Raw genomic sequence first — 54,456 nt, forward strand, 5'->3', positions numbered from 1 at the left:
ACGACGACCGCCGCGACAGCTGGATGAACTGAGCCATGCCCTCTTGTGCATTGCACAGCCATTGTGTTCATCCCACCCGAAGCCGACGAAGAACCACCACCGTTCTAGGTGGAGGATTGCCCCTTGCCCGCGTCGCTGCCCCCGCTGGCCGGCGAGGACCATGTCTGCGCCGCCTGCGGGATGAGCTATTCGGAGACTCGGCTCGATGACGCCACCGGCGTGATCGCCGGCCTGCCGGACGCCGCCCGAAAGGCCGTGTCGGCGATCCCGCGCGAGAAGCGACGGGTCCGGCCCGGCCCCGACGTGTGGTCGGTCGCCGAATACCTCTGCCACCTGCGCGACGTCTACGTCAGCTTCACCATCCGGCTGCACCGCGTCCGCACCGAAGACCAGCCCGCCTGGGAGCCGATGCTCAACGACCTGCGGGCGCGCCGCTTCCACTACAACGACTGCGACATCGACGCCACGCTCGCCGAACTGGCCGCCGCGGTGGCGGGATTCCTGGACGAGGTGGCGCGGGCCAAGGGTCAGGACTGGGACCGCACCGGGACCCGGCTGCCGGGCGAACGGCGCACCGCCCGCTGGCTGGTGCGCCAGGCGATGCACGAGGGCGTGCACCACCTCGGCGATATCCGCAGAATCGGGGAAGGCGCTCCCTCGAACCGGCCCTGAGGCCGCCTTGGCCGCGAATTTGGCTCTGAGCTGGTCGTCCCCTAGACTCTAGGGGTTGCCTTGGGCAGACCTCGGCCGGTGCGAATCGGCCCCGCGTGCCCTTCGGTGACAAAGACCGCGCATGTCAGGTTTTTTGGTGGGCTTTGGCCTGCGTCCTGCCGTGCACACGAAACCAGGTCAGGAGATCGAGTGATTCAGCAGGAATCGCGGCTGAAGGTCGCCGACAACACCGGCGCCAAGGAGATCTTGTGCATCCGGGTGCTCGGTGGTTCGTCGCGACGCTACGCCGGCATCGGTGATGTCATCGTCGCCACCGTGAAGGACGCCATCCCCGGCGGCAACGTCAAGCGGGGGGACGTCGTCAAGGCCGTCGTGGTACGCACGGTCAAGGAGCGTCGCCGCCCGGACGGCAGCTACATCAAGTTCGACGAGAACGCCGCGGTGATCATCAAGCCGGACAACGACCCGCGCGGGACCCGCATCTTCGGGCCCGTCGGCCGCGAGCTGCGTGAGAAGCGGTTCATGAAGATCATCTCGCTCGCCCCGGAGGTGTTGTAAATGAAGGTCCGCAAAGGCGACACCGTCCTGGTCATCGCCGGCAAGGACAAGGGTGCCAAGGGCAAGGTGCTGCAGGCCTACCCGGAACGCAACCGGGTGCTGGTCGAGGGCGTCAACCGGATCAAGAAGCACACCGCGATCTCGAGCAACCAGCGCGGAGCTCAGTCGGGCGGAATCGTCACCCAGGAAGCCCCGATCCACGTCTCGAACGTGATGGTCGTCGACTCGGACGGCAAGCCCGCCCGCGTCGGCTACCGGGTCGACGAGGAGACCGGCAAGCGGGTCCGCATCTCCAAGCGCAACGGCAAGGACATCTAGCATGACGACAACTGAGAAGGTGCAGCCGCGCCTGAAAGAGCGCTACCGCAACGAGATTCGTGATTCGTTGCAGCAGCAGTTCGGCTACGGGAACGTCATGCAGATCCCGACCGTCACCAAGGTCGTCGTCAACATGGGGGTCGGCGACGCGGCACGGGACGCGAAGCTGATCAACGGCGCGGTCAACGACCTGGCGCTGATCACCGGGCAACGGCCCGAGATCCGCAGGGCGCGCAAGTCGATCGCGCAGTTCAAGTTGCGCGAGGGTATGCCGATCGGTGCCCGGGTCACGCTGCGCGGGGACCGGATGTGGGAGTTCCTCGACCGCCTCACCTCGATCGCGCTGCCGCGTATCCGCGACTTCCGCGGCCTGTCGCCCAAGCAGTTCGACGGGGTCGGCAACTACACGTTCGGCCTGGCCGAGCAGTCGGTGTTCCACGAGATCGACGTGGACAAGATCGACCGGGTCCGCGGCATGGACATCAACGTCGTCACCTCGGCGACGACCGACGACGAAGGACGAGCGCTGTTGCGGGCCCTCGGCTTTCCCTTCAAGGAGAACTGAGTAGATGGCGAAGAAGGCACTGGTCAACAAGGCCAACCGCAAGCCGAAGTTCGCGGTGCGCGGCTACACGCGCTGCAACAAGTGCGGCCGCCCACGCGCGGTGTTCCGCAAATTCGGCCTGTGCAGGATCTGCCTGCGCGAGATGGCGCACGCGGGCGAGCTGCCCGGCGTGCAGAAGAGCAGCTGGTAAGAGCCAGGACCCCAAGACCAACCCAGAACAGGTGCGCGACAGGCCCGAACCGGGAACCACCGCGAGGAAGGTACCAACGCTGTCATGACGATGACGGATCCGATCGCAGACTTCTTGACACGTCTGCGTAACGCCAATTCGGCGTATCACGACGAGGTGACGTTGCCGCACTCCAAGATCAAGGCCAACATCGCCCAGATCCTCAAGAGTGAGGGCTACATCAGCGATTACCGGACCGAAGACGCTCGGGTGGGCAAGTCGCTGATCGTCCAGCTCAAGTACGGACCGAGCCGGGAGCGGAGCATCGCCGGACTGCGGCGAGTGTCCAAGCCCGGTCTGCGGGTGTACGCGAAATCCACCAACCTGCCGCGCGTGCTCGGCGGCCTGGGCGTGGCGATCATCTCGACCTCCTCGGGCCTGCTGACGGATCGCCAGGCGGCCAGACAGGGCGTGGGCGGCGAAGTCCTCGCGTACGTGTGGTGAGGGAGTAGACATGTCGCGCATTGGTAAGCAGCCGGTTCCGGTTCCCGCCGGGGTCGACGTAACGATCGACGGTCAGCACGTCGAGGTGAAGGGGCCCAAGGGCAGCCTGAATCTGACGGTGGCCGAACCGATCACGGTGGAGCGCAACGAGGACGGCGCGATCGTGGTCGCCCGCCCCAACGACGAGCGGCGCAACCGCTCGCTGCACGGGCTGTCGCGCACGCTGGTGTCCAACCTGGTCACCGGCGTGACCGAGGGCTACACCACCAAGATGGAGATCTTCGGGGTCGGTTACCGCGTGCAGCTCAAGGGCGCCAACCTCGAGTTCGCGCTGGGCTACAGCCATCCCGTGGTGATCGAGGCGCCCGAGGGCATCACGTTCGCGGTCCAGTCACCGACGAAGTTCTCCATCTCCGGCATCGACAAGCAGAAGGTCGGCCAGATCTCGGCGAACATCCGCCGCCTGCGCCGTCCCGACCCGTACAAGGGCAAGGGCGTGCGCTACGAGGGTGAGCAGATCCGCCGCAAGGTCGGAAAGACAGGTAAGTAGTCATGGCGCAAAAACAAGCTGACACCGCCGCGCGAAAGCCGGTGGGGCAGAGCGTGTCCGCAACTCGTCGGGTCTCCCGGCTGCGCCGGCACGCCCGACTGCGCAAGAAGATCGCGGGCACCCCGGAGCGTCCGAGGCTCGTCATCAACCGCTCCGCGCGACACATTCACGTGCAACTGGTCAACGACGAGAACGGCACCACGGTGGCCGCCGCGTCGTCGATCGAGGACGACGTGCGCGGCCTGCAGGGCGACAAGAAGGCCCGCAGCGTGCGGGTGGGGCAATTGATCGCCGAGCGCGCCAAGGCCGCCGGCGTCGACTCCGTGGTCTTCGACCGCGGCGGGTACACCTACGGCGGACGGATCGCGGCGCTGGCCGATGCCGCGCGCGAGAACGGATTGAGTTTCTAGATGATCAAGAGCCTGAACAAGACCGGAAGGACCGCATAATGGCGGAACAGTCAGCCGGCGGCCCCGAGGCCCGCGGCGACAACCGCGACTCGCGCGGCGACAACCGCGACAGCCGCGGTCGGCGCGACGGCGGCGGCCGTGGTGGCCGCGACCGCGACGGCGACAAGAGCAACTACCTGGAGCGGGTCGTCGCCATCAACCGTGTCTCCAAGGTGGTCAAGGGTGGTAGGCGCTTCAGCTTCACTGCATTGGTCATCGTGGGCGACGGCAACGGCATGGTCGGCGTCGGCTATGGCAAGGCCAAGGAAGTTCCGGCCGCCATCGCCAAGGGCGTGGAAGAGGCGCGCAAGGGCTTCTTCCGGGTGCCGTTGATCGGCGGCACGATCACGCACCCGGTGCAGGGTGAGGCGGCCGCGGGTGTGGTGCTGCTGCGCCCGGCCAGCCCCGGTACCGGTGTGATCGCCGGTGGCGCGGCGCGTGCGGTGCTGGAATGCGCTGGGGTGCGCGACATCCTGGCCAAGTCATTGGGCAGCGACAACGCGATCAACGTGGTGCACGCCACCGTCACCGCGCTCAAGCTGCTGCAGCGTCCCGAGGAGGTGGCCGCCCGGCGCGGACTGCCCATCGAGGATGTCGCCCCGGCCGGAATGCTGAGGGCGCGACGTGAAAGTGAAGCGCTGGCCGCCAGTGCCGCGCGCGAGGGAACGGCACCGCAATGAGCCAGTTGAAGATCACCCAGGTGCGCAGCACCATCGGGGCCCGCTGGAAGCAGCGGGAGAGCCTGCGCACGCTGGGCCTGCGGCGGATCCGCCACTCGGTGATCCGTGAGGACAACCCACAGACCCGTGGCCTCATCGCGGTGGTCAATCACCTCGTTGAGGTGGAGGAGACACAGTGACCATCAAGCTGCACGACCTGAAGCCGGCGCCCGGGTCGAAGACGGCCCGCACCCGCGTCGGCCGCGGTGAGGGGTCCAAGGGCAAGACCGCCGGCCGCGGCACCAAGGGCACCAAGGCCCGCAAGAACGTGCCGGCCACCTTCGAGGGTGGGCAGATGCCGATTCACATGCGGCTGCCCAAGCTCAAGGGGTTCCGGAACCGGTTCCGCACCGAGTACGAGATCGTCAACGTCGCCGACATCAATCGGCTGTTCCCGAAGGGCGGCTCCGTCGGCGTGGACGACCTGGTGGCCAAGGGCGCGGTCCGCAAGAACGCGTTGGTCAAGGTCCTCGGCGACGGCAAGCTGACCGTCAAGGTCGACGTGACGGCGCACAAGTTCAGCGGCAGCGCCCGCGAGAAGATCACCGCCGCGGGCGGCTCGGTCACCGAGCTCTGATCAAGCCAGCCGCGGAATGACCTCCGCGGCAAGGCGTTCCATCTGTTCGCGGTTCTCGCCGACGTCGACGCCCACGGGATTGAGCAGCAGGTACTCGGCGCCCGCGTCGATCACCGCACGCAGCCCGCGCACCACGTCGTCGGGCGTGCCGGACACCGGCACGTCCTCGACGCCGGGCATCGTGCCGTAGATCCGCCGCAGCCCCGCGAGCACGCGGGTCCGGGCCCGCGCCGCGTCGTCGTCGACCATCAGGTAGACGCGTTTGCCGATGGTGAAATGCGCCGGATCCCTTTGCTGTTCGCCGAGTTCGCGGCGCACGACGCTGACGGCCCCGGCGAACGCCTCGGTGGTCGACGAACCCGCGCCCAGGAACGAGTCGCCGTGGCGCACCGCCCTCGCCAGGGCCTTGGGCGCCAGGCCGCCGAACCAGATGGGCGGGTGCGGCCGCTGCACCGGCTTGGGCTGGATCGGCACGTCGTCGACGTCGCGGAACCGGCCGTGGAACGTCACCCGGGGCTCGTCGGACCAGGCGGCCTTCATCAGCTTCAGGCCCTCGGTGAAATACGAGATGTACGTGTCCTTTTCGACGCCGAACGCGGCGAACCTGCGAAAGCCCCCGCCGGTCCCGACGCCGACGTCCAGCCGGCCGTGGCTGAGCCGGTCGACCGCCGTGACGGATGACGCCAGCTGCAGCGGATCGTGCAGCGACGTCACCAGGACGGCGACCCCCAGACGAAGGCGCTCGGTGCAGGCCGCGCAGTAGGCCAGCAGCTCGAGCGGCGCCAGCAGCGGTGCGTCGCCGATGATCTGCTCGAGGACCCAGCCGCCCTCGAACCCGAGTTCCTCGGCGCGGAGCAGGTAGGCGCGCAGCCCGTCGGCGTCGAACCGGTCGTAGTCGAGCTGGGGGATGGCGATGGCGAACCTCACCCCACCACCGTACGGGCGCGGTGTCGGTACGCTGCAGACATGTTCGCCTTCCTGCCCTCGCTTCCCGGGGTCGACGACGTCCGCGCGCTGGCCGGGCGCGTCGACACCGCCCGCCACCACGGCGTGCCCAACGGCTGCGTGCTCGAGCTCGACCTGCGCTCGGCCCCACCCGAGGCGACGGGGTTCGACCCGCTGGCGCTCTTCACCGGCGGCAGGCCGATGGCGCTGCGCGACGCGATCGCCGCCATCCATCGCGCGGCCGAGGACCCGCGGGTCGCCGGGCTGATCGCCCGCGTGCAACTGGCCGCGTCGCCGCCGGCGGCCGTGCAGGAGCTGCGCGAGGCCATCGCCGCCTTCACCGCCGCCAAGCCGTCACTGGCCTGGGCCGAGACCTATCCGGGCACGCTGTCCTACTACCTGGCCTCGGCGTTCGGCGAGGTGTGGATGCAGCCCTCGGGAAGCGTCGGGCTGATCGGCTTCGCCAGCAACGCCACCTTCCTGCGCGACGCGTTCGACAAGGCGGGCATCGAACCCCAATTCGTCGCGCGCGGCCAATACAAGTCGGCGGCAAACCGTTTCACCGAACACGGCTTCACGACGGCTCACCGCGAGGCCGTCACCCGGATGCTGGAAAGCCTGCAGGAGCAGGCGTGGCGGGCGATCGCCGAATCGCGCAAGCTCGACCCGGGCGCCCTCAACACGCTGGCCGACCGCGCCCCGCTGTTGCGGGACGACGCCGTCGCGGCCGGTTTGCTCGACCGGATCGGATTCCGCGACGAGGCCTACGCGCGCATCGCCGAACTGGTTGGGGTGAAGGACGTTTCGGACGAGACCGCCCCGCCGCGGCTGTTCCTGTCGCGCTACGCGGGCGCGGCCCGCCCCCGGCTGGCCGCACCCAAGCCGCCGGTGCCCGGTCGCCGGCCCAAGCCGACCCTGGCCGTCGTCACGCTCGACGGCATGATCGTCGACGGCCGCGGCGGGCCCCAGTTCCTGCCGCTGGGCACCGCGACCGCGGGCGGCGACACCATCGGAGCGGCGCTGCGGGAGGCCGGCGCCGACGACTCCGTGTCCGCGATCGTGCTGCGGGTGAACAGTCCCGGCGGCACGATCACCGCCTCGGAGAGCATCTGGCGCGAGGTGACCCAGGCCCGCAAGCGCGGCAAGCCGGTGGTGGCCTCGATGGGCGCGGTCGCCGCGTCCGGCGGCTATTACGTCTCGATGGGGGCCGACGCGATCGTCGCCAACCCCGCGACGGTCACCGGCTCGATCGGTGTCATCACCGGGAAGTTGGTGATCCGCGACCTGTTGGACCGGTTGGGCGTCGGGTCGGACACGGTGCGCACCAACGCCAATGCCGACGCGTGGTCGATCGACGCGCCGTTCACGCCCGAACAGCAGGCACACCGGGAGGCCGAGGCGGACCTGTTCTACGCGGACTTCGTGCAGCGGGTCGCCGAGGCGCGCAACCTGACCGCCGAAGCCGTCGATCGCGTTGCGCAGGGCCGCATCTGGACCGGCGCTGACGCCCTCGAGCGGGGCCTGGTCGACGAGCTCGGCGGTTTCCGCACCGCGGTGCGCCGGGCCAAGATCCTGGCCGGATTGGACGCGGACACCGATGTCCGCGTGGTGAGCTATCCGAGCTCGTCGCTGCTGGACATGGTGCGACCCCGGGCCTCGTCGCAACCGGCCGCCGCTTCGCTGCCGGCTGCGCTGGCCGCGCTGCTCGGCCGCACCGTCAGCGGCATCGTGGACAACGTCGAACAGGCGCTGAGCGGCGCCAGCGTGCTGTGGCCGGGGCCGTCGCGGTTCTAGCGGCTAGCCGGTGAGGCCGCCGCTGATGAAGATGATCTCGCCGAGCGGGTCGTCGTTTTGCGGTGGCGGCACCTCGATGCCCTGGCGGTGGAACAGTTCCGTCCGGGTGGTGCCCTCGACGTCCCACCGCTTGGACCGCAGGTAGTCCAGGACGTGGTTGCGTTCGCCGGCGTAGACCAGCGACGCCATGTCGATGTCCACGCCGTGGTCGCGGAAGGAACCGGACATCTCCCGCACCCTGTCGGCATCGAAATCGATGATTCCGGGCACGAATTCGGTGGCGATGGTGCTGCCGGGCACGCTGAGCGCCGTGATGTTGTCGAACAACCGGTCCTGGGCCTCGGGCGGCAGGTAGATCAGCAGACCCTCGGCCAGCCACGCCGTCGGCGCGGTCGGGTCGAATCCGGACGCCTTCAGCGCCGCCGGCCAGTCCGCGCGCAGGTCGATCGGCACGGTGCGCCGCGTCGCGGTCGGTTCGGCGCCGATGCCGGCCAATGTGCCCGTCTTGAATTCGATGACCCGGGGCTGGTCGATCTCGTAGACCACCGTGCCATCGGGCCACGGCAGCCGGTAGGCGCGCGCATCCAACCCCGATGCGAGGATGACCACCTGCCGGACCCCCGCGGCGGTGGCGTTCATGAAGTAGTCGTCGAAATACTTGGTGCGCACCGCCATTCCGTCGACCATCGCCTGCATGCGCACCTGCGAGGTGTTCTCGATCGCGTCGAGGTCGAGCTCGCCGTCCATCATCTTGGTGAAGAAGTCGACCCCCACCGCGCGCACCAGCGGTTCGGCGAACGGGTCGTGGATCAGGCCGCGGGGATCCTTGGTGGCCATGGCGCGCCCGGCGGCCACCATGGTCGCGGTCGCGCCCACACTGGACGCCAGATCCCACTCGTCGTCGTGAGCGCGTGACATAGGCGCAACCCTAGCCAATCCGCTACGCGAGCGTCGCGGCGACGTAGCTCAACTCGCCGAAGGTGGCCGCCATCTCGTCTGCGGGGAAGTCGAACCCGTTCTGGGCGTAGAGCTCTCGCGCCGGATGGGTCGTCACCCGCCAGCCGTGGGTGCTGAGGTAGTCGACGACTACGTTGCGCTCGCCGCGGTAGAACAGGTCGGCCGCGTTGAGGTTGAGACCGAGACGCTGCCACCGTTCGCTGATGCGCTGCAACCGCTCCTCGGAGAACACGTTCGGGTCCGGCACGTGTTCGGTCGCCAGCCGGCTGCCCGGCGCGCTGAGCGCGGTCACGTTGTCGAACAACCGGTCCTGGGCCTCGGGCGGCAGGTAGGGGAGCAGCCCCTCGGCACTCCACGCGGTCGGTTGCGCCACGTCGAAGCCGCCGTCGCGCAACGCGGCCGGCCAGTCGTCGCGCAGGTCGATGGCGATCGTGCGGCGCTCGGCGGTCGGGGCGGCGCCGAGGCCGGCCAGCGTGTCGGTCTTGAACGCGATGACCTGCGGCTGGTCGATCTCGTAGACGACGGTGCCCGCCGGCCACCGCAACCGGTAGGCGCGCGTGTCCAGGCCGGACGCCAGGATGACCGCTTGTCGCACACCGTCTTTGGTGGCGCCGGTGAAGAAGTCGTCGAAGAACCGGGTGCGAACCGTGATCTGCTCGGCCCGCGACTTGCGGTTGAACAGCGGGTCGTCCTCGAAGTCGACGTGCCCGTCGACGATGCGGATGAAGGGCTCCAGGCCGACGGCGCGGACCAGTGGCTCGGCCAGCGGATCGTCGAGCAGCGCGTTGGGTCCCTGCGAGGCCACCGCGCGCGATGCCGCCACCATGGTGGCCGTCGCGCCCACGCTGGACGCAGGTCCCCAGCTGTCGCCGTCGCTACGTCCCTGGCTCATCGCGTGCCGCTCACGTAGAGCATCTCGCCCATGCGCATGTCGTCGTCCTCGAGTGGCGGAAGGCCGTTGGCCGCGAACAACTCCCGGATGCTGACCTTGTGCAGCCGCCACCCGTGGTCGGCGAGGTAGGGCGCCGCTTCGTTGCGGTCCCCGAAGTAGACGAGCCCCGCCATGTCCAGGTCGAAACCGTGCGCGCGCCAGCGTTCCGAGATGTGCTGCATGCGTTCCTTCATCTTGTCCTCGTCCCCGGGCTCCCGGTTGGGCGCGCTTTCGACGGCCACGCGGCTGCCCGGCGCGCTGAGGTCGGTGATGGTGTCCAGCAGGCGATCCTGCGCCTCCGGCGGCAGGTAGCCGAGCAGGCCCTCGGCGCTCCACGCGGTCGGCTGGGCGGGGTCGAATCCGGCGGCCCGCAACGCGGCAGGCCAGTCGTCGCGCAGGTCGACGGCGACCACCCGGCGGTCGGCGGTGGGCGCGGCGCCCAGTTCGGCCAGGGTGCGCGACTTGAAGTCGATCACCTGCGGCTGGTCGACCTCGTAGACGACGGTCCCGGCCGGCCAGTCCAGCCGGTAGGCGCGGGCGTCCAGGCCGGAGGCCAGGATCACGGCCTGCTTGATGCCCGCCCGCGTCGCGTCGAGGAAGAACTCGTCGAAGAACCTGGTGCGCACCGCCATGTTGTCGGCCATGCGGGACATCGCGCCGGTGGACCCGGTCGCGCCGTCGTGCGCGTCGTTCAGCTCGTCCGGGTTCACCTCGCCGGTCGCCAGCCGGGTGAGCAGGTCCACGCCGACGGCCCGGACCAGCGGCTCGGCGAACTGGTCGTTGATCAGCGGACGGTCGGCGCGCGTCGCCACGGCGCGGGCGGCGGCGACCATCGTCGCGGTCACCCCGACGCTGGACGCCAGGTCCCAGGTGTCGCCCTCGTACCGGGTAGAAGTCATGTCTGCCCCAATTCAGAAGTAGTTAAGCTAATATTTAGCCAATATAACAAGCTTCTACCACTGTACGCTTCCCGCGATTCGCGGCAACCTTGACTGATGGCTGATCGGGTACTCATCACGGGTGCGTCGTCCGGGCTGGGCGCGGCCCTGGCCCGCCGGTTGGCGGCCGGGAGGGCGGTGGTGGGGCTGGTCGCGCGCCGCCGCGACCGGCTGGGCGAGGTGCTGGCCGACTGCCGGCGCACGTCGCCGGCGTCGGCGATGTGGGTGGCCGACCTGGCCGACACCGCCGCGCTGGATGGCCTGGCCGCACGTGCCTGGGACGAGCTCGGTGGCGTCGACGTGCTGATCAACAACGCCGCCGTCCCGAAGCGCCGCCCGGTCACCGCGCTGACCCCCGGCGAGGTGGAAGACGTGATGCGGGTCAACTTCTTCGCACCGATGCGGCTGACGCTGGCCCTGCTGCCGCGCATGGTGGCCCGTGGATCCGGCCTGATCGTCAATGTGTCGAGCGTCGGCGGCCGGCTCGGCATCATTCACGAGTCCGCCTATTGCGCAAGCAAATTCGCGCTCTGCGGCTGGAGCGAGGCGATGGCCGTGGACCTGTACGGCTCCGGCGTCTCGGTGAAGCTGATCGAGCCGGGTCCCGTCGACACCGAGATCTGGGACCACCCCGGCAGTGAGGAACCCCTGTACCAAGGGCCCAAGGTGCCCGCCGACGAGGTGGCCGACGGCATCATCGCGGCGCTGGACGGCGACGGCTTCGAACACTATGTGCCGGACATGAAGGCGGTCGTCGACGCCAAGAACGCCGACCTGGACGCGTTCATCGCGGGCGCGGCGGGGATGGCTCCCCGATGAGGGCGCTGGTGTATGGCGTGCCGCCGGAGCCGTTCGAGGTGCCCGACGGGGCCAACACGCTCACCGCAAATTTGGGCCGCACCCCGACCGCGCTGCGCGACGTGCCGGAACCGCAACTGCCGCATGATGATTGGGTGCTCACCCGGCCACGGCTGACCGGCATCTGCGGCTCGGACTCCAAACAGATCCTGATGGATTTCGGCGAGGGCGACGCCGACAACGCGATGTCGTCCTTCTGTTCCTTCCCACAGGTCATGGGCCACGAGGTGGTCGCCGACGTGGTGGCGCTGGGCCCGAACGCCCGTGGAGTGGAAGTGGGGCAGCGGGTGGTGCTCAACCCGTGGCTGTCCTGCGGGCCCCGCGGCATCTCCCCGCCCTGTCCGGCCTGCGAGGACGGCGACTACAGCCTGTGCTGGAGCTTCACCGACGGCGGCATCAAGCCCGGCATTCACACCGGGGTCTCGGCCGACGTGACCGGCGGCTACGCCGAGCTGATGCCGGCCCACGACAGCATGCTGTTCGGCGTGCCGGATTCCATCCCCGACGAGGCGGCCGTGTTCGCCGATCCGCTTTCGGTGTCCCTGCATGCGATCACCCGCCACCCGCCGCCGGGATCGGGCCGCGTCCTGGTGTACGGCGCCGGCTCGCTGGGGCTGTGCGCGGTAGCCATCCTGCGGGCGCTCTACCCGGGCGTGGCCGTCGCGGTGGTGGCGCGGTTCGAGGCCCAGAAGGAACTGGCCCGACGGTTCGGGGCCGCCCTGGTGCTGGATCACGAGCCGCGCCAGGCCGTCATCGAGGAGGTGGTCGCGTGGGGCGGTGGCCGTCTGCGGCGGCCGCTGCTGGGTCTGCCGATGGCGCATCCCGGGGCCGTGGACGTCGTCTACGACACCATCGGTAAGCCGGAGACCTTCGAGGTGGGCGTGCGGGTGCTCCGCTCCCGCGGGACGCTGGTGAAGTCCGGCGTGCACGCGCCGGGCCGCTGGGAGTGGAGTCCGTTGTATTTCAAGGAGATCGCCCTGGTGGGCTCCAACGCCTTCGGCGTCGAGGAGGTCGAGGGCCGGCGCAAGCACGCCATCGCGCACTACCTCGACCTGGCCGCCTGCGGCCGAATCGACCTGCGCCCCATGCTGACACACACCTTTCGGCTCGATCAATGGCGCGACGCGTTCCTGGCGATCGCCAACCAGGCCGACAGCGGCGCCGTCAAGGTCGCGTTCGACCTGCGCTAGGCCGGATGTCGCGCACCCCGTTGATCGCGATGTCGATGGCGCGTTCGACCGCGACGCGCAGCTGTTGGCCGTCGTCACCCCCCTGCAGGCACACCAGCGCAGCGGCGATCGCCGCCCCCATGACCGAGCCGATGACGGCCGCGGCGGCCGTCGGATCGAGCGTGTCGGGATAGGCGCTTTGCAGAGCCCGGGCGAGTTGGGTCTCGGCGAGGAAGTAGCGATGCAGCGTGGCCGCTTGGACGGCGGGCACCGACATGATCATCGGCAGCCGGACTCCGGCCAGGCCACCCTCGACCTCCTCGGTGAGGGCGTCGGCCAGCATGTGCTGCATTGCGGCCACGAGGACCTGGGCCATCGGGGCATCCGGTCCGCGCCGCTCGATCAGCGCAACCGCGGCGTCGATCCGCCGCGCCAGGTGCGGGAAAAGGACTTCGTCCTTGCTCGTGAAGTAGTTGAAGAAGGTCTTGGTGGAAACGCCTGCGGCCGCGGCGATCTCGGCCACCGTCGTCCGTTCGTAGCCCTTCGCCTCGAACAGGCGCATGGCCGCGATGATCAGTTCCCGCCTGGTCCGCTGCCGCTTGCGTTCCCGCAGGCTTGTCCCGTCGGCCGTGATCGATCCTTTCCAATTATTACATTAAATGTAAGCTTATACCAGATGTAATTTTTCTGGCGTGGGCGCACCGGAGAGGACTGGGTCATGCAGCGGTTCGAGGGCGCGGTGGCGATCGTCACCGGCGGCGGGATGGGTTTGGGCGAGGCGCTGAGTGAGGAGCTCGGGCGTCGCGGTGCCACGGTCGTGGTCGCCGATGTCGACGGCGACGCCGCCCGTCAGGTGGCGGGGCGCCTCGAGCAAAGCGGGGCGGACGCAGCCGCCGTGCGGGTGGACATGGCCGACGAAACCGAGGTGGCCAAGCTGGTCGACGGCGCAGTGGCCGAATACGGACGCGTCGACTACATGATCAACAACGCCGGCATCGCGATCGGCGGGGATTCGCGCGACCTCTCGATGCAGCAGTGGCGCCGCGTGCTCGACGTCGACTTGCTCGGCGTGGTCTACGGGACGATGCACGCGTATCAGGTCATGGCGCGCCAGGGCCACGGCCACATCGTGAACATTTCATCGCTCAGTGGGCTGGTTCCGCAGCCGGGCAACGTTCCCTACTGCACCAGCAAGCATGGGATCGTGGGACTTTCGCTTTCGCTGCGCGCCGAGGGAGCGGACCTCGGCGTGCGGGTCAGCGCGGCATGCCCGGGCGACATGAAGACGAAAATCTACGACAACATGGTCGTGGTCAACATGCCGCGCGAGCGGGTGGCGACGCTGAGCCGGCGCACTCATTACCTGATGCCCCAGATGAGCGCGCCGGCCGCGGCCCGCGCGATACTGCGTGGTGTGGACCGCAACCGGCCGCTGATCGTGTTTCCCGCTGCGGTTCAGGTCATTTGGCACTTGTACCGCCGGTTCCCGGGCCTGTTCTATCGAATCAATGTCCACCGCATGAGGGTGTTTCGCAGCCTCCGGATTGATCAGGGGCGCGTGGCGCGGTAGTAGTTCAATTGCCCCAGGACGCGGTGGGGCGTCGACGCGACCTCGGCGCACTCGAACCCCGCGGCGCTCAGGAGTCGGGGGATCGCGTCGCCGAGGTTGCCGGCCGCGTGCGGGTTGCGCCTGATGAGCCGCGCCAGCGGGCCGTGGTCGGCGGTCGCGCCGCCGCCGATGTCGACCAGGTGCAGCCGGCCGCCCGGGCGCAGCACCCGGAAGATCTCCTCCGCGGCAGTGGCTTTCGCGTCGGCGCTGACATGGTGCAGCATCATCGACGACAACACCCGGTCGAACTCGCCGTCGGTGTAGGGCAGCCGCTCGGCGTAGCCCTGTTCGAAGCGGATGTCGTTTGATTTGCGCCGCGCCCGGTCCAGTGCCCTCGGGTCCGGGTCACATCCCGTCACCTCGACGGCCGGGTGGGCGCGTTTGACGCGGGTGGTGAGATTACCGGTGCCGCAGCCGATTTCCAGTACGCGCTGGCCGTCGGCGAATTCGGCCTGCGCGATCAGGGTGTCGTAGACCTTCGGCATTCCCAGCAGGCGCGCGAACAGGTCGTAGCAGGGCAGCAGCGCGTCGTGCCCGGCGGCAGGCAGATAGTCATGTGGATGATGTTTTGTCATACACTTCATGATGAGACGCTGATTCACAGGCAAGGTGGCCGATCTTTGGCAAAACTAGGACGATATTTCGCACCATGACCCAACCCGCCCGGATGATTCGGCACCGCAGGGGCGTGCCGATCTACGAGTATCGGACCGGTCCGGACACGCCTCCGGTGTCGGTGCTACGGGCCGGGCGGGAAGACTTGCCCGAGCAACGCCGCCACATTCACGAATTCCCGGCGCTCTGGTACAGCCCCGGGCCGGGCTATGTATATGTACTGGCGGCGGGTGAGGTGATCGACCCCGCCCAGGTTGTGGGCCTTATCGATGTCGGGGTCGGGGTGTTCTTCGATCCCGCGGCGCTTGGCGAGGCCGGGCGATCGCCATGGCCGGCGTGGCGGGCGCATCCGCTGCTGTTCCCGTTCCTGCACGGCAGATCCGGAGGACTGCTGCGGCTGGAGGTCCCCGCCGACCGCCGGTCGGCGTGGGAGGGCGCCATCGCGTCGATCGAAACCGAATTGAATACGCGCCGAGAGGGTTACCAGCAGGCGTCGCTGGCGCATCTCACGCTGCTGCTGATCGACCTCTCCCGGTTGGCGGTCGACGTGGTCGGCGACCTGCGACGCAGCGGCGAGCCACTGCTGGCCGAGGTCTTCGAGGTGATCGACCGTCGCCTCGCCGAGCCGTTGTCGCTGCGCGACGTGGCGGGCGAACTCGGCATCACGGCGGGACACCTGACCACAGTGGTGCGTCGCCGCACAGGACGCACGGTGCAGGAGTGGATCATCGAGCGCCGGATGGCCGAGGCCCGGACGTTGCTGGCCGAAACGGACCTGCCGATCGCGGAGGTCGCGGGGCGGGTCGGGATCGGCGACCCCGGCTACTTCAGCCGGCTGTTCGGCCGTACGCATGGCGTCGCGCCGCGCGTGTGGCGCGGTTCAAACCGTTAGCGCCCCTTTAGATCCCGTGATCGGCAGGTCGGTCGGCGTGATGACGCCTGGCCCCGCGTCGCACAGGAACGGGATGGCGTTGACCGCGGCCACGGCGGTGCTGTCCATCAGCACCGTCATCGCGTCCTGCCCGGCCTCGCCGAACCGGATCGTCGCGTCGACGCGCGGTTTGCCCTCGATCACCACGCTGAACCCCTCGGGGTCGCTCCACTGCGGGTCGAGCGCGTCGTTGCTCATCGTCCAGCAGATGGCAAGCTCGACCACCGGCCGGCCCCCGAGCAGGCCGCGATAGGTGCGGCGCTGCCCCCCGATGGTGCCGGCGGCGAAGTCCACCCACCCCAGCTCCAGATCGCGGGTCAGCACCGCCGGTTCGACGAACGCCTCCTTGGCGTCGAGTTGCACACCGAGCATGGCGGCGATCATGTCCAGCGTCTCGAAGTAACCGAGGCCGTATCGCTGCGTCGCCGGGTCGATGTGCGTCACCGGCTCCCGCGGTGTCTTGCCGAATCCCAGCACTTTCCATACGTCCCACACGGGATACGTTGTGCAGTCCAGCGTTTCGACGAGCGTGACTTTGTCGACCCGCCGGCACGCGCCGGTGAGGAAGCCGGCGACGACGTTGATGAAGCCCGGCTCGAACCCGGTCCCGAGGAAGGTCGCACCGCCCCGCTGCGCCGCCTCTTCGAGCGCCGGGAGCTCCACCGGGTGATGGGTGCCGGTCAGGAAGTCGCCCGTGGTGACGACGTTGATGCCGGCGCGCAGCATCCTGAGCACCAGGTCGTAGTCGATGGCTCGCGGCATGTAGCACACGCAGTCGGGGCGAAGCTCGATCAGCGCGTCGGCGTCGTCGGTGGCGGCGACGCCGACCGTGGCCTGCCCGGCCAGCTCGCCCGCGTCGCGGCCCACCTTGTCCGGCCCGAAGGCGTGGACGCCGACCACGTCGAAGTCGTCGCGGTCCAGCAGGACGCCGAGCGCGCGCTTGCCGATGTTGCCGGTCGACCACTGGACCACTCGGTACGGCGCCATGCCTCACACCGTATCGATGTCGAGCCAGCGGTCGATGTCGAACTGATCGTCGACGGCGCGGATCGTGGCGCCGCCGTGGCCGGGGTAGTGCGCGGGGATCACGGCGGCATTCGCTCCGACCGCCTCGGTGAAGATCCGCCTGCGGGTCACCGCGGCGGCGGGCGCGTCGATGTCGAAGGCGCAGGCGTCGGCGGGCCGGCGGAGTTGCAGTGGGCTGTGGGTGAGGTCGCCGACGAACACGGCCGGCTGGCCGGCGTCCAGCCACAGCACCGAGGAGCCCGGCGTGTGTCCGGGGGCGGGCCGCAGCCGCAGCGACGGGCTGATCTCGTAGTCGTCGGACCATTGGACGAGCTGGCCTTCGATGGGTGCGACGCTGTCCGCGAACACGAGCTGGTCGCCGCGCTGCTGGGCCGCCTCCTCCTCGCTGCGCGGCGTGCGCGCTGCCGCGGGGCCGTCGGGTGCGAAGTGGCGGTAGTCGGCGGCCGGGACGACGTAGCGGGCGTTCGGGAAGGTCGGGACCCACGCGCCGTCCTCGAGCATCGTGTTCCACCCGACGTGGTCGGAGTGGATGTGGGTGTTGACCACCACGTCCACCGCGGCGCGGTCGACGCCCGCGGACCGCAGGGCGCCCAGGAATCCGGTGTTCAGGTGGTCCAGGGGCGGCATGTGCGGGCGCGAGCGGTCGTTGCCGACGCCGGTGTCCACCACGACGGTCAGCCCGTCGACCTCGATCACCCAACTCTGGATCGCGATGTGCCACTGGTCGGTCGACGGGTCGAAGAAGTCGGGCTCCAGCAGGTCGGCGTTGTCCCGCCAGCCCGACGGCGGCGTGTGCGGGAAAAACTGCGCCCCCAAGTCGAATCGGAGTTCGAGTACCCGCGCCACGCTCGCGCGGCCGAACCGGACCGGGCGCATCAGGCGTTCGCGCGCAGGTAGCCGTAGACGGCGGCGAAGTTGCGGTTGACGTCTTCGGGGATGGGCACCGGGCCACCGAGGGCCCTTGCGCCCCAAACGATTTGGGCGGTCCGCTCGACCAGGGCGGTGATGTGCAGCACCTTGTCCGGGCGCGGCCCCACCGCCACCAGGCCGTGGTTGGCGATCAATGCGGCGCCCCGGCCGTCGAGCGCCTTGACGGCGTTGGCGCCGACGTCCGGCGTGCCCGACGCGGCGTACTCGGCACAGCGGACGTCCCCGCCGCAGTACACCGCGAACTCGTCGATGCAGGCCGGAATCGCCTGGTGCGCAATGGCGAACATGGTCGCCCACACCGGGTGGCTGTGGATCACACTGCCGATGTCGTCGAACGCGTGGTAACAGGCCAGGTGCAGCTGCAGCTCCGAGGACGGCGACCGGCCCTCGGCCGCCTGCAGCACGGCGCCGTCCGGGTCTATCAGCACGAGGTCGTCGAGCTGCATGTCGCGGTAGTCGACCGACGACGGCGTGATGACGATGTTGCCGTCGGAGCGTCGCGCGGAGATGTTGCCCGCGGTTCCCTCGACCAGGCCCCTGCGCAGCATGTCCTTGGCCGCGTCCAGCACCGCCGTTTCGGGGTTGTCTACGGATTTCATGGGCCGAGCACCTCCGGGTTGACGACGTGGGCGGGCGTCATGCCGGCCAGCAGCGCCTCGAGGTCGTCGGCCACCATCTGCGCCTGCCGAGCCTCAGTGTTCCACGTGGCGCCGCCGATGTGGGGCGTCAGGACGACGTTGGGCATGCCGACCAGCGGGTGATCGGATGCCAGCCACTCGCCGACGAAGTGGTCCAGGCCGGCGGCGGACACCTTGCCGCCGCGCAGCGCGTCGACCAGTGCGTCGGTGTCGTGCAGCTGGGCGCGGGCGGTGTTGAGGAAGACCACGCCGTCGCGCATGGCGGCGAACTGCTCGGCGCCGATCATGCCGACGGTGTCGTCGGTGACGGGGGCGTGCATGGAGACGACGTCGGCCTCGGCGAGCAGTTCGTCCAGGCCGTGCCGGGCCTCGTCGTTGTACGGGTCGTGGGCGATGACCCGCAGGCCCAGGCCGGACAGCCGCCACGCGGTGGCGCGGCCGACGGCGCCGAGGCCCACCAGCCCGGCGGTGCGCCCGGCGACCTCCCAGCCGCGGAACCGCTGATAGGGGATGGTTCCGTCGCGAAAGATGTTGCCGCTGCGGACATCCGAGTCTGCGGGCAGCAGCCCGCGGGTGACGGCCAGCAGCAGCGCCACTGTCATCTCGGCGACCGCGTCGGCGTTGCGGCCCGGGGTGTTCAGCACCGGGATCCCGGCCGCGGTGGCGCCGGCGATGTCGACGTTGTTGGGGTCGCCGCGGGTGGAGGCGATCGCCCGCAGGCCCAGGCCGAAGACCGGGCCGGCCACCGAGTCGCTTTCCACCACAACGACATCGGCGGCCTCGGCGGTGATGCGCTCGGCGAGTTGTTCGGCGCTGTAGATCCGCAGCGGTGTCTGCTCGATCCAGGGGTCGTAGACGACGTCGGCGAGTTCGCGGAGCTTGGCGAAACCCGGCCCGCGCAGCGGGGCGGTCACCAGGGCGCGCGGTCTTGACGTCACGAACCCCAATGCTGGCGTACGGTGACGCCCGTGTCACGTGAAGGCGTCACAATCGGCATCGACGTCGGCAGCACCGCGGTCAAGGCGGTCGCCGCGGACGCCGACGGCCGGGTGACGGCGCGGGCGCGGATCCCGCACCAATTGCGGGTGCCGACGCCCGGCCGGCTGGAGCACGACGCGGGCGAGGCGTGGCGGCGGGGACCGGTGGTGGCGCTCGACCAGCTGGACCGTCCGGACGCGAGGGCGGTCGCCGTGTCGGCGATGGTGCCGTCACTGACGGCCGTCGACGCCGAGGGTGCGCCGATGACGCCCGGGCTGCTCTACGGCGACGAACGCGGCCGGGTTCCGGAACAGGACCCGCAGCCGCTGCCCGCGCTGGGCGAGGCCGCCGAGTTCCTGCGCTGGACCGCCGGCGAGGCGCCCGGCGCGGCCGGGTACTGGCCGGCGCCCGCGGTGGCCAATTACGCGCTGGCGGGCGAGGCGGTGATCGACTTCGCCACCGCCGCCACCGCTTACCCGCTGTTCGACGGGACCGGCTGGAATCCCGAGGCGTGCGCCGAACGGGGCGCCCGGCCCGACCAGATGCCCCGGGTGGAGAGCATGGGCGCCGCCGTCGGGCGGGTGCGGGGCGGCGGCGCCGCGCTGGGGATCGGCGCGATCGACGCGTTGTGCGAACAGATCGTGGCGGGCGCCGACCGCGACGGCGACGTGCTGGTGCTGTGCGGCACCACGTTGATCGTGTGGACCACCATCGCAGAGCCCCGGCAGGTGCCCGGACTGTGGACCATTCCCCACACGGCCGCGGGCAAGAACCAGATCGGCGGGGCCAGCAATGCCGGCGGGCTGTTCCTCGGTTGGGTGGACCGCGTCGTCGCACCCGCCGACCCGGCCGCGGCGCTGCCCGGGCGGGTGCCGGTGTGGTCGCCCTACATCCGCGGGGAGCGCACCCCGTTCCACGACCCGGATCGCCGGGCCGTGCTCGAAGCCCTCGACCTCACCCACGACGCCGCCGCGCTGCGCCGGGCCGCCTACGAGGCGTCCGGCTTCGTGGTCCGCCAGCTCATCGAGCTCGGCGGGGCGCCGGCGGCGCGGATCGTCGCCACGGGCGGCGGCACCCGGGTCGGGCCGTGGATGCAGGCCATCGCCGACGCCACCGGGCGGCCGGTCGAGGTGTCCGCGGTTCCCGAGGGGGCGGCGCTGGGCGCGGCCTTCCTCGCGCGGATCGCGGCGGGCCTGGAAACCTCGATCGCCGACGCCGCGCGCTGGGCCCGCACCGAGCGCGTCGTCGAACCCGACCCCGCCTGGGCGGCCTCGGTCGAGGACCGCTACCGACGGTTCCTGGAGCTGGGAAACCGGCGATGTAGCGCGCTTCCCCCACCGGCGTTCTAGGCTGGTGCAATGACCGACCACGACCGCAAAGCCGCCCGTCGCGAGATCGCCGATGCTCTGCTGAAAGCCCTTGAACGGCGGCACGAGATCGCCGATGTCGTCGTGGAGTCCGAGAACAAGGCGGCCGCGGTCGAGGCGATCGTCCGGCTACTCGACACCTCCCACGTGGCCGCCGAAGCGGTGATGGGAATGTCGTTCGACCAGCTCACCATCGACTCGCGCCGCAAGATCCTGACCGAACTCGAGGACCTGAACAAGCAGCTGAGCTTCACCCTCGGCGAGCGGCCGGCCAGCTCCGGGGAGACCCTGGAACTGCGGCCCTTTTCCGCCGATAAGGACCGCGACATCTTCGCCGCCCGCACCGAGGACATGGGCGCGGCGGGCGACGGTTCCGGTGGGCCGGCCGGCAACCTCGACGACGAGATCAGCGCGGCGCTCGGACGGCTCGACGACGAGGAGGCCGCCTGGTTCGTGGCCGTCGACTCCGGCGAGAAGGTCGGAATGGTGTTCGGCGAGTTGCTTGGCGGCGAGGTGAACGTGCGGATCTGGATTCACCCCGAACACCGCAAGAAGGGCTACGGCACCGCCGCGCTGCGCAAGTCGCGCACCGAGATGGCGTGGTGCTTCCCCGCCGTGCCGATGGTGGTGCGTGCCCCGGCCGCCAGGCCCAGCTAGCGGGTCGCCGCCATCGGGTTAACTCAGCGTCGCGGAGACGGTGACGATGTTGCGCAGCTGCGACGTGTCGTCCTCGGGGAAGACCAGACCGTAGTCGGCGAAATACTCGCGGCGCTCGCGTGTGCTGACCTGCCAGCCGTGGCCTGACAAGTACTCGACGACGTTGCTGCGCTCGCCCTCGAAGAACAGCCCGGACAGGTCGATGTCGCAGCCCAGGTTCGCCCACCGCTCGTTGAACTGATTGGCGCGTTCGGTCATCGTCCGGCCCGAATCGCCGTGGAATTCGGTCGCCAGCTTGCTGCCGGGGGCGCTGAGCTCGGTGATGTTGTCGAAGAGCCGGTCCTGGGCCTCGGGCGGCAGGTACATCAGCAGCCCCTCGGCGCTCCACGACGTGGGCTGTGCCGGGTCGAAACCGCTGCGCCGCAACGCTTCCGGCCAGTCGTCGCGCAGGTCGACGCTGACGGTCCGGCGTTCCGCGGTGGGAGTGGCGCCCAGCTCGGCCATAGTGGCGGTCTTGAATTCGACCACCTTGGGCTGGTCCACCTCGTACACCACGCTGCCGGGCGGCCAGCTCAACCGGTACGCGCGCGCGTCGAGGCCGGCCGCGAGGATCACCGACTGGCGGATGCCGTCGCGGGCGCCGTTGAGAAAGAAGTCGTCGAAGAAGCGAGTGCGCACGGCCATCGAATCGGTTTCCAGCTGCAAGTTTCGTTCGCCGTCTTGGACGTCCCCCGGGGCCAACTCACCGTCGACCAGGCGGCGAAAGAACTCCAGCCCGACGGCTCGCACCAGGGGCGCCGCGAACGGGTCGTCGATGATCGGGTCGGTGCCCTCGCTGGCCAGCGCGCGGGCCGCGGCGACCATGGTGGCCGTGGCACCGACGCTGGAGGCCAAGTCCCAGCTGTCTTGGTCAGTGCGTGTCATGGTGCTCCTATTTATTTAGCAAATGCAACGAGCCAACTGAACTCTACCTCCGGTGGCTTACGGCTTCCTGTGCATTTATGGGCGGTCGCCGACGGCCGTGGACGGCGTCACCCAATCCAGCTGTTAGTCTCGTACACGGTTTTACGCGCTTTAGATAAAGCGGCCGTACGTCCTGGCCTGCGGGTGTTGGGCGCGGAATGCAGGAGACCCCCCGGCTGCGCAGGAGGAAGAGTGCTTTCGGCTTTCATCTCATCGCTGCGGACAGTCGACCTGAGACGGAAGATCCTCTTCACGCTGGGCATCGTCGTTCTCTATCGGCTGGGCGCCGCTTTGCCGTCCCCGGGCGTCAATTTCCCGAACGTCCAGCAGTGCATCAAGGAGGCCAGCGGTGGCGCGGCCGGCCAGATCTATTCGCTGATCAACCTGTTCTCCGGCGGTGCGCTGCTGAAACTGACGGTGTTCGCGGTGGGGGTGATGCCCTACATCACCGCCAGCATCATCGTGCAGCTGCTCACGGTGGTCATCCCGCGGTTCGAGGAACTGCGCAAGGAGGGCCAGTCCGGCCAGGCCAAGATGACGCAGTACACCCGCTACCTGGCGATCGCGCTGGCCATCCTGCAGGCGACCAGCATCGTGGCGCTGGCGGCCAATGGCGGGCTGCTGCAGGGTTGCTCGCTGGACATCATCGCCGACCAGAGCATCTTCACGCTGGTCGTCATCGTGATGGTGATGACGGCCGGCGCGGCGCTGGTGATGTGGATGGGTGAGCTGATCACCGAGCGCGGCATCGGCAACGGCATGTCGCTGCTGATCTTCGTGGGCATCGCGGCGCGCATCCCGTCCGAGGGCAAGACCATCCTGGACAGCCGCGGCGGGGCGATCTTCGCCGCCGTCTGCGTCGCCGCCCTGGTCATCATCGTCGGCGTGGTGTTCGTCGAACAGGGCCAGCGCCGGATCCCCGTGCAATACGCCAAGCGCATGGTGGGCCGGCGCATGTACGGCGGAACGTCGACCTACCTGCCACTGAAGGTCAACCAGGCCGGCGTCATCCCGGTGATCTTCGCGTCGTCGCTCATCTACATCCCGCACCTGATCACGCAGTTGATCCGCAGCGGCAGCGGCGGCGTGGGCAACAGCTGGTGGGACAAGTTCGTCGGCAGTTACCTGTCCGATCCGAGCGACCCGATCTACATCAGCATCTACTTCGGGCTGATCATCTTCTTCACGTACTTCTACGTGTCGATCACGTTCAACCCCGACGAGCGCGCCGACGAGATGAAGAAGTTCGGCGGCTTCATTCCCGGCATTCGCCCGGGCAAGCCCACCGCCGATTACCTGCGCTATGTGCTGAGCCGGATCACCCTGCCGGGCTCGATCTACCTCGGCGCGATCTCGGTGCTGCCCAACTTGTTCCTGCAGATAGGCAATGGCGGAGCGGTCCAGAATTTGCCGTTCGGCGGTACCGCGGTTTTGATCATGATTGGTGTCGGTTTGGATACGGTCAAGCAGATCGAAAGCCAGCTGATGCAGCGCAACTATGAAGGGTTCCTGAAGTGAGAGTCGTTTTGCTCGGGCCGCCGGGGGCGGGCAAGGGAACGCAGGCCCAGAAGCTCTCCGAAAAGCTCGGGATCCCGCACATTTCCACCGGTGAGCTCTTCCGCAGCAACATCGAGAACGGCACCAAGCTCGGCCTGGAGGCCAAGCGCTACCTGGACGCCGGTGATCTGGTGCCCTCCGAGCTGACCAACCAGCTCGTTGACGACCGCCTCAGCGATTCCGACGCTGGCGGCGGCTTCGTCCTGGACGGGTATCCCCGGTCGACGGAGCAGGCCAAGGCGCTGCACCGGATGCTCGAACGCCGGGGCACTGACATCGACGCGGTGCTCGAGTTCCGCGTCTCGGAGGACGAGCTGCTGGAACGGCTCAAGGCCCGCGGCCGCGCGGACGACACCGACGACGTCATCCTGAACCGGATGAAGGTCTACCGCGACGAGACCGCGCCGCTGCTGGAGTACTACCGCGACGAACTCAAGACGGTCGACGCCGTCGGCACCATGGACGAGGTGTTCGCCCGCGCCCTGCAAGCGCTGGGCAAGTAATCGTGCGCCCGCTGGCCCGGCTGCGGAGTCGCAAGATCGTGCCGCAGCGCACCCCCGACGAACTCGACGCGATGGCGGCGGCGGGGGCGGTGGTCGCGGCGGCGCTGCAGGCGGTGCGGGGGGCCGCGGTTCCCGGCGTGTCGACCCTGGGCCTCGACCAGATCGCCGAGTCGGTGATCCGGGAGGCGGGCGCGATCCCCTCGTTCCTCGGCTATCACGGTTACCCCGCCTCGATCTGCGCCTCGGTGAACGAGCGGGTGGTGCACGGGATCCCGTCGGCCGGAGAGATTTTGGCGCCGGGTGACCTGGTGTCCATCGACTGCGGCGCGGTGCTGGACGGCTGGCACGGCGACGCCGCGATCACATTCGGCGTCGGGACCCTCGACGCGGCCGACCAGGCGCTCTGCGACGCGACCAGGGAATCGCTGGAGGCCGGGATCGCGGCGATGGTGCCCGGCAACCGGCTGACCGATGTCTCGCACGCCATCGAAACGGGCACGCGCGCGGCCGAGGGCCGGCACGGGCTCGCGTTCGGCATCGTGGAGGGCTACGGCGGCCACGGCATCGGCCGGCACATGCACATGGACCCGTTCCTGCCCAATGAGGGCTCGCCGGGGCGCGGCCCGCTGCTGGCGCCGGGGTCGGTGTTGGCGATCGAACCGATGCTGACGCTGGGGACGGGCAAGACCGTGGTGCTCGACGACGAGTGGACCGTCACCACCTCCGACGGCTCCCGTGCGGCACACTGGGAACACACCGTGGCCGTCACCGACGCCGGTCCGCGCATCCTGACGCTGGCCTAAACCGGCGACTGAACCGGGTCGCGATCGCAAGCGCGGCGGAGCCGGGCGCGGCGGGTCGCGCCGTTTGAACCGGGTCGCGATCGCAAGCGCGGCGGAGCCGGGCGCGGCGGGTCGCGGCGATTGAACCGAGCCGCCATTCGACTCGTTTCAGTAGTCGGAGGTGATGGAGTGGCTCGTGTGGCAGGCACTCGTGGGGCGTCGGAAGCTGCCGAAGCCGCCCTGATGAAGGCGCTCTACGACGAGCACGCAGCGGTTTTGTGGCGTTACGCGCTCCGGTTGACCGGCGACGCGAGCATGTCCGAGGACGTGGTCCAGGAGACGTTGTTGCGAGCCTGGCAGCACCCGGAGGTCGTCGGGGACACCGAGCGCTCGGCGCGGGCGTGGCTGTTCACGGTCGCGCGCAACATGATCATCGACGACCGGCGCAGCGCCCGTTTCCGCAACGTCGTCGCCTCGACCGACGAGGCCGGCGCACCCGAGCGGTCGACGCCCGACGAGGTGAACGCCGCGCTGGACAAGCTGCTGATCGCCGACGCGATGGCGCAGCTGTCCGTGGAGCACCGGGCCGTGATCGAGCGGTCCTACTACCGCGGATGGACGACCGCACAGATTGCTGCGGACCTCGGCATCGCCGAGGGGACGGTGAAGTCGCGATTACACTACGCCGTGCGGGCGTTGCGGCTCACTCTGCAGGAACTTGGAGTCACCCGCTGAGGGGCTCCGAAAGCTTGAAGGGTGAAGAGGAAATGGATGACATGAAGGCGCCGCTACGGGGGATCGGCCCGCCCGACGACCCTTACGTGATGTGGGACGCCGCATACGTGTTGGGCTCGTTGTCGGCCGCCGAGCGACGCGAATTCGAGGCGCACCTGGCGCACTGCCGGGCCTGCCGGGAGGCCGTCGCCGACCTGAGCGGTGTGCCGGCCCTGCTCTCGCAGCTGAGCCGCGAGGAAGTCGCCGCGATGAACGACCCGGCCGCGCAATCGTTGGCGGCGACACCGGAGATGTCGCCGGAGCTGTTGACGTCGTTGCTGGCCAAGGTGAGCTGGCGCCGGCGTCGCACGCGCATCGTGACGTGGGTTGCCTCGTCGGCCGCGGCCGTGGTGCTGGCGATCGGTGTGTTCGTCGGCGTGCAGGGCTATTCGTCGCCCTCGTCGCAGCAGGTGGCCGCCTCCGCGGAGCCGATGGCGCAGGTGGGCACGACGCTGCTGACCTCCTCGGTGGAGCTGTCCAGCCAGCACTGGGGCACAGCGATCAACCTGCGGTGTGTGTGCCTGGCGCCGTTGAACGCGCACCACGACACGCTGGCGATGGTCGTGGTGGGTCGCGACGGCAGCCAGACGCGGCTGGCGACCTGGGTGGCCGTGCCGGGGCACACCGCGACGCCCGCGGGCAGCATCTCGACGCCGGTCGACCAGATCGCCGCCGTGCAGGTGGTCGCCGCCGACAGCGGCCAAGTCCTGCTGCAGCGCTCGATGTAAGGCCCTGACGTGTCTGGCCACGGGCGCTCCCTTCGGGTGCTGGTGGTGGGCGCCGGTGTGGGCGGCATCTCGGTGGCCCGGGGATTGCTGCGGGACGGGCACGACGTCACGGTCTTCGAGCGGCGGCCCGAGCTCCGGGCGCCCGGCGGTGCGGTGACGATCTGGTCCAACGGCGATACGGTGCTCCGTCAGCTGGGCGTCGACATGGATGGGGCCGGTCAGCTGCTGTCCACCGTGCGGGCCGTGACGTCCACGGGCCGCCCGCTGGCCACGCTGGACGTGACCGCGTTGGCCGACCGGCTGGGCGGACCCGTCCGGATGGTTCCGCGCCGGGTGCTGCTGGAGCGGTTGCTGGACGGCTTTCCGACCGACCGCGTCCGCTGCGACTGCCGGGCGGTGGCGTTGGCCGGCACGCACGGCGGCGTCCGGGTCGAGCTCGGCGACGGCGGCTCGGTCGAGGGTGACGTGGTGATCGGCGCCGACGGCCTGCACTCGATGGTCCGCGACGCCGTCGGCGGCCGGGCGGCCAAGCCCACCGGCTGGTGCAGTTGGCAGGGGCTGATCAGCCTCGCGGAGATCCCGGACAGGGACACCGCGCTCATGGTCGTCGGCGAGCGGGGGAACCTGGGCCTGTGGCCGGCCGGGGGTTCCGACGTGCAGTGGTGGTTCGACCTGCCGTGGTCGCACGAGTTCGTGCGGCCGCACCGTCCGATCGAGACGATCCGTTCCCATTTCACCGGGTGGTCCGACGCCGTCGATCGGGTGTTGGCGGCGCTGACCGACGACGACCTTGCGCCCTCGCCGTACCCGCATTTCCGGCATCCGATGCCGCCCGCGGGGCGCGGCCCGATCACGTTGCTCGGCGACGCCGCGCACACGATGCCGCCGACCTTGGCGCAGGGGACCAACCAGGCCCTGCTCGACACCATGGTGCTGTGCAAGGCCCTCTCGGATCGGGCGACCGGCGCGGGCGTATCGAGTGCGCTGCGCAGGTATGAGAGGACCCGGCGGCGCAGGGTGATGGCCGTGTCGCGGGTCGCATCGCTGCCGGTATCGCACGGTGAGATCGTGTTGCGGCCGGCCGCGCTGATCCCGGACCGGCTGCAGGCCCGCGCGCTTACGATGTTTCTGTTGTGGACGAGCCACCGCCGGATGTCCGCGGAAATCGACCGGGAGATGGGGGCGGCGACGACCAGCCGATCCAGCTCATGAACGACGAATCCGTCAGGGTGCGAGGCGATTTCGACGCCCCGTCACGCTGGCTTTGGCTGGTGAAGTGGTGCGTGCTGGCGGTGCCGCACTACCCGATCCTGATCGGGCTGTACCTGATCTACCCGCTGTCGACAATCGTCGCGGGCGTCGCCATCCTGTTCACCGGGCGGTACCCGCGGCCGATCTTCGACTTCAACGTCGGCGTGCTGCGCTGGTCGTGGCGGGTGATGAATTTCCGGTTCCCGATGAACAGCACGGACAGGTACCCGCCGTTCACGCTCTCGTCGCGGCCGGACTATCCGGGCGATCTGCAGGTCGACTATCCGGAGCGGCTGAAGAACTGGGCCGTGCTGGTGAAATGGCTGCTGGCCATCCCGCAGGTCCTGCTCTGCTGGTCGATGGAGCCGCTGCTGCAGCTGCTGTGCGTGGTCACCGCGGTGACGCTGTTGTGCACCGGGACCATCCCGGAGGGCATGTCCGATCTCTTGCTGGGCATCGTCCGCTGGCGGTATCGGGTGGCCGTGTACGTTTCCCTGATGCGCGACGAATACCCGCCGTTCCGGATGGACCTGGGCGGCCGGTGACTCGTCGTAATCCGTTGTTCCCCTACGTATATCGGTTCGGCCAGCCGGTCTTCGACCGGTTGTTCTATCACCGGTACCGGCGCGCGGCGCTGAGCAACGCGACCGGCCGGCTGTTGATGCTCGGCCTCGGGCCGGGAACCGACCTGAGGTTCCTGCCCGCGGCGGTGACGTCGGTCGCCGCCGTGGAGCCGGAGGCGCCGTTCCGGCGGATGGCGTCCCGGCTCGCCGGTCGCCACGGCGTCGCCGTCGACATCGTGGAGGGGACCGGTGAGTCGATCCCCTTCCCGGACAACAGCTTCGACTCGGTGCACATCGGTCTGGTGTTGTGCTCGGTCGACGACGTGGCCGCCACGCTGGGTGAGATCCGCCGCGTGCTCACCCCCGGCGGAAGGCTCGTCGTCCTCGAGCATGTGCGGGGGGACGGCACGACCGGCCGCTTCCAGGACCTGGTCGCGAAGCCGTGGTCGTGGCTGGCCGCCGGATGCGAGCCGAACCGGCGGACCCTGGATTCCATCGCCGCGGCCGGGTTCGACACCACCGCGCTGCACACCATCCCGCGCACGCCGGTCCCCTTCCCCTGCAAGCCCCATCTGCAGGGGTTCGCCACGCTCAGTCCACGCTGACGGCCTCGATGATGTTGAGCCGGGCCGCCCGCCGCGCCGGTGGCAGCGAGCCGAGCAAGCAGATCGTCAGCGCACCCGCGGTGAAGGCCAGGGCCATCGGGCTCAGGCGGAAGCCGACCGGAAAATTCATGATGTCCCCGCTGATCAGGCTGAACAGCCACTGGTCGGTCAGGCCGAACAACAGCCCCAAAAGGCCGCCCACCAAACCGATTCCAGCCGCCTCGGCCAGGACGGTCCGCAGGGTGAACCGGCGGCTGGACCCCATGGCCCGAAGCACGCCGATCTCGCGGCGGCGTTCGGTCACCGAGAGGGTCAGCGTGTTGAGCAGCGCGACGGCGGCCACCGCGACGACGATGACCCACACGGCGTTGGCGATGAACATGCTCTGATGCAGCGGGGCCTCAAGCCCGGCCAGCGCCGCGCGGCCGTCGTACACCTGGTTCGGCGCCGGCACCACCCGGCGGACGTCCGACAGCAGCCGCTTCGGATCCGTCCCGGGTGCGGCGGTGATCTGCAACGTCGTCGCGGCCGGGCGGTCGAACCACGCCCGCAGGTGGTCGAGATCGATACCCACGGTGCCGATGACGGTCGAGAAGAACGGCACCAGGGCCAGCACGGCGGCCTCGCGCGGGCCGTGCGGTGTCTGCAACTGCAGCCGGTTGCCGGCGCGGACATGCAGCGTCGCACCGAGATTCTGGGTGAGCACCACGCCCCGGCCCGCGAGCACGTCGGCGCGCAGGCGTTCGTCGAGCGCGCGGAAGAGCGCATCATGGGTGCCACCGGAGAAGCCGTCGAGCAGGACGCGGGTGCCCCCGACGACGGCGAACCCGAATGCCCCCTCGGTCACCCGCGCGACCCCGGGGACTGCGGCGACCCGCTCCGAAAGGCCTTGCGGCAGAGGATCGGTGGGGTAGCTGTCGGGGGGATCCGCGCTCACCCACACGGCGGCGTCGGCGACGGGGGACAACATGCCGCGGGCCGAGCGGATCATGTCGGCGTTGGTGCCGGTGATCACCACGGTGGTGACCACACCGATGCACACGGTCATCACCGTCGCCCACACCCGCCGCGGTGCGCGCTCGACCGTGGCCGCCGCGAGCGCCCCGACCGATCCGAACGAGCGGGCCGTGGCGGCCGTTGCCTTGACGAGGGCGGCGCTGAGCGCGAAGCCGAGCGCGATCTCGGCGCTCAGCAGAGCGGCCATCGCGGCGAACGCGAGGGTGCCGCGCTGGCCGATGACGATCCAGATCGACGCGGCGAACACGGCGACGGCGCCGGCCCCGGCGACGCCACGCAGCCATCGCGGCACGACGTCCGCCGCCGACGCCCCGACGGGCGCCAGCGCCTCGATCGGCGCGACCTTGTACACCTGGCGCGCGGCCATCGCGGAAGCGACCACGCTGGTGAGCGCCGTGGCCGCGAGGGCCAGCGGAATGGCGTAGCCCGGCAGCCAATACTCGACCCTGGCCTCGAGCCCCTGGGTCATCGCCGGGGGCAATCGGCGAATCGCGATGTGCCCGGCCACGATTCCGAGCCCCGAACCGATGGCGCCGCCGATGAGGCCGAGGGTCGCCGCCTCCCCGATCATGTCGCCGACGATCGTCACGCGCCGGCCGCCGATCGCACGCAGCATGGAAATCACCGGCCGGCGCGCGGTGATCGCCATGGTCATCGTGGTGTAGATCAGGAACGCTCCGACCACCAACGCGACCGCCGCCCCCAGCAGGGCCATGTAGTTCATCAGCTTGACGCCGTCGCCGGCGCGGGCGGCCCGAACGCTCGGGGCGGCGACCAGGGCGCGACCGTTCACCGCCGCGGTGACCGCGGCGCGCACGGCGGCCACATCGGCGCCCGGCCTGGTGGCGATCAGTATCGAGTCGAGCTGACCGGGGCGGCCGCTGACGCTCTGCGCCAGGGCGAGCGGTGCGAGGACGTAATGCCCGCCGTTGAGATCGGCGAACTGCTTGCCCGCGAGCACCTCGCTGACCCTGACCGAGCCCGAACCCAGTTGCAGCGTCTGGCCTTTCGTGTAGCCGACCCGTGGCCCGACCTGGACCCCGTCGGGCGCCGAGGACAGCGCCTGCACCGGTCGTGCGACCGCGTCCTTCAGGGCACCGCCCAGCGCGGCGGTGCTCGCATCCGCGCCGAGCAGCAGCACCGGACCGGTCGGCGTGGTCGCGGAGGTCCGGATCATCGGCGCCGCCGTGGCGACTCCGGGCACCGCGGCCACGTCGGCCAGTATCGTGTCGGGAAACCCGGCGTCGGTGCTGCCCGAGACCTCGAGTGCGGCCACACCGGCGATCCCGTCGGCCAGCCGGTTGACCGATCCGGTGATCGATCCGAAGATGCCGAAGATCGCGACCAGATAGGTTGCGGACACGGCCATTACGGCGACCGACGCGAACGTGCGGCGGCGATGCACGGCGAGTTCACGCAGGCTGAATACCCGCAGTCGGCTCGCGACCGCCGTGATCATCACGCGGGGACCGCCGGCACGTCGGACCCGACCCGTCCGTCCTGCAGCGTGATCACCCGATCGGTCGCCGCCGCGGCGTCGGCGTTGTGGGTCACCATCACCACCAGCCGCCCTTGGCCGTCCTCGTGTGCCACCTCGGCGAGCAGCTCCAGGATTGCGGCGCCCGTCGTCGAGTCGAGGTTGCCGGTGGGCTCGTCGGCGAGGATCAGCGGCGGATCCATCATCAACGCCCGCGCCACCGCGACCCGCTGCATCTGGCCGCCGGACAGTTCCGCCGGCCGGTGCTCGATGCGGTTGCCCAACCCGACGCGGTCGAGCAACCGGATCGCCTGGGGCTTCGCCCTGCCCAGCCGGACACCGTCGAGCAGCTTGGGCACCGCGACGTTCTCCCAGGCCGACAGCGTCGGCAACAGGTTGAAGAACTGAAAGATGAAACCGACCCGGTGGTGGCGGAATCGCGACTGCTGTTCGTCGCCCAGGCGGCCGATCTCCTCGCCGTCGAACGTGATCGAGCCCGAATCCGGGGAGTCGAGCGCGCCGAGCAGATGCAACAAGGTGCTCTTACCGGCGCCGGAGGGCCCGACCACCGACACGAACTCGCCCCCCGCGAGGCGCAGGCTGATCCCGTCGATCGCCCGCACCGCTTGACCGCCGACCCGGTACTCGCGCACCACGTCACGCAGCTCGATGGTCATCTAGGCACCACGATCGCCGCCCGCAGACGGTTCACGCGCCGGGGTGAACCGATCAAGAACCCGGTTCGTGTCTGAAGACATGTTCGGCAACTACCGGGTGGTCGATCACGTCGTCGGCCAACTGGCGGCGCTCGGGGTGGACCACATCTTCGGTGTCGACGGCGCCAACATCGAGGACCTCTACGACGCCGCGCACTACCGGCCCGAGGTGACCGCGGTGCTGGCCAAGCACGAGTTCTCGGCGGCCACCATGGCCGACGGGTACAGCCGCAGCGGCGCCGGCCTCGGCGTGGTGGCGTCGACGTCCGGTGGGGGAGCGCTGAACCTCGTCGCCGGCCTGGGCGAGTCGTTCGCCAGCCGGGTTCCCGTGCTGGCCCTGGTCGGCCAGGCCCCCACCACGATGGACGGCCGGGGCAGCTTCCAGGACACCAGCGGGCGCAACGGCGCCCTGGATGCCCAGGCGCTGTTCTCGGCGGTGTCGGTGTCGTGCGAGCGGGTGCTCGCGCCGGCCGATATCGTGTCGGCGCTGCCCCGGGCGGTCTCCGCCGCGCGCACCGGCGGCCCCGCGGTGTTGTTGCTGCCCAAGGACATCCAGCAGGCCCACGTGTCCGTCGAGGATGGCGCCGAGCGTCCGGCCGACCTCGGCGCGCCGATCGGCAACCCGCAGGTCATCGCCGCGGAACTGCGCCGGGCCACCGGTCAGGTCACGATCATCGCCGGCGAGCAGGTGGCCCGCGACGACGCCCGGGCCGAGCTCGAGCACCTGCGCGCGCTGCTGCGCGCCCGGGTGGCCACCGTCCCCGACGCCAAGGACGTGGCCGGCACGCCGGGATTCGGGTCGTCGTCGGCGCTCGGGGTGACCGGCGTGATGGGCCACCCCAGCGTGGCCGATGCCGTGGCCGCCAGTTCCGTGTGCCTGATCGTCGGCACCCGGCTGACGGTCACCGCGCGCGGCGGCCTGGACGACGCCCTGGCCGGCGTGCGAACCCTGTCGATCGGGTCGGCGCGGCCCCATCCGCGCTGCACCCACGTGCACACCGACGACCTGCGCGGCTCGCTGCGCCTGCTGACCCAGGCGCTACGCGGTCACGGCCGCCCGAACGGCCTGCGCGTGCCGGACGTGGTGCGGCGCACCGAGCTGACGCCGCCGGCCTGCCCCGGCCCGGGCGTGCGTTACCGCGACGCCATGGCGGTGCTGGACCGGACCCTGCCCGACGCGGTCGACATCGTGGTCGACGCCGGCAACACCGGTGCCGCCGCCATCCACTACCTCCCGGCGCGGCGCGGCGGCAGGTTCGTGGCCGCGCTGGGCATGGGCGGCATGGGTTACAGCTTCGGGGCCGGGATCGGGATGGCGTTCGGCCGTGCGAACGGCGGTCGGGCCGGCGGACGCACCGTGGTGATCGCGGGCGACGGCGCGTTCTTCATGCACGGCCTGGAGGTGCACACGGCGGTGCAATACCAGCTTCCCGTGACGTTCGTCCTGTTCAACAACAACGCCCACGCCATGTGCGTGACCCGCGAGCAGCTGTTCTACGGCGACCGCTACAGCTACAACCGTTTCCGGCCGAGCGCGCTGGGAAGCGGCCTGGCGGCCATGTTTCCCGGGCTGACATCGGTAGATGTCAGCGAACCCGCACAATTCGCCGCGGCGATTCGGGTGGCGCTGGAAGTTGCGGGCCCGGCTGTGGTCAGCGTCGAGTGCACCGCCGACGAAATGCCGCCGTTCGCACCATTTCTCGCCGCGCTGCCCAGCAACGCGGTTGTTGCAGAACAGGTTTCGACCGTAAAGGAGAACCGGGCCGATGTCGCTGCCAGCGCTTGAGGATATTCCCACCCCCATCGACGGCGTGGTCCGCATCGAGACCAGCCCGCGGGAGCAGGCGACCCCGATCATCATGGAGATGATGCGGTCGGTGTACCCGCACGACCAGGTCTTCGGCCAGTACTGCACGGTCAACGATTACGTGGCGTGCCCGCCCGACGAGCTCTACGAGTACATGTCGGATACCCGCAGCCTCGAGGAGTGGACCTACAGCCTGCGCGGCTTCACGACCACCGACGAGCCCGGCCTGTGGCTGGCCTACGACCGGCTGGGTTCGGAGACCGAGATCTACACGCGCACCGTCGCCAACGCCCAGGCGCGGACCGTCGACTACCACTGCGCGTGGGATCAGGGCAAGCACCTGTGGATGGTGTACCTGATGCGCGTCATCGATGCGCAGGTCGTCCTGGACAAGCCGGGATCGGTTGTGCTGTGGACCAATTGCCACCACCCGTTCTACGACCGCAACCCCTACCCGGAGACCGCGCCGGCACAGCGCCCGGTGTGGGTGGGCGACTTCTGGGACATGTTCGGCGCCGGGCACGCGCTGGAGTTGCAGAATCTCAAGGCCATCGCCGAATACCGCCACCGCAACGGCCTGCCGGTGACGCCGAAATGGATGAGGTAACACCATGAGCGTCAGCCTGATCGACGTGTCCACCTATCTGCCCGGCGAGCCGATCGGCGCCGACTACTACGCACAATTCGCCGAATCCGACGCCCTTCGCGAGAACGTCATGTTCCGCGCCCCGAAGTTGCGGCATCACGTCGCGCCGGACGAGAGTTCGATCGACATGATCGAGCGCGCCGCGCAGGGCCTGATCGAGCGGCACGGCCACGACGTGGTCGAAGGCGCCGACGTGCTCATCACCCACACCCAGGTACCGGACATGGCCTTCTACGGCCAGGGCGGCGGCATCGCGCACCGGCTGGGCATGCGGCCGTCCTGGGTGCTGGACCTGAACAACGGCGGCTGTGCGGCGTTCGTGTTGGCGCTCAACGTGGCTCGCAAACTACTCGCCTCCGGCGCGGGGCACACCGCACTTATCGCCATCGCGCAGAACGCGGCGGGGCAGTTCTTCGATCAGCCGACCATTCGCCGCAAGGCACAGTCCGCGGTGCCCGGCGACGGGGCGGCCGTGGGCCTGGTCACGGTAAGCGATCGATCACCCATCCTCGACGTCGAGTGCCGAACCTACGGCGAGTACGCCGGTGAGATGACCCTGTCCTACGACCCGCCCCGCAAGTGGTGGCAGGCCGGCCCCGGCGAGGGCAGCATCGGCTTCACCGAGAGCAAGATCACCAAGGTACTGGCCCGCGGCAATCGCCAGGTTCCCGAGGTGGCGCTGGCTGTGTGCGACCGAATCGGGCTGCCCGCCAAGGAGATCGACCTGCTGGTCACCAACCAGCCGAACCGCGTGTTCCTGCGCAATTGGCGTGAGGCGCTCGAGTTGCCCCCCGAACGGCATCGAGACACCTTTGACGAGTGCGGCAACCTGTTCGGTGCCGGCATCCCGGTCAACCTGGACCGCGCGATCTCCGAGGGGCAGCTCGCGGCCGGGGACGTCGTCATGATGGCCGCCTTCGCGCACGCCGGCGACTTCGCCGGTGCGGCGGCCGTGCGCTGGGGAGGCCGGGGCTGATGCAGGCCGCCCCAAGCCCGGCCCCCGACGACAGCTGCGGTCCGTTACCGGCCGCGGTGGATCCGCTTGCGTTGTCGCTCAACGAGAATCCGTTCCCGCCGCTACCGGAGGTCCGATCGGCGCTGATGCGGTCGGTGCAGGCGGCGCACCGCTACCCGGAATTCCTGCCCGAGCGGCTGCGCGCCGTGATCGCCGACCACATCGGGGTGCCCGCCGAGCAGGTGGTGCCGGGCGCCGGCGCGACGGGCGTCGTGCAGCAGGCCCTGCACGCGCTGACCGCCCCGGGCGACACGATCGCGATGTCGGCACCCACCTTCGACGGTTACCCGATCCTGGCGCGGATGGCGCGGCTGCGGCCGCGGACGGTCCCCCTGGACGAGCACGGTCACAACGACCTCGATGGCCTGGCCCGCGCCGCCGCCGACGCCCGGGTGGTGGCGCTGTGCCGCCCGCACAACCCCACCGGAACGCTGGAGTCCGCGGCTGCCGTTTCGGCGTTCCTGCGGCGCGTGCCGCGCGACACCGCCGTCCTGCTCGACGAGGCGTACATCGAGTTCACCGCGCCCGAGCATCGCATCGCCGTGTCGGCGTTGCTCGCCCGCTTTCCCAATGTGGTGGTGGTGCGGACCTTCTCCAAGGCGTACGGCCTGGCGGGGCTGCGGGTCGGATATGCGGTGGCATCGCGGGAGCTGGCCGCCAGACTGTGGTCCCAGCAACCGCCGTTCGGCGCCCCGATCACCAGTCTGGTCGCGGTCGCCGCCTCGTACGGCGCGGAAGGCCAACTGCTGCAACGGGTCCGGATGATCAACTCCGAGCGCTGTTATCTCCGGATGCGGCTGAGCGCGCTGGGCGTCTACACCACCGACGCGCACGCGAACTTCATGTACCTGCCCCCGAGGGGTGGGCCGTGGCAGGAGGTCTTCGCCGGCGGCGGCCCGCGGGTGCGCTGCTACCCCGACGGCGGCGCGCGGATCACCGTGGGCAACCGCGCGTCGACGCTGGCGGTGCTGTCCGCGCTGGGGAAAGGCCGCGCTCGCGCGCCAAGTGCGGTATGAAGGGGCGTGGCTGCCTCACGACCGCCGAAGCGTGACCCGATCGCCGCGGCGCGCGACAACTGGGAGCGCTCCGGGTGGGCCGACGTCGCGCAGGGGATGGTGGCGGTGACGTCGGTGATGCGGGCGCACCAGATCCTGCTGGCCCGCGTCGAGACGGCGTTGCGTCCCTACGACCTGAGCTTCTCCCGCTATGAGTTGCTGCGGCTGTTGGCGTTCAGCCGCACCGGCGCGCTGCCGATCACCAAGGCATCCGACCGCCTGCAGGTCCACGTCACCAGCGTGACCCACGCGATCCGCCGGCTGGAGGCCGACGGGCTCGTGCAGCGGGTGCCGCATCCGACCGACGGGCGCACCACCCTGGTGCAAATCACAGAGCTGGGCCGCTCGACGGTCGAGGACGCCACCGTCACGCTCAACGAGCAGGTGTTCGCCGATATCGGGATGTCCGAAAGCGAAGCGCGGGCGCTGGTTTCGTCGATCGAGTCGCTGCGTCGCGACGCCGGCGATTTCTGAACACGTCGGGCGATCAGGCCGCCCGGATGGCCGTGGCGACGCGTTGTGCGGCTTCGGACTGCGGGTAGTGACCCACACCGGCAAGCTTGGTCACCCTGGCGCGGGGCAGTACTTTCGCCGCCGCGTCGAGGACATGTCGACCCGATACCGGATCCTCAAGCCCCCACACCAGATGCAGCGGACCCGGCCAATTCGCCAATGCGGCCTCCCACCGATCGTGATGGACCGCCCGTTCGGCGTTGTACTTGATCAGAAGGTGCGCGAGCTTGTGACCGCCTGCACGCGACATGCCCAGCCACAAGTCGTCGAATTCGGTGTCGGTGAGCCGTGATCCGCGCACGGCGTCGAGTCCGGACCGGACCCGCCCGGGGTCGACGCGGGCGGCCAGCACTCGGCCTACGACCGGCAGGATCAGCAGTCTTTGCAGCCGCGTCGGTCGATACGCGTTGTAGACGATCCCGGAGTTCAAGACGATGACACTGTCGATGGTGAAACCGAGCCGGCCCCGATTGGCGCGGTCGATGAGTTCCTGCCCCACGATTCCGCCGTAATCGTGAATCACCAACTTCACCGAAGCCACGCCGAGGTGGGCGGCGAGGTCCGCGACGATGTCAGCCGATTCCGCCACCGAATACTCGTAGGGGTTGGGCTTGTCCGAGGCACCGTAGCCGAGGAAGTCCAGTGTGATGACCTCGTGGTCCCGCGCGAGCTCGGTGGCCACGGCTGCGAAGTCGTAGGACCAGGTCGGAAAGCCGTGCAGCAGCAGGACGGTCGGACCCGCACCGCGGCGCCGGAAGGCGATGCGGTGACCCCGCCGGCTGGTCAGGGTCTCGTTTTGCTCGATCCACTCCGCGGCCCGGGGGACCTCATCCTGGTCGATCACGCGTGCACCCTCTCTGGTGGGCCCGAAAGCGCGAATACATCTGCAAATTAAGATACACTTGCGTATGAGAATGCATCTCTGTCACCTCGGTGTCAACTGCAGATGGTGCGCCTACACGCGATCAGGAGGTAGCGAGTGGCTCGCTTGACCCGGACCGAGCAACGCGAACAAACCAGGCAACGGCTCATCGAATCCGCCGGCCGGGTGTTCTGCCGCGTCGGTTTCGAAGCGGCGCCGATCGACGTCATCGCCGAAGAGGCCGGATTCTCGCGCGGCGCTTTCTATTCCAACTTCGAGTCCAAGGACCACCTGTTCCTCGAACTGATCCGCCGCCACCTCGACGCGGAGATCGACACTCTGGGGCGCGCCCTTGATCGCATCAAGTCCGCCTCCGACCTGGCGCCGGCGATCGAACGCCGCTACCGGGTTCTCGGCGAGGACAGCAGCTGGTGCCTACTCAGCACCGAATTCCAGCTCTATACGATGCGCGGTGGAGCCAAGGCCGACGAGTTCGGTGCCATATACGAGTCCTATCGGCGCCGGCTTGGAGAGCTCATCAGCCTCCACTTCGACCGCCTCGGCATCGAATCGACCCTCAGCCCGTATGAATTCGGTGTCGCCCAAATCGCGCTCTCGCACGGATTGGCACTGCAACGCGCGGCCAACGGGTCGCTGAAAGCCAACCTGACCGCGCGCGCCCTTGCCACCTTCGTCCGGGGCGCCCTGGCCGAGCACCGGTCAGACGACGGCTCTTAGCCGTCAGCGGAGCATCTCGATGACCGCGCTGAAGTCCTTGTCGGCGTGGTCGGCCGCGAATTTGGCGTAGATCTCGGCGGCGTGCCTGCCCAGCGGCGCCGCCGACCCGGTCGAGGCCACCGCGTCCATGGCCAGGCCCAGGTCCTTGTTCATCAGGGCGGTCGCGAACCCCGGCTTGAAGTCGTTGTTGGCCGGAGATGTGGGCACCGGGCCCGGCACCGGGCAATTGGTGTGCACGGCCCAGCAGTTGCCGGTCGCGCCGGTGATGACGTCGAAGAGGGACTGCGCCGACAGCCCGAGTTTCTCGGCCAGGACGAACGCCTCGCCGATGGCGATCTGCTGCACCGCCAGGACCATGTTGTTGCACACCTTGGCGGCCTGGCCGGCGCCCGCCGCGCCGCAGTGAATGACCTTGCCCGCCATGGGCTCCAGCACCGGCCGGGCCCGCTCCAGGGCGTCGTCGTCGCCCCCCACCATGAACGCCAGTGTCCCCGCGACGGCGCCCTTCACGCCCCCGGAGACCGGCGCGTCGAGCTGCGACACGCCATGCGACTCGGCGAGCGCATGTACCTCGCGGGCGTCGTTGACCGAAATGGTCGAGCTGTCGATGAACAACGCGCCCGGTTTGGCGGCCGGCAGGACATCGGTGTAGCAGCGCTTCACCAGGTCGCCGTTGGGCAGCATGGTGATCACCACGTCGGCCCCGGCCACGGCGTCGGCCGCGCTGTCGAACGTCGTGACACCGTTGCCGGCCGCGGCGGCGACGGCCGCGGGCACCGGATCGAAGCCGCGCACCGTGTGCCCCGACGCCACCAGGTTCGCCGACATCGGTCCGCCCATGTTGCCCAGGCCGAGGAAAGCGATGCTCGTCATGGTCGCCTTTCTACGCGCTCGCCCGCACTCGCGCCGCCTCGGCCCTCCCGACGACCACCCGCATGATCTCGTTGGTGCCCTCCAGGATGCGGTGCACGCGTAGGTCGCGGACGATCTTCTCCAGGCCGTACTCGCGCAGGTAGCCGTAGCCGCCGTGCAGCTGCAGGGCCTTGTCGGCGACCTCGAAGCAGGTGTCGGTGACGTAGCGCTTGGCCATCGCGCACAGCTCGACCTTGTCGGGGTCGTCGTTGTCCAACGCATCCGCGGCCCGCCACAACATCATTCGCGACGTTTCCAGCCCGGTGGCCATGTCGGCCAGGGTGAACCGGATCGTGGGCTCGTCGAGCAGGGCTTTGCCGAACGCCGCCCGTTCCCGGACATAGGCGCCCGTCTTGTCGAAGGCGGACTGGGCGCCGCCCAGCGAGCACGCCGCGATGTTGAGCCGGCCGCCGTTGAGGCCGTTCATCGCGATGCCGAAGCCGGCGCCCTCGCCGTCCGCGCCACCCAGCATGGCCTCGGCGGGCACTCGCACACCCTCCAGGATCACCTGCGCGGTGGGTTGCGCGTGCCAGCCCATCTTCTCTTCCAACGCACCGAAACTCAGCCCCCGCGCGCCCTTTTCGACGACGAAGGCCGAGATGCCGCGCGGACCCTCACCGCCGGTCCTGGCCATCACGACGTAGACGTCCGAGGCCCCCGCGCCGGAGATGAACTGCTTGACGCCGTCGAGCACGTAGTCGCCGCCCTCGCGGACGGCGCGCGTGCTCAACGCGCTGGCGTCCGAACCCGCGCCCGGCTCGGTGAGGCAGTAGCTGGCGATGACGTCCATCGCGGCCAGCCGCGGCACCCACGCCTTGCGCTGTTCGGCGGTGCCGAACTTGTCGATCATCCACGCGCACATGTTGTGAATCGACAGGAACGCCGCGATCGTCGGGCACGCGATGGCCAGCTGCTCGAAAATGCGGACCCCGTCTAGCCGGCGCAGCCCGCTGCCGCCGGCGTCTTCGCGGCAGTAGATCGCCGCCATGCCGAGCTCGGCGGACTCGCGCAGCACGTCGGTCGGAAAGTGCTTGGCCGCGTCCCATTCCAGCGTGTGCGGGGCGATTCGTTTGGCGGCGAACGCGGCCGCCGTTTCGGTGATGACCCGTTCGTCGTCGTTCAGGGTGAACATAGTGCCCTAATCCATCGTGGGAATCACGAATTCGGCGCCGTCCTTGATGCCGGACGGCCACCGCGACGTGACGGTCTTGACCTTGGTGTAGAACTGGATCGACGCCGGGCCGTGCTGGTTCAGGTCGCCGAAGCCGGAACGCTTCCAACCGCCAAACGTGTGGTAGGCCACCGGAACCGGGATCGGCACGTTGACACCGACCATGCCCACCTGGACCCGGGACACGAAGTCACGCGCGGCGTCGCCGTCGCGGGTGAAGACCGCGACGCCGTTGCCGTACTCGTGCTCCGACGGCAACCGCAGCGCCTCTTCGTAGTCGTGGGCGCGCACGATGCACAGCACCGGCCCGAAGATTTCGTCGGTGTAGATCGACATGTCGGGGGTGACGTGATCGAACAGCGTTGGGCCGATGAAGAATCCGCCCTCGAGGCTGGCGTCGTCGAAGGTCAGGTCGTCGCTGGCGCGTTCGCGCCCGTCGATCACTATCTCCGCTCCGGCGGCCACGCCCTGCTCGATGTAGTCGCGCACGCGCGCCAGCGCGGCCTCGGTGACCAGCGGACCGTAGTCGGCCTTGGGATCCAGGCTGTGGCCCACCCGCAGGTTGTTGATCCGGTCGATCAGCCTGGCGCGCAGGCGGTTCGCGGTCTGCTCGCCGACCGGCACCGCGACGCTGATCGCCATGCAGCGTTCGCCGGCGCTGCCGTAGCCGGCTCCGATCAGCGCGTCGACGGCCTGGTCGAGATCCGCGTCGGGCATCACGATCATGTGGTTCTTGGCGCCGCCGAAGCACTGCGAACGCTTGCCGGTGGCCGCGGCCGTCGCGTAGATGTACTGCGCGATGTCCGAGCTGCCGACGAAGCCCACGGCCTGGATGTCGGGGTGGTGCAGGATGGCGTCGACGGCCTCCTTGTCGCCGTGCACCACCTGGAAGACGCCGGGCGGCAGGCCCGCCTCTCCGAACAGCTCCGCCAACCGCACCGGGACCGAGGGGTCGCGCTCGCTGGGCTTGAGGACGAACGCGTTCCCGCACGCCAAAGCGGGTCCGGCCTTCCACAGCGGGATCATGGCCGGGAAGTTGAACGGGGTGATGCCCGCGACCACGCCCAGGGGCTGGCGCAGCGAGTAGACATCGATGCCGGGGCCGGCGCCCTCGCTGTACTCCCCCTTGAGCAAATGGGGGATGCCGACGGCGAACTCGATGACCTCGATGCCGCGCTGGATGTCACCGCGCGCGTCGGCCAGCGTCTTGCCGTGCTCGAGGGACAGCAGCTCGGCGAGCTCGTCCATGTGGTCGTTGACCAGGTCGATGAAACGCATCATCACCCGGGCACGACGCTGCGGATTCCATGCGGCCCAATCCTTTTGCGCTTCGACGGCCGAGGCCACCGCGGCGTCGACGTCGGCCTTGCCGGCCATCGCGACCTGCGCCTGCACCTCGCCGGTGCTGGGGTTGAAGACGTCGGCGGTGCGGCTGGACTGGCCGGCGGTGCGCTGCCCGTCGATGAAGTGGGGGATCTGTGTGCTCATGGTGTCCTCGGGTTCGTACGCGCGTGAGAGGCGGATACTTGGATATCCTAGTAACCGCCGCCGGGCGTCGCAAGGACGCGGTATTTCAGCTGGGGTAGTTTCCGGCCTCCAGGTCGGCCAGCAGGCTCGGATGGGTGGGCTGCCAGCCGAATCGCTCGCGGGTCAGCTCGCTCGAGGCCGGCTGGTCCAGGGCGTAGACGGCGCCCAGGGGTCCGAAATGCTCGGCGGGGACCGACGCCGCGGGGAGACCGAGCTGGCCGCCGATCGCCTCGGCGAGCGCGCGCATCGGGTCGCCCTCGTCGGCGACGGCGTGCGCCACCGTCCCCGGAGTGGCCTCCTCAAGGACCACGCGGAACAGGCGGGCGGCGTCGAGGACGTGCACGGCGGGCCAGCGCTGGGTGCCGTCGCCGACGTATCCGGACACCCCGGTTCGTCGGGCGGCCTCGACGAGCAGGGAGGCGAAACCGCAGGGGCCGCCGGCCCGATGGACGGAGCGGGGGAGGCGGACCACCGCCGAACGGACGCCTCGGGCGGCCAGTTCCAGGGCGGCGTGCGCGTTTTGGGCACGCCCGCCGATCGGGCCCTCCGTCGGTGGCGCATCCCGCTCGGTGGAGGCGCGACCCGGGACGGGGGGCGTGCCCGACGCCATCACGAACGGCTTGCCGGTCCCGTCGAGCGCGGCGCCGAACGCCTCGACCGCGCCGGCTTCCTGGGCGACCGCCTTCTCGAAATCGTCGAAGTGCAGGAAGGCGAGGTGAACGACCCCGTCGGACTCCTTGGCGCCCGTGCGCAGGCTGTCCGGGTCATCAAGATCGCCGGGCAGCACGTCGGCTCCCAGGGCTCGGGCGGCCCGGGCCGACGCGTCGGAGCGCGCCAACGCCAAGACCTGGTGGCCCGCGCCGATGAGCTCGGGCACGACTGCCGAACCGATCCCGCCGGTGGCGCCGGTGACGAACACGCGCATGAGCATCTCCTCGAGTGATGGGACTTATGTCTCATCACGCTAGCAGAGTGATGGGACAAATGTCGCATCGCTACGATGACCGGATGCCCCGTTGGGAACCGGATGCGCGCGCGCGGCTGGTCGCCGCCGCCCTGCAGCTGTTCTCCGATCAGGGTTACGACCGGACCACCGTCGCCGAGATCGCCGATCGGGCCGGCCTGACGAAAAGCACCTTCTTCCGGTACTTCCCCGACAAGCGCGAGGTGCTGGCGGCCGGCCAGGAGACCCTCGCGCGACTGCTGACCGAGGGCATCGCCTCGGCGCCCCCGAATGCAAGCCCGCTCGCCGCGGTCGCCGCCGGGCTACAGCGGGCGGCCGGGCCGTTGGCGCCGTTCAATCGCGAGCTGGGTCCCCGGCTGCAGGCCGTCATCGCCAGCAGCACCGAGCTGCAGGAGCGCGACGCGCTCAAACAGGTCGGCCTCGCCGCGGCCACGGCCGACGCGTTGCGCGCGCGGGGCGTGCCGAAGAGGGTCGCGGCCCTGGCCGCCGAGCTGGGCGTGCTCGCGTTCAAGGAGGCCTACGCCGAATGGCTTGCCGGGGACGACGACCAGGACCTCGCCGAATTGGCCCTCAAGGCCCTCGATGACCTCCGCGCCGCGGCGGCCGACATCGGCTGAGCGCGCTAGCCTTCAGGCGTATGCACACCATCGAGGCCGACTACCTGGTGGTCGGCGCGGGCGCCATGGGCATGGCGTTCGTCGACACGCTGGTATCCGAGACGGACGCCCGCGTGGTGCTGGTCGATCGCAACCACCAGCCGGGCGGGCACTGGACCATGGCCTACCCGTTCGTCCGCCTGCATCAGCCCTCGGCGTTCTACGGCGTCAACTCGCTGCCGCTGGGCAGCGACTCGATTGACCGAATCGGTTGGAATCAGGGGCTTTACGAGTTGGCCACCGCCGGGGAGGTGTGCGCCTACTACGACCACGTGATGCGCCGGCAGCTGTTGGCGACCGGGCGGGTCACCTACTTCCCGATGAGCGAGTACCGCGGCCAGGAAGGCGCAAAAGGCCGCTTCACCACGCTCGCGGGCGACGACTACACCGTCACCGTGGCGCGCCGCGTCGTCGACGCCACCTACATGCGCGTCACGGTGCCGGCCATGCGCCCGCCCCCCTACGCGGTCGCACCCGGCGTCGCCTGCGTGCCCCCCGGCGACCTGCCACGGCTCGGCGCGCACCAGCGGTACGTGATCGTCGGCGCCGGCAAGACCGGCATCGACACGTGCCTGTGGCTGCTCGGCCAGGGCATCGCGCCGGAGCGGCTGACCTGGATCGTGCCCCGCGACTCGTGGCTGCTGGATCGGGCGACGATGCAGCCCGGGTCGTTGTTCGCCGACGTCATCAAGAACAGCTTCACCGCGCAGCTGCGGGCCATCCGGGACGCCACGTCGGTCGAGGACCTGTTCGCGAGGCAGGAGGACGCCGGCCTGCTGCTGCGCGTCGACCCGGCGGTCCGGCCCACCATGTACCGCTGCGCGACCGTCACCCGGCTGGAACTCGATCAGCTCCGCCGCATCGGCGACGTGGTCCGAATGGGCCACGTGCGGCGCGTGGACGCGGACCGAATCGTCCTCGACGGCGGCACGGTGATGCGCGGCGGTGACGACCTGTACATCGACTGCACCGCCGACGGCGCCGAAAAGCGGCCGGCGACACCCATTTTCGGTGCCGGACACATCACGCTGCAAGCCGTTCGCGGCTGCCAGCAGATCTTCAGCGCCGCGCTGATCGCCCACGTCGAAGCCGCGTATCACGACGACCCGGTCAAGAACGAGCTGTGCGTGCCGTTGCCGCATCCCGACACCGACACGGACTGGCTGCGGCTGGCGCGGGCCGACTACGCCAATCAGTTGCGCTGGCTCGACGACCCGGACCTGACCGCCTGGATGTCCGCGGCGCGCCTGGACCTGTTCGGTCACCTGATCGGCCACCTGTTGCCGCCGGCGTCGGCGAAGCCCCGCGTCCGTGAACGCATACTCAGCATCGCCAAGTCGGTATTCTCGGCCACCGCCGCCAAACTCGACGAACTGCTCAGTGAACAAACCTCGCTCGCGGCACCGTGATACCCGGTGTAACCCGGCTCGATATTCATCGGGTGGAGGAGGCACGTGGCGGCAGGAAACGAACCCGTCAAACGGCCGCTGCGGGCGGTGCCCGACAGCGGCATTGACGATGGCTATCCCGATTGGGAAGCGGTGTACCAGGACAACGCGTCCTGGGTGTATCGCACGCTGTTCGCGCGTGTCGGCAACCGGGCCGACGCCGAGGACCTCACCGCCGAGGTCTTCCTGGCGGCGCTGCGGCCGCTCCGGCTGACCGCGAGCGTCGGCGAGGTGCGCGCGTACCTGCGGGTCACCGCGCGAACGGTGCTGGCCGCGCACTGGCGGGAGACGCTGGGCCGGGAGATAACCTCGATCGACGACATCGAACAGCCACCGGAAAGCGAGGAGGCGATCAGCACGGCGCCGCAGCGTGTCGCCCGGGTCCTGGACAACCTTCCGGACCGTTACCGGCACATCCTGGAACTGCGCTTCCTGCAGGGTCATTCGATCAAGGACTCCGCCGCGGAGCTGGGGGTCAGCGTCGCCAACGCCAAGGTGCTACAGCATCGCGCGCTGCGGCTGGCGGCACAGGTGAGCGAGGGGGGCGCACCATGAACGCCCGCGGGTTACGCCGATACGTCGACGACCTGTTGCGGGGCCGCCGGCCCAGGCCGTTCGCCCCCGACGACTTCGAGGCGGCGCAGCTGCGCACGGCGATCGAACTGCGCGCGGCCGGGCGCAGGGGCGACGCGCCGCGCCCGGAGTTCCTCGACGATCTGCATCGCCGCATCGCCGAACAGATGTCCGACGGCCGCGGAGAAGCGGCGCCCAAACACAGCAGCACCCGCCGCCAGGTCATCGTCGGGACGTCCGCCGCGGCGGCCGCCGCGGTCACCGCGGTGTCCATCGACCGCGCGCTGGTCACCGGTGAAACCGGTGGTGTCCCGGCCGCCGACAACGCGCCGCTCACGCCCAACGCCGGGACGTGGCAGCGCGTGGCGGCCAGCTCGCAGGTGACCGACGGGGTCATGCACCCGTTCGACCTGGGTTCGGTCAGCGGATTCGTGCGCCGTGTCGACGGCAAACCCCAGGCCGTCTCCGGCGTGTGCACCCATCAGGGGTGCCGGTTGTGGTTCGACGCCCCCGACGACACGCTGCGCTGCCCCTGTCACTCGACGTCCTTCTCGCCGACCGGGCAGGTGCTCACCCATCAGTTGCCGATCGCCCCGAAGCCGTTGCCGCCGTTGTTGGTTCGCGAGGCCGACGGCGTCATCGAGGTGTTCGCGCCCCCGCGTCCCGACCAGCCCGCCTGAGTGGTGTAACGCGTCGCCCTATCTATGGGCATGACGCTTACAAAACTTTCGGCGGCCGCGCTGGCCGTCGCCGCGGTGCTGGCGGGTTGCTCGGCTTCGCGGCCGGCCGCCGGCTCCAGTCCCGGCGTGTCCATGGGTTCCACGTCCGTCACCGCACCGGCGGCGCCGGCGACCGGCAACCAGGTCAACATCGACGGTTTCGCATTCGCGCCCGCGACGCTGACCGTCACCGCGGGCACCACGGTCACGTGGACCAACCGCGACGAAGAGCCCCACACCGTGGCCGCGAGCGACGGGTCGTTCCACTCGCCCGGGATGGGGACCGGTGCCACATTCACCCACACCTTCACCGACCCGGGCACTTTCGACTACGTGTGCTCGATCCACCCGATGATGCACGGGACCGTGGTGGTGACCCGGTGAACCCGAACATGAGTCGCCGCCAGCTGATGCGACACACGGCTTGGTTCGGCGCGGCGGTCGGGTTCTCCGTGGTTGGCGGCGAGGTCATTTCGCACGTCGCCGGCGCGGCCGCCACCGAGCACACCCACGCCCGGCCCGCCCTGCGGTTCGCGCAGATCAGCGACAGCCACATCGGCTTCACCGGGGCACCCAACCCGGACGTCGCCGGCACATTCGGCCACGCCATCGACCAGGTCAACAACCTCGGCTACACACCGGATTTCGTGGTGCATACCGGTGACCTCACGCACCTGTCCAGCCCCGAGCAGTTCGACCAGGTTAAGCAGATGATGACCGCCTTGAAGACGCCGCACGTGTTCACCGTTCCGGGGGAGCACGACTCCGTCGACGACGCGGGCCAGAAGTACCGCAGCGCCTTCGGCGCCGGATCCGCCGGTGACGGCTGGTACAGCTTCGACACCGCGGGCGTCCACGTGATCGCACTGGTCAACACGTTGAACCTGCACAAACTCGGGCACCTGGGGACCGACCAGCTGGAGTTCGTCGAGAAGGACGTCGCGCGGCTGTCGAGCGACACCCCCGTCATCGTGTTCAGCCACATCCCGTTGTTCGCGATGTACCCGAACTGGGGCTGGGGCACCGACGACGCGACCCAGGCGCTGTCCTACCTGCGCCGGTTCTCGTCGGTCACCTGCCTGAACGGGCATGTGCACCAACTCTTTTCCAAGACGGAGGGCAAGGTGACGTTCTACAGCGGGACCACGACCGCGTATCCGCTGCCGAAGCCCGGCGACGGGCCCGCGCCCAAGCCGGTCACCCTGCCCGCGGGCAAGCTCCGCGACGCGCTCGGCATCCGCGAGGTGAGCTACACCAAGGGTGAGACCGTCCTGGCGTTGAAAGAGCAGGCCCTGCAATGACTCTGCTGATTCGCCTCGGCCTGGCCGTGTCACTGGCCGTCAGCGCCGCCGGCCACGCCTACCTGTATGTCCATGGCTATCGCCACATCCCGGACATCGGCGCCGCGTTTCTGGTTCAGGCCAGCGCCTCGTTCGCCCTCGCCCTGCTGATCCTCCTTGGCGGTCCCGAATGGCTGCGGTGGGCCGCGGCCGCCGTGGCGGGCGGCTCGCTGGTCGCGTTCGCGCTGTCGAGGACCGTTGGGCTGCAGGGGTTTGTCGAGCGAGGTTGGGAACCCGCGCCGTATGCCGCGATTACGGTGACCGCGGAGGCGTTGACGGTGCTGCTGTGGGCGGGGGAACTGGCGACTAGGCGGGATCGGCAACCTCGTCAGTCGGTTCCTCAAGGATGAGATCCACCATGTCGGCGGCTTCCTCTTCCGCCTTCCACTTGGTCAACAGTTGGGCCTTCAGCGACATCGCGGGCTTCTCGACCAGAAACCAGCTCAGAGCGGCTAGCGGCAGTGTGGCTATCGTCGCGACGCCCGCGTGCACAATCGGAGTCGGGACGCCAACCCACGAGATCATCAGCAACTGCTGAACCGGGAAGCCGTAGATGTACACGCCGTAGGAGAGATCCGTACGGAGCCTCAGTCGTTTGCTCTGCAGTAGCGCGCCGGACGCGATGATCGCGTAGGCAAGGGGGATGCCACCAAGCAGCCGATGATGCGGAAGTAGCGTGCCGCCCAGGGCGACGACGACCACGCACACCCACACAAGCGACCACCGGGCGGGGATCTTGTCCCGCCATTGGTAGAGCAAGGCTCCGGCCGCGAACATGACGGCGAAGCGCGCGCTCGCGGCGGCGAACTGGGAAGCCATCGGCTGGCCGATTGCCATGGGCGGCGATAACACCTCGGCCGCCACCGCCACTACCAAGATCGCGGGGGAGACCCACCGGCGGCTGGCGAGGCCGGCGACGCCGATGGCCGCCACGGCCAGATAGCAGGCAAGCTCGAACATGAGTGTCCACAGCGAACTGTTCCACGTGCCCGGATACGGGATCCCGGTCGGCGTTCCGCCGACATCGACCTTGAGGGTGGCCACCGCGCTGTTCATCAGGACGTAGTCGAAGGGCGCCGAGGACAGTAGCAATTTCATCGCCGAGCCGCCCTGGATGTGAACGCCGATCGGGGCGACGACGAATGCGGTGACGACCAGGCAGACGTAGAACCCGGGGAGGATGCGCAGGGCGCGGGCCACGAGATAGTCCCGGATGTGGGGGTGCCGAAGCCAGCTCGCGGTGATCAGGAATCCCGAGACCGCGAAGAAGCCGTCGACCCCTCCGGCGCCCAAGAGATGTCCAACCATCCCGGCCGGCAGATGATGTCCGGTCAGGGTGAAGGAGTGGCCTAGTATCACCGAAATCGCCAGCACCAGCCGCCACGCGTTGAGTGCATTGTTGCGCGGATCGAATTGCTGCCCGAGTGTCACGCGTCTTCCTGTCGTAGCCCCCGAGCTGCCCGCGGAATCATAAGACACTCTATGAACTTCTGTGAAGCCCGTATCTCCCGGACTGCTCGCACCCACGGCTAGGCGGTATCCGGTGCCTCTCGGGTGCGCCGGTCGTCGCCCGCTCCGTCGGGGACCGGGGTCACCGACTTCCGCTTCAGACGGTATTTGAGAGACCTGGCGGGCCTTTCGATGAGAAACCAGCTCGCCACGGCCAGGGGCAACGTCGCCGCTGCCACGACGAGGGTGAAGAGGAGCGGGGCCAAACGGAGAAGTCCCATGACGGTGAGCAACTGCTGAACCGGGTAGGCGTAGATATAAGTCCCGTAAGACAGATCCGTACGCAGCCTCAAGCGCTCGTTGTGGATCAGGGAGCCGGAGACGATGACGGCATAGGCCAGCGGGACGGCGGCGACGACCCGGTAGTCGGGTAGCGAACCGGCCGCTATGACGATGGCGACGCTCACCCCGACGAGCCACCATCGCGCGGGAATCACGTCGCGCCACTGGTAAAGGAACGCCCCGGCCGCGAACATGATTGCGGACCGGCAAATCAAGAAGAGCAGGGCGGTGCGGACGTCGCCGCCGCCCTCATGTTGATGAAGTACGTCGGGAAATCTCAACGGCGGCAGCATTGCGGCCCCGACCGTCGCCGGCAAGAGGATTGCCAGGGATACCCACCGGTACTTCGCAAGGCCGACTACCCCGATACCCGCGACGACTAGGTAGCACATGATTTCCCAAATGAGGGACCACAGCGAACCGTTCCACATCCCCGCGTTGGGAATGTCGCGCGGTGTGCCACCGACATCGAATTTGACCAGCGCCACGGCGCTGTTCTTCAGAACGTATTCCAGCGGCGCGCCCGACGATATGAGTTTGGCGGGCGACCCGCCTTGAATCGCCACGCTGGTAGGAGCAATCACGAAGGCGGTCACCAGCAGGCAAACGTAAAAGCCGGGCAGGATGCGAAGAGCCCGAGCGGCGAGATATTCGCGTAGCTTCGGGTTGCTCAGCCAACTCGCGGTGATCAGGAATCCGGAAATGCCGAAGAACCCATCCACCCCTATGCAAAGGAGCAGTTGCAGCACCGCCCGGGACGACGGGAGGTGATTCCTTACGGACAACGTGTGCCAGAAGATCACTTCGGCGGCCAGCGCCAAGCGCCACGCATTGAGTGCGTTATTGCGCGGATCGAATACCTGCCCGAGTTTCATCCGCCTCCCCAGTCGTCCGCGTAGGGCGCTGCGGTGTCGTCATATCGTCACAGATCGCCAAAGCGGGCGAATTCACGCTACCTGAGGGATTTCTCGGTGGCAAAACCGCCACTGCCCCATATCCGGTGAGCCATAACGGCGCTCGGCGTCAGGTGTGCAAACGCGATCCGCACGCGCGCCACAAAATTCATCCCCGGTCTTGGTGGCCGGGTCGCCCGCGACCGCCCCCGTTACCCGTCGCGCTTGGCGTTGATGAACCGCTGCGTCTCCTCCCAGGAGGGCAGCAGGCCCGAGGCGCGGACCTCTTCGAAGCTCGGGGCAGCCGCGTCGCGGTCGGACAGGTTGGGGGCGGCGCCGTTGACCAGCGGCCAGTCGATCGCCAACGCCGGATCCGTGGGGCAGATGGTGTGTTCGCGCTGCGGGTTGTATTCGGCCGAGCACAGGTACATCACCGTCGAATTGTCTTGGAGCGCAAGGAAGCCGTGCGCCAAGCCCTCCGAAATGTAAATCGTCTTGTGATTCAGGTCGTCGAGCAGAACCGAATCCCACTGGCCGAATGTGGGTGAGCCCACCCGGATGTCGACCACCACATCGAACACCGAGCCGGACACGCAGGTCACGTATTTGGCCTGGCTCGGGGGAACCTGGGCGAAGTGCAGGCCACGTAGCACGCCGGCGGACGACACCGAACAGTTGGCCTGCCGGACGTCCAGGCGGTGACCGGCGAAGCCGGTGAAGTCGTGGTCGGTGAGCCACTCGAAGAGCAGGCCCCGGGAGTCGCCATGAAGGGCGGGGGTGATCTCCCAGGTGCCGGGGATGTCGAGTTCGCGAACCTTCATCTTATTGACCACGTCCTTCATAACGGGCTTCCGCGGCGTCCTTCAGAGGGCGCCACCACGATTCGTTCGCACGATACCAGTCGATGGTGGCGCTCAAGCCCTCCTCGAAGTCGGTATGCTTTGGCGCCCAGCACAATTCGTCGTAGAGCATCGACGGGTCGATGGCGTAGCGCAAGTCGTGGCCGACGCGGTCGGTCACGTGGTCGAAGTCGTCGGGTTCGCGGCCCATCATCTTCAGCAGCGTGCGCAGCACGCTGAGGTTGTCGCGTTCGCCCTCCGAGCTGATCAGGTAGGTGCGGCCGATTTCGCCCTTTTCCAGGATGCGCCGCACGGCGCTGTTGTGGTCGTCGACGTGGATCCAGTCGCGGACGTTGGCGCCGCTGCCGTACAGCTTGGGCCGCCGGCCGGTGAGCACGTTGGTGATCTGGCGCGGGATGAACTTCTCGACGTGCTGATACGGGCCGTAGTTGTTGGAGCAGTTCGAGATCGTCGCGCGCACGCCGTAGGAGCGAACCCACGCCCGGACCAGCATGTCGGCTCCGGCCTTGGTGGCCGAGTACGGGCTCGACGGGTTGTAGGGCGTCGATTCGGTGAACCGGTTGGGGTCGTCGAGCTCGAGGTCGCCGTAGACCTCGTCGGTCGAAATGTGGTGCAACCGCACGCCGTGGCGCCGGACGGCTTCCAGGATGGTGAACGTGCCGACCACGTTCGTGTGCAGGAACGGGCCCGGGTCGTCCAGCGCGTTGTCCACGTGGCTTTCCGCGGCGAAGTGCACGACCGCGTCGGACTCGGCGACCAGCCCGGAGACCAGCTCGGTGTCGCAGATGTCCCCGACGACCAGCCGAATGGCGTCCTCGACGTCGGCCAGCGACTCCCGCCGCCCGGCGTAGGTCAGGGCGTCGAGCACCGTCACCGAGTCCTCGGGGTGTTCGCGGACGGTGCTGTGCACGAAGTTCGCGCCGATGAACCCCGCGCCGCCGGTGACCAGTAACCGCATGGTCAAACCCTAACCGAGCGGACGGGTCAGCTTGCGGCAGTCAGCCCCAGCGGCCCGGCCAGTTCGCTCAGCGCCGAAACGAGCGCGTCGTCGTCCTGGCTGTCCAGCACCTGGATGGCCACGTGGTCGGCTCCGGCGTCGCAGTGTTCGCGGAGTCGCTGCGCGATGGCCTCCGGCGTGCCATACGCGACCACCGCGTCGATCAGCCGGTTGCTGCCCGGCTTGCGGACGTCGGCTTCGGTGAACCCGAGCCGCAGCCAGTTGTTCACGTAGTTACTCAGGTCCAGGTAGAAGTCGGCATACCTGCGCCCGATGGCGCGGGCTGCCTCCGCCCCTTCTTGGTCCGGGGTAGTCAGCACCACCTTGTGTTCGGGCGCGAGGAACACGGACTTGCCAACCAGTTCGCGGGCCTTGGCCGTGTGTTCCGGTGTGGTCAGATACGGGTGCGCGCCGGCGCTGCGCTGGGCCGCCAGCCGCAGCACGCGCGGCCCGAGCGCGGCGAGCACGCGGCGGCTGGTGGGCACCATCGCGGCGTCGAGCTCGTCGAGGTAGGAGGCCAGCGCGTCGTACGGCTTGACGTACTCCTGGGTGTGCTCGGGATGCCCGACGCCGACCCCGAGCAAAAACCTTCCGGGATAAGCCTTTTCGATGCGCTGGAAGGACCGGGCGACGGCCGCGGCCTGCGCCGTCCAGATGTTGATGATCCCGGTGGCCAGCTGCAGCGAGGAGGTCTGCGCCAGGGCCGGTTCCACCCACGACAGCTCGGCGTCCGGCGAACCACCGATCCAGGCGGCGCCGTAGCCGAGTGACTCGATCCGCGCCGCCAGTTCTGCGGTGATGGATCGGCTGGGCAGCCAGACGCCGAACCGGCCCAGGTCGGGTTTGAGTGCTACTGCCTCGGTCGTCTACGTCCCCTCCCGCGTCTGTCAGCTCAGTCCGAGCGGCCCCGCCAATTCGGCCAACGCCGGCACCAGGTTTTCATCCTTCGTCAGGACCTGCACCGGCACGTGGTCGGCCCCCGCGTCGAGGTGCTCTTTCAATCGGGCCGCGATCGCCTCCGGCGTGCCGTAGGCGACCAACGAGTCGATCAGGCGGTCGCTGCCCGGCTTGATGACTTCCTCGTCGGTGAAACCGAGCCGTTTCCAGTTGTTGCGGTAGTTGGCCAGTTGGAAATAGATGTCGAGCGCCCTGCGGCCCACCGTGCGGGCCTTCTCGACGTCGGTGGTCAGCACGGCTTTGTGTTCGGGCGCCAGGAACGCCGACGGGCCGATCAGCTCGCGCGCCTGCGCGGTGTGTTCGGGGGTGGTGAGGTACGGGTGCGCCCCGGCGGCGCGCTCCGCGGACAGCTTGAGTACCCGGGGTCCGAGCGCGGCCACCACGCGGCGGTGGGCGGGCACGCCGTAGTCGTCGAGTTGTTGCAGGTACTCGGCCAGCGCGTCGTAGGGCTTGCGGTACTCCGCGTGCGCCTCGGGATGGCCGACGCCGATGCCCAACAGGAAGCGGCCGGGGTAGGCCTTGTCGATGCGGTGGAATGACTCGGCCACCGGCTTGGCCGCGGCCGTCCAGATGTTGACGATGCCGGTGGCCACCTGCAGGGTGGTCGTCGCTTCGAGGATGGGCTCCACCCAGGCCAGCTCGGCGGGGGGAG

62 protein-coding genes and 1 pseudogene (1 of these 63 only partly in view) are annotated in these 54,456 nt (G+C 69.2%); 39 read left to right on the top strand and 24 right to left on the bottom strand.

Annotation, left to right across the window (positions count from 1 at the left end):
- Window positions 1-123: 123 nt before the first annotated feature.
- The 11 genes from A5701_RS13955 (at window position 124) to rplO (ending at window position 5,081) form a co-directional block, all read left to right on the top strand.
- Window positions 124-672, top strand: coding sequence for a DinB family protein (locus tag A5701_RS13955; RefSeq protein ID WP_067754262.1), 549 nt, complete (start codon window positions 124-126; stop codon window positions 670-672).
- A gap of 189 nt (window positions 673-861) precedes the next feature.
- On the top strand, window positions 862-1,230 hold the full coding sequence (gene rplN, locus A5701_RS13960; protein ID WP_003403649.1) for a 50S ribosomal protein L14: 369 nt from the start codon (window positions 862-864) through the stop codon (window positions 1,228-1,230).
- Entirely contained in the window at window positions 1,231-1,548 is a 318-nt protein-coding gene (gene rplX, locus A5701_RS13965) for a 50S ribosomal protein L24 (RefSeq protein WP_067273078.1), read from the top strand.
- A 1-nt stretch (window position 1,549) separates the two neighbouring features.
- Window positions 1,550-2,113, top strand: coding sequence for a 50S ribosomal protein L5 (gene rplE / locus A5701_RS13970; RefSeq protein WP_065441097.1), 564 nt, complete (start codon window positions 1,550-1,552; stop codon window positions 2,111-2,113).
- A 4-nt stretch (window positions 2,114-2,117) separates the two neighbouring features.
- Window positions 2,118-2,303, top strand: a complete 186-nt coding sequence (locus tag A5701_RS13975) for a type Z 30S ribosomal protein S14 (RefSeq protein ID WP_067273083.1) — start codon at window positions 2,118-2,120, stop codon at window positions 2,301-2,303.
- A gap of 84 nt (window positions 2,304-2,387) precedes the next feature.
- On the top strand, window positions 2,388-2,786 hold the full coding sequence (rpsH, locus tag A5701_RS13980; RefSeq protein WP_007167852.1) for a 30S ribosomal protein S8: 399 nt from the start codon (window positions 2,388-2,390) through the stop codon (window positions 2,784-2,786).
- 10 nt (window positions 2,787-2,796) lie between these two features.
- A complete protein-coding gene (rplF, locus tag A5701_RS13985; RefSeq protein WP_067754265.1) occupies window positions 2,797-3,336 on the top strand; it encodes a 50S ribosomal protein L6 in 540 nt (179 codons plus the stop codon).
- Window positions 3,337-3,377: 41 nt separating this feature from the next.
- Window positions 3,378-3,746 (top strand): 50S ribosomal protein L18, encoded by a 369-nt coding sequence (rplR, locus tag A5701_RS13990; RefSeq protein WP_073879405.1) that lies wholly within the window; start codon window positions 3,378-3,380, stop codon window positions 3,744-3,746.
- Window positions 3,747-3,784: 38 nt separating this feature from the next.
- Window positions 3,785-4,465, top strand: a complete 681-nt coding sequence (gene rpsE, locus A5701_RS13995) for a 30S ribosomal protein S5 (RefSeq protein WP_067273089.1) — start codon at window positions 3,785-3,787, stop codon at window positions 4,463-4,465.
- Window positions 4,462-4,644 (top strand): 50S ribosomal protein L30, encoded by a 183-nt coding sequence (gene rpmD / locus A5701_RS14000; protein ID WP_067754267.1) that lies wholly within the window; start codon window positions 4,462-4,464, stop codon window positions 4,642-4,644. The genes rpsE and rpmD overlap by 4 nt, the downstream gene beginning before the upstream one ends.
- Window positions 4,641-5,081, top strand: coding sequence for a 50S ribosomal protein L15 (rplO, locus tag A5701_RS14005; protein ID WP_067754270.1), 441 nt, complete (start codon window positions 4,641-4,643; stop codon window positions 5,079-5,081). Before rpmD ends, rplO begins: the two co-directional genes overlap by 4 nt.
- Here the strand turns inward: rplO and A5701_RS14010 are convergent, their stop codons facing one another.
- Window positions 5,082-6,008, bottom strand: a complete 927-nt coding sequence (locus tag A5701_RS14010; RefSeq protein ID WP_067754272.1) for an LLM class flavin-dependent oxidoreductase — start codon at window positions 6,006-6,008, stop codon at window positions 5,082-5,084.
- 39 nt (window positions 6,009-6,047) lie between these two features.
- On the opposite strand from A5701_RS14010, the gene sppA reads away from it, so the two are divergent.
- Window positions 6,048-7,820, top strand: a complete 1,773-nt coding sequence (sppA, locus tag A5701_RS14015; protein ID WP_067754278.1) for a signal peptide peptidase SppA — start codon at window positions 6,048-6,050, stop codon at window positions 7,818-7,820.
- A 3-nt stretch (window positions 7,821-7,823) separates the two neighbouring features.
- Here sppA and A5701_RS14020 read toward each other — a convergent pair whose 3' ends face one another.
- The 3 genes from A5701_RS14020 to A5701_RS14030 are packed head-to-tail and all read right to left on the bottom strand — an operon-like array spanning window position 7,824 to window position 10,607.
- Window positions 7,824-8,738, bottom strand: a complete 915-nt coding sequence (locus A5701_RS14020) for a class I SAM-dependent methyltransferase (protein WP_067754282.1) — start codon at window positions 8,736-8,738, stop codon at window positions 7,824-7,826.
- Window positions 8,739-8,760: 22 nt separating this feature from the next.
- A complete protein-coding gene (locus tag A5701_RS14025; protein ID WP_067754286.1) occupies window positions 8,761-9,669 on the bottom strand; it encodes a class I SAM-dependent methyltransferase in 909 nt (302 codons plus the stop codon).
- Window positions 9,666-10,607 (bottom strand): class I SAM-dependent methyltransferase, encoded by a 942-nt coding sequence (locus tag A5701_RS14030; RefSeq protein WP_067754290.1) that lies wholly within the window; start codon window positions 10,605-10,607, stop codon window positions 9,666-9,668. The genes A5701_RS14025 and A5701_RS14030 overlap by 4 nt, the downstream gene beginning before the upstream one ends.
- Before the next feature lie 96 nt (window positions 10,608-10,703).
- On the opposite strand from A5701_RS14030, the gene A5701_RS14035 reads away from it, so the two are divergent.
- On the top strand, window positions 10,704-11,465 hold the full coding sequence (locus tag A5701_RS14035) for an SDR family oxidoreductase (RefSeq protein WP_067754293.1): 762 nt from the start codon (window positions 10,704-10,706) through the stop codon (window positions 11,463-11,465).
- Entirely contained in the window at window positions 11,462-12,694 is a 1,233-nt protein-coding gene (locus A5701_RS14040; protein WP_067754300.1) for a zinc-binding dehydrogenase, read from the top strand. Before A5701_RS14035 ends, A5701_RS14040 begins: the two co-directional genes overlap by 4 nt.
- Here A5701_RS14040 and A5701_RS14045 read toward each other — a convergent pair.
- A complete protein-coding gene (locus A5701_RS14045) occupies window positions 12,669-13,235 on the bottom strand; it encodes a TetR/AcrR family transcriptional regulator (RefSeq protein WP_082969748.1) in 567 nt (188 codons plus the stop codon). The two genes, A5701_RS14040 and A5701_RS14045, sit on opposite strands and share 26 nt — an antisense overlap.
- Before the next feature lie 156 nt (window positions 13,236-13,391).
- Here A5701_RS14045 and A5701_RS14050 point away from each other — a divergent pair, with 156 nt between their 5' ends.
- Complete coding sequence (locus tag A5701_RS14050) at window positions 13,392-14,243, top strand: SDR family oxidoreductase (protein ID WP_067754307.1); 852 nt, start codon at window positions 13,392-13,394, stop codon at window positions 14,241-14,243.
- Here the strand turns inward: A5701_RS14050 and A5701_RS14055 are convergent.
- Window positions 14,222-14,857 (bottom strand): class I SAM-dependent methyltransferase, encoded by a 636-nt coding sequence (locus A5701_RS14055; protein ID WP_082969749.1) that lies wholly within the window; start codon window positions 14,855-14,857, stop codon window positions 14,222-14,224. The genes A5701_RS14050 and A5701_RS14055 overlap by 22 nt on opposite strands.
- Before the next feature lie 74 nt (window positions 14,858-14,931).
- Between A5701_RS14055 and A5701_RS14060 the strand changes: the two genes are divergently transcribed.
- Window positions 14,932-15,789 carry an AraC family transcriptional regulator gene (locus A5701_RS14060; protein ID WP_067754313.1) on the top strand — a complete coding sequence of 286 codons (858 nt, stop codon included), beginning with the start codon at window positions 14,932-14,934 and terminating at the stop codon, window positions 15,787-15,789.
- Here the strand turns inward: A5701_RS14060 and A5701_RS14065 are convergent.
- Genes A5701_RS14065 through A5701_RS14080 form a run of 4 tightly spaced genes read right to left on the bottom strand, consistent with a single transcriptional unit; the run spans window position 15,778 to window position 19,360 of the window.
- A complete protein-coding gene (locus tag A5701_RS14065; protein ID WP_067754315.1) occupies window positions 15,778-16,815 on the bottom strand; it encodes a dihydrodipicolinate reductase in 1,038 nt (345 codons plus the stop codon). The two genes, A5701_RS14060 and A5701_RS14065, sit on opposite strands and share 12 nt — an antisense overlap.
- A 3-nt stretch (window positions 16,816-16,818) precedes the next feature.
- Window positions 16,819-17,730, bottom strand: a complete 912-nt coding sequence (locus A5701_RS14070; protein WP_067754318.1) for an MBL fold metallo-hydrolase — start codon at window positions 17,728-17,730, stop codon at window positions 16,819-16,821.
- Window positions 17,730-18,383, bottom strand: a complete 654-nt coding sequence (locus tag A5701_RS14075) for an L-fuculose-phosphate aldolase (protein ID WP_067754323.1) — start codon at window positions 18,381-18,383, stop codon at window positions 17,730-17,732. The genes A5701_RS14070 and A5701_RS14075 overlap by 1 nt, the downstream gene beginning before the upstream one ends.
- Window positions 18,380-19,360 (bottom strand): NAD(P)-dependent oxidoreductase, encoded by a 981-nt coding sequence (locus tag A5701_RS14080; RefSeq protein WP_067754326.1) that lies wholly within the window; start codon window positions 19,358-19,360, stop codon window positions 18,380-18,382. Before A5701_RS14080 ends, A5701_RS14075 begins: the two co-directional genes overlap by 4 nt.
- Window positions 19,361-19,390: 30 nt before the next feature.
- On the opposite strand from A5701_RS14080, the gene A5701_RS14085 reads away from it, so the two are divergent.
- Both A5701_RS14085 and A5701_RS14090 read left to right on the top strand, forming a co-directional pair.
- On the top strand, window positions 19,391-20,749 hold the full coding sequence (locus A5701_RS14085) for an FGGY-family carbohydrate kinase (protein ID WP_067754580.1): 1,359 nt from the start codon (window positions 19,391-19,393) through the stop codon (window positions 20,747-20,749).
- Between the two features lie 9 nt (window positions 20,750-20,758).
- Window positions 20,759-21,424 carry a GNAT family N-acetyltransferase gene (locus A5701_RS14090; RefSeq protein ID WP_067754331.1) on the top strand — a complete coding sequence of 222 codons (666 nt, stop codon included), beginning with the start codon at window positions 20,759-20,761 and terminating at the stop codon, window positions 21,422-21,424.
- Between the two features lie 18 nt (window positions 21,425-21,442).
- Here A5701_RS14090 and A5701_RS14095 read toward each other — a convergent pair whose 3' ends face one another.
- Window positions 21,443-22,348 carry a class I SAM-dependent methyltransferase gene (locus tag A5701_RS14095; RefSeq protein WP_067754334.1) on the bottom strand — a complete coding sequence of 302 codons (906 nt, stop codon included), beginning with the start codon at window positions 22,346-22,348 and terminating at the stop codon, window positions 21,443-21,445.
- A gap of 231 nt (window positions 22,349-22,579) precedes the next feature.
- Between A5701_RS14095 and secY the strand changes: the two genes are divergently transcribed.
- The 8 genes from secY (at window position 22,580) to A5701_RS14135 (ending at window position 29,150) form a co-directional block, all read left to right on the top strand.
- Window positions 22,580-23,905, top strand: a complete 1,326-nt coding sequence (gene secY / locus A5701_RS14100; RefSeq protein WP_055405236.1) for a preprotein translocase subunit SecY — start codon at window positions 22,580-22,582, stop codon at window positions 23,903-23,905.
- A complete protein-coding gene (locus A5701_RS14105) occupies window positions 23,902-24,447 on the top strand; it encodes an adenylate kinase (RefSeq protein ID WP_067754338.1) in 546 nt (181 codons plus the stop codon). The genes secY and A5701_RS14105 overlap by 4 nt, the downstream gene beginning before the upstream one ends.
- 2 nt (window positions 24,448-24,449) lie before the next feature.
- Window positions 24,450-25,250 carry a type I methionyl aminopeptidase gene (map, locus tag A5701_RS14110; RefSeq protein WP_067754341.1) on the top strand — a complete coding sequence of 267 codons (801 nt, stop codon included), beginning with the start codon at window positions 24,450-24,452 and terminating at the stop codon, window positions 25,248-25,250.
- Between the two features lie 168 nt (window positions 25,251-25,418).
- Complete coding sequence (locus A5701_RS14115; protein ID WP_082954759.1) at window positions 25,419-25,964, top strand: sigma-70 family RNA polymerase sigma factor; 546 nt, start codon at window positions 25,419-25,421, stop codon at window positions 25,962-25,964.
- A 32-nt stretch (window positions 25,965-25,996) separates the two neighbouring features.
- Window positions 25,997-26,731, top strand: a complete 735-nt coding sequence (locus A5701_RS14120) for an anti-sigma factor (protein ID WP_067754347.1) — start codon at window positions 25,997-25,999, stop codon at window positions 26,729-26,731.
- A gap of 9 nt (window positions 26,732-26,740) precedes the next feature.
- Window positions 26,741-27,943, top strand: a complete 1,203-nt coding sequence (locus tag A5701_RS14125) for an NAD(P)/FAD-dependent oxidoreductase (protein WP_067754350.1) — start codon at window positions 26,741-26,743, stop codon at window positions 27,941-27,943.
- Between the two features lie 17 nt (window positions 27,944-27,960).
- The gene (locus A5701_RS14130; RefSeq protein ID WP_067754583.1) at window positions 27,961-28,527 is read left to right on the top strand and encodes a DUF4389 domain-containing protein; all 567 of its coding nucleotides are present in this window, start codon (window positions 27,961-27,963) and stop codon (window positions 28,525-28,527) included.
- Window positions 28,524-29,150 carry a class I SAM-dependent methyltransferase gene (locus tag A5701_RS14135; RefSeq protein ID WP_067754354.1) on the top strand — a complete coding sequence of 209 codons (627 nt, stop codon included), beginning with the start codon at window positions 28,524-28,526 and terminating at the stop codon, window positions 29,148-29,150. The genes A5701_RS14130 and A5701_RS14135 overlap by 4 nt, the downstream gene beginning before the upstream one ends.
- Here A5701_RS14135 and A5701_RS14140 read toward each other — a convergent pair.
- Together A5701_RS14140 and A5701_RS14145 are read right to left on the bottom strand one after the other, a co-directional pair.
- The gene (locus A5701_RS14140; RefSeq protein ID WP_067754357.1) at window positions 29,137-31,626 is read right to left on the bottom strand and encodes an ABC transporter permease; all 2,490 of its coding nucleotides are present in this window, start codon (window positions 31,624-31,626) and stop codon (window positions 29,137-29,139) included. The two genes, A5701_RS14135 and A5701_RS14140, sit on opposite strands and share 14 nt — an antisense overlap.
- The gene (locus A5701_RS14145; RefSeq protein WP_067754360.1) at window positions 31,626-32,321 is read right to left on the bottom strand and encodes an ABC transporter ATP-binding protein; all 696 of its coding nucleotides are present in this window, start codon (window positions 32,319-32,321) and stop codon (window positions 31,626-31,628) included. The genes A5701_RS14140 and A5701_RS14145 overlap by 1 nt, the downstream gene beginning before the upstream one ends.
- Before the next feature lie 79 nt (window positions 32,322-32,400).
- Between A5701_RS14145 and A5701_RS14150 the strand changes: the two genes are divergently transcribed.
- The 5 genes and pseudogenes from A5701_RS14150 to A5701_RS14170 all read left to right on the top strand — a co-directional run bounded on the left by A5701_RS14150 (window position 32,401) and on the right by A5701_RS14170 (window position 37,357).
- Entirely contained in the window at window positions 32,401-34,146 is a 1,746-nt protein-coding gene (locus A5701_RS14150) for a thiamine pyrophosphate-binding protein (protein ID WP_067754362.1), read from the top strand.
- Entirely contained in the window at window positions 34,127-34,774 is a 648-nt protein-coding gene (locus A5701_RS14155; RefSeq protein ID WP_067754365.1) for a hypothetical protein, read from the top strand. Before A5701_RS14150 ends, A5701_RS14155 begins: the two co-directional genes overlap by 20 nt.
- Window positions 34,775-34,778: 4 nt before the next feature.
- Complete coding sequence (locus tag A5701_RS14160; protein ID WP_067754368.1) at window positions 34,779-35,789, top strand: 3-oxoacyl-ACP synthase III family protein; 1,011 nt, start codon at window positions 34,779-34,781, stop codon at window positions 35,787-35,789.
- Window positions 35,789-36,839, top strand: a pseudogene (locus A5701_RS14165) (histidinol-phosphate transaminase); the annotation flags it as partial. The gene A5701_RS14160 and the pseudogene A5701_RS14165, both read left to right, overlap by 1 nt.
- A gap of 11 nt (window positions 36,840-36,850) precedes the next feature.
- Window positions 36,851-37,357: a MarR family transcriptional regulator gene (locus tag A5701_RS14170; protein WP_067754374.1), complete on the top strand. Its 507-nt coding sequence runs from the start codon at window positions 36,851-36,853 to the stop codon at window positions 37,355-37,357.
- 13 nt (window positions 37,358-37,370) lie between these two features.
- Here the strand turns inward: A5701_RS14170 and A5701_RS14175 are convergent, their stop codons facing one another.
- Entirely contained in the window at window positions 37,371-38,240 is an 870-nt protein-coding gene (locus tag A5701_RS14175; protein WP_197504980.1) for an alpha/beta fold hydrolase, read from the bottom strand.
- Between the two features lie 135 nt (window positions 38,241-38,375).
- On the opposite strand from A5701_RS14175, the gene A5701_RS14180 reads away from it, so the two are divergent.
- Window positions 38,376-38,996, top strand: a complete 621-nt coding sequence (locus tag A5701_RS14180) for a TetR/AcrR family transcriptional regulator (protein ID WP_082950150.1) — start codon at window positions 38,376-38,378, stop codon at window positions 38,994-38,996.
- 3 nt (window positions 38,997-38,999) lie between these two features.
- Here the strand turns inward: A5701_RS14180 and mmsB are convergent, their stop codons facing one another.
- The 4 genes from mmsB to A5701_RS14200 form a co-directional block, all read right to left on the bottom strand.
- Entirely contained in the window at window positions 39,000-39,869 is an 870-nt protein-coding gene (mmsB, locus tag A5701_RS14185) for a 3-hydroxyisobutyrate dehydrogenase (RefSeq protein ID WP_067754380.1), read from the bottom strand.
- Between the two features lie 10 nt (window positions 39,870-39,879).
- A complete protein-coding gene (locus A5701_RS14190) occupies window positions 39,880-41,040 on the bottom strand; it encodes an acyl-CoA dehydrogenase family protein (protein ID WP_067754382.1) in 1,161 nt (386 codons plus the stop codon).
- Window positions 41,041-41,046: 6 nt separating this feature from the next.
- A complete protein-coding gene (locus A5701_RS14195; protein ID WP_067754384.1) occupies window positions 41,047-42,567 on the bottom strand; it encodes a CoA-acylating methylmalonate-semialdehyde dehydrogenase in 1,521 nt (506 codons plus the stop codon).
- 85 nt (window positions 42,568-42,652) lie between these two features.
- Entirely contained in the window at window positions 42,653-43,531 is an 879-nt protein-coding gene (locus A5701_RS14200) for an SDR family oxidoreductase (RefSeq protein ID WP_067754592.1), read from the bottom strand.
- A gap of 83 nt (window positions 43,532-43,614) precedes the next feature.
- Here A5701_RS14200 and A5701_RS14205 point away from each other — a divergent pair, with 83 nt between their 5' ends.
- From A5701_RS14205 to A5701_RS14235, 7 genes are read left to right on the top strand one after another with little or no spacing between them, the layout of a single operon-like run.
- The gene (locus A5701_RS14205; protein WP_067754589.1) at window positions 43,615-44,187 is read left to right on the top strand and encodes a TetR/AcrR family transcriptional regulator; all 573 of its coding nucleotides are present in this window, start codon (window positions 43,615-43,617) and stop codon (window positions 44,185-44,187) included.
- A gap of 20 nt (window positions 44,188-44,207) precedes the next feature.
- Window positions 44,208-45,635, top strand: coding sequence for an NAD(P)-binding protein (locus A5701_RS14210; protein WP_067754386.1), 1,428 nt, complete (start codon window positions 44,208-44,210; stop codon window positions 45,633-45,635).
- A 45-nt stretch (window positions 45,636-45,680) separates the two neighbouring features.
- On the top strand, window positions 45,681-46,229 hold the full coding sequence (locus A5701_RS14215) for an RNA polymerase sigma factor (RefSeq protein WP_067754388.1): 549 nt from the start codon (window positions 45,681-45,683) through the stop codon (window positions 46,227-46,229).
- Entirely contained in the window at window positions 46,226-46,927 is a 702-nt protein-coding gene (locus tag A5701_RS14220; RefSeq protein ID WP_067754391.1) for a Rieske (2Fe-2S) protein, read from the top strand. Before A5701_RS14215 ends, A5701_RS14220 begins: the two co-directional genes overlap by 4 nt.
- A 24-nt stretch (window positions 46,928-46,951) precedes the next feature.
- Complete coding sequence (locus A5701_RS14225) at window positions 46,952-47,350, top strand: cupredoxin family copper-binding protein (RefSeq protein WP_067754394.1); 399 nt, start codon at window positions 46,952-46,954, stop codon at window positions 47,348-47,350.
- Between the two features lie 8 nt (window positions 47,351-47,358).
- Window positions 47,359-48,267 (top strand): metallophosphoesterase, encoded by a 909-nt coding sequence (locus A5701_RS14230; protein ID WP_067754595.1) that lies wholly within the window; start codon window positions 47,359-47,361, stop codon window positions 48,265-48,267.
- Window positions 48,264-48,656, top strand: a complete 393-nt coding sequence (locus A5701_RS14235) for a hypothetical protein (protein WP_067754397.1) — start codon at window positions 48,264-48,266, stop codon at window positions 48,654-48,656. Before A5701_RS14230 ends, A5701_RS14235 begins: the two co-directional genes overlap by 4 nt.
- On the opposite strand, the gene A5701_RS14240 is transcribed toward A5701_RS14235, so the two are convergent.
- From A5701_RS14240 to A5701_RS14265, 6 genes are all read right to left on the bottom strand, one after another.
- Window positions 48,613-49,737: an acyltransferase gene (locus A5701_RS14240; protein WP_067754400.1), complete on the bottom strand. Its 1,125-nt coding sequence runs from the start codon at window positions 49,735-49,737 to the stop codon at window positions 48,613-48,615. The genes A5701_RS14235 and A5701_RS14240 overlap by 44 nt on opposite strands.
- Window positions 49,738-49,835: 98 nt before the next feature.
- Entirely contained in the window at window positions 49,836-50,972 is a 1,137-nt protein-coding gene (locus A5701_RS14245; protein WP_067754403.1) for an acyltransferase, read from the bottom strand.
- A 230-nt stretch (window positions 50,973-51,202) separates the two neighbouring features.
- Window positions 51,203-51,811: a dTDP-4-dehydrorhamnose 3,5-epimerase gene (rfbC, locus tag A5701_RS14250; RefSeq protein ID WP_067754406.1), complete on the bottom strand. Its 609-nt coding sequence runs from the start codon at window positions 51,809-51,811 to the stop codon at window positions 51,203-51,205.
- 1 nt (window position 51,812) lies between these two features.
- On the bottom strand, window positions 51,813-52,808 hold the full coding sequence (rfbB, locus tag A5701_RS14255; protein ID WP_067754409.1) for a dTDP-glucose 4,6-dehydratase: 996 nt from the start codon (window positions 52,806-52,808) through the stop codon (window positions 51,813-51,815).
- Between the two features lie 26 nt (window positions 52,809-52,834).
- Window positions 52,835-53,683, bottom strand: coding sequence for an LLM class F420-dependent oxidoreductase (locus A5701_RS14260; protein ID WP_067754412.1), 849 nt, complete (start codon window positions 53,681-53,683; stop codon window positions 52,835-52,837).
- A 51-nt stretch (window positions 53,684-53,734) separates the two neighbouring features.
- Window positions 53,735-54,456: the 3' portion of an LLM class F420-dependent oxidoreductase gene (locus A5701_RS14265; RefSeq protein ID WP_067754415.1), read on the bottom strand. 121 nt of this gene lie beyond the right edge of the window; the window shows 722 of its 843 coding nt (coding positions 122-843); its start codon lies off the right edge, out of view — the gene reads right to left on this strand; it ends in the stop codon at window positions 53,735-53,737.

Origin of the sequence: Mycobacterium sp. E3305 (assembly GCF_001666785.1) — a bacterium.
Taxonomy (GTDB): domain Bacteria; phylum Actinomycetota; class Actinomycetes; order Mycobacteriales; family Mycobacteriaceae; genus Mycobacterium.

Excerpts from the sequence above, each read along its gene's own strand:
- rplX (WP_067273078.1), top strand. The coding sequence starts at position 1,231 with ATGAAGGTCCGCAAAGGCGACACCGTCCTGGTCATCGCCGGCAAGGAC.
- rplE (WP_065441097.1), top strand. The coding sequence starts at position 1,550 with ATGACGACAACTGAGAAGGTGCAGCCGCGCCTGAAAGAGCGCTACCGC.
- A5701_RS13975 (WP_067273083.1), top strand. The coding sequence starts at position 2,118 with ATGGCGAAGAAGGCACTGGTCAACAAGGCCAACCGCAAGCCGAAGTTC.
- rpsH (WP_007167852.1), top strand. The coding sequence starts at position 2,388 with ATGACGATGACGGATCCGATCGCAGACTTCTTGACACGTCTGCGTAAC.
- rplF (WP_067754265.1), top strand. The coding sequence starts at position 2,797 with ATGTCGCGCATTGGTAAGCAGCCGGTTCCGGTTCCCGCCGGGGTCGAC.
- rpsE (WP_067273089.1), top strand. The coding sequence starts at position 3,785 with ATGGCGGAACAGTCAGCCGGCGGCCCCGAGGCCCGCGGCGACAACCGC.
- rpmD (WP_067754267.1), top strand. The coding sequence starts at position 4,462 with ATGAGCCAGTTGAAGATCACCCAGGTGCGCAGCACCATCGGGGCCCGC.
- sppA (WP_067754278.1), top strand. The coding sequence starts at position 6,048 with ATGTTCGCCTTCCTGCCCTCGCTTCCCGGGGTCGACGACGTCCGCGCG.
- A5701_RS14020 (WP_067754282.1), bottom strand. The coding sequence starts at position 8,738 with ATGTCACGCGCTCACGACGACGAGTGGGATCTGGCGTCCAGTGTGGGC.
- A5701_RS14025 (WP_067754286.1), bottom strand. The coding sequence starts at position 9,669 with ATGAGCCAGGGACGTAGCGACGGCGACAGCTGGGGACCTGCGTCCAGC.
- A5701_RS14030 (WP_067754290.1), bottom strand. The coding sequence starts at position 10,607 with ATGACTTCTACCCGGTACGAGGGCGACACCTGGGACCTGGCGTCCAGC.
- A5701_RS14035 (WP_067754293.1), top strand. The coding sequence starts at position 10,704 with ATGGCTGATCGGGTACTCATCACGGGTGCGTCGTCCGGGCTGGGCGCG.
- A5701_RS14040 (WP_067754300.1), top strand. The coding sequence starts at position 11,462 with ATGAGGGCGCTGGTGTATGGCGTGCCGCCGGAGCCGTTCGAGGTGCCC.
- A5701_RS14045 (WP_082969748.1), bottom strand. The coding sequence starts at position 13,235 with ATGCGCCTGTTCGAGGCGAAGGGCTACGAACGGACGACGGTGGCCGAG.
- A5701_RS14050 (WP_067754307.1), top strand. The coding sequence starts at position 13,392 with ATGCAGCGGTTCGAGGGCGCGGTGGCGATCGTCACCGGCGGCGGGATG.
- A5701_RS14055 (WP_082969749.1), bottom strand. The coding sequence starts at position 14,857 with ATGACAAAACATCATCCACATGACTATCTGCCTGCCGCCGGGCACGAC.
- A5701_RS14060 (WP_067754313.1), top strand. The coding sequence starts at position 14,932 with ATGACCCAACCCGCCCGGATGATTCGGCACCGCAGGGGCGTGCCGATC.
- A5701_RS14065 (WP_067754315.1), bottom strand. The coding sequence starts at position 16,815 with ATGGCGCCGTACCGAGTGGTCCAGTGGTCGACCGGCAACATCGGCAAG.
- A5701_RS14070 (WP_067754318.1), bottom strand. The coding sequence starts at position 17,730 with ATGCGCCCGGTCCGGTTCGGCCGCGCGAGCGTGGCGCGGGTACTCGAA.
- A5701_RS14075 (WP_067754323.1), bottom strand. The coding sequence starts at position 18,383 with ATGAAATCCGTAGACAACCCCGAAACGGCGGTGCTGGACGCGGCCAAG.
- A5701_RS14090 (WP_067754331.1), top strand. The coding sequence starts at position 20,759 with ATGACCGACCACGACCGCAAAGCCGCCCGTCGCGAGATCGCCGATGCT.
- A5701_RS14095 (WP_067754334.1), bottom strand. The coding sequence starts at position 22,348 with ATGACACGCACTGACCAAGACAGCTGGGACTTGGCCTCCAGCGTCGGT.
- A5701_RS14120 (WP_067754347.1), top strand. The coding sequence starts at position 25,997 with ATGGATGACATGAAGGCGCCGCTACGGGGGATCGGCCCGCCCGACGAC.
- A5701_RS14140 (WP_067754357.1), bottom strand. The coding sequence starts at position 31,626 with ATGATCACGGCGGTCGCGAGCCGACTGCGGGTATTCAGCCTGCGTGAA.
- A5701_RS14145 (WP_067754360.1), bottom strand. The coding sequence starts at position 32,321 with ATGACCATCGAGCTGCGTGACGTGGTGCGCGAGTACCGGGTCGGCGGT.
- A5701_RS14150 (WP_067754362.1), top strand. The coding sequence starts at position 32,401 with ATGTTCGGCAACTACCGGGTGGTCGATCACGTCGTCGGCCAACTGGCG.
- A5701_RS14155 (WP_067754365.1), top strand. The coding sequence starts at position 34,127 with ATGTCGCTGCCAGCGCTTGAGGATATTCCCACCCCCATCGACGGCGTG.
- A5701_RS14160 (WP_067754368.1), top strand. The coding sequence starts at position 34,779 with ATGAGCGTCAGCCTGATCGACGTGTCCACCTATCTGCCCGGCGAGCCG.
- mmsB (WP_067754380.1), bottom strand. The coding sequence starts at position 39,869 with ATGACGAGCATCGCTTTCCTCGGCCTGGGCAACATGGGCGGACCGATG.
- A5701_RS14190 (WP_067754382.1), bottom strand. The coding sequence starts at position 41,040 with ATGTTCACCCTGAACGACGACGAACGGGTCATCACCGAAACGGCGGCC.
- A5701_RS14195 (WP_067754384.1), bottom strand. The coding sequence starts at position 42,567 with ATGAGCACACAGATCCCCCACTTCATCGACGGGCAGCGCACCGCCGGC.
- A5701_RS14200 (WP_067754592.1), bottom strand. The coding sequence starts at position 43,531 with ATGCGCGTGTTCGTCACCGGCGCCACCGGCGGGATCGGTTCGGCAGTC.
- A5701_RS14205 (WP_067754589.1), top strand. The coding sequence starts at position 43,615 with ATGCCCCGTTGGGAACCGGATGCGCGCGCGCGGCTGGTCGCCGCCGCC.
- A5701_RS14210 (WP_067754386.1), top strand. The coding sequence starts at position 44,208 with ATGCACACCATCGAGGCCGACTACCTGGTGGTCGGCGCGGGCGCCATG.
- A5701_RS14220 (WP_067754391.1), top strand. The coding sequence starts at position 46,226 with ATGAACGCCCGCGGGTTACGCCGATACGTCGACGACCTGTTGCGGGGC.
- A5701_RS14225 (WP_067754394.1), top strand. The coding sequence starts at position 46,952 with ATGGGCATGACGCTTACAAAACTTTCGGCGGCCGCGCTGGCCGTCGCC.
- A5701_RS14230 (WP_067754595.1), top strand. The coding sequence starts at position 47,359 with ATGAGTCGCCGCCAGCTGATGCGACACACGGCTTGGTTCGGCGCGGCG.
- A5701_RS14235 (WP_067754397.1), top strand. The coding sequence starts at position 48,264 with ATGACTCTGCTGATTCGCCTCGGCCTGGCCGTGTCACTGGCCGTCAGC.
- A5701_RS14245 (WP_067754403.1), bottom strand. The coding sequence starts at position 50,972 with ATGAAACTCGGGCAGGTATTCGATCCGCGCAATAACGCACTCAATGCG.
- rfbC (WP_067754406.1), bottom strand. The coding sequence starts at position 51,811 with ATGAAGGTTCGCGAACTCGACATCCCCGGCACCTGGGAGATCACCCCC.
- rfbB (WP_067754409.1), bottom strand. The coding sequence starts at position 52,808 with ATGCGGTTACTGGTCACCGGCGGCGCGGGGTTCATCGGCGCGAACTTC.